The organism is Cryptocyanus atlanticus LEGE 06306 (assembly GCF_056633155.1).
In genome coordinates, this window is sequence record NZ_JBSJOZ010000008.1 from 54,530 (window position 1) to 108,788 (window position 54,259).

General features: G+C 71.6%; 56 protein-coding genes (2 of these 56 cut by a window edge). 31 read left to right on the forward strand and 25 right to left on the reverse strand.

The window, feature by feature from the left end; translation table 11 throughout:
* Positions 1–1,118 carry the 5' portion of an ABC transporter substrate-binding protein gene (locus tag ACWJI7_RS09805; RefSeq protein ID WP_479937539.1) on the reverse strand. 31 nt of this gene lie to the left of the window's left edge, so only the first 1,118 of its 1,149 coding nucleotides appear in the window; it begins with the start codon at positions 1,116–1,118; its stop codon lies beyond the left edge, outside the window.
* A gap of 74 nt (positions 1,119–1,192) precedes the next feature.
* Between ACWJI7_RS09805 and ACWJI7_RS09810 the strand changes: the two genes are divergently transcribed.
* Positions 1,193–1,972 (forward strand): hypothetical protein, encoded by a 780-nt coding sequence (locus ACWJI7_RS09810; protein ID WP_479937541.1) that lies wholly within the window; start codon positions 1,193–1,195, stop codon positions 1,970–1,972.
* A gap of 38 nt (positions 1,973–2,010) precedes the next feature.
* On the opposite strand, the gene ACWJI7_RS09815 is transcribed toward ACWJI7_RS09810, so the two are convergent.
* From ACWJI7_RS09815 to hemH, 4 genes are all read right to left on the reverse strand, one after another.
* The gene (locus ACWJI7_RS09815) at positions 2,011–2,283 is read right to left on the reverse strand and encodes a GIVxVP protein (protein WP_479937543.1); all 273 of its coding nucleotides are present in this window, start codon (positions 2,281–2,283) and stop codon (positions 2,011–2,013) included.
* Positions 2,280–2,687, reverse strand: coding sequence for a hypothetical protein (locus ACWJI7_RS09820; protein WP_479937544.1), 408 nt, complete (start codon positions 2,685–2,687; stop codon positions 2,280–2,282). Before ACWJI7_RS09820 ends, ACWJI7_RS09815 begins: the two co-directional genes overlap by 4 nt.
* Complete coding sequence (gene ilvB / locus ACWJI7_RS09825; RefSeq protein WP_479937659.1) at positions 2,669–4,441, reverse strand: biosynthetic-type acetolactate synthase large subunit; 1,773 nt, start codon at positions 4,439–4,441, stop codon at positions 2,669–2,671. Before ilvB ends, ACWJI7_RS09820 begins: the two co-directional genes overlap by 19 nt.
* Before the next feature lie 236 nt (positions 4,442–4,677).
* A complete protein-coding gene (gene hemH, locus ACWJI7_RS09830; RefSeq protein WP_479937546.1) occupies positions 4,678–5,853 on the reverse strand; it encodes a ferrochelatase in 1,176 nt (391 codons plus the stop codon).
* A gap of 107 nt (positions 5,854–5,960) precedes the next feature.
* Between hemH and ACWJI7_RS09835 the strand changes: the two genes are divergently transcribed.
* From ACWJI7_RS09835 to ACWJI7_RS09855, 5 genes are all read left to right on the forward strand, one after another.
* On the forward strand, positions 5,961–7,160 hold the full coding sequence (locus ACWJI7_RS09835; protein WP_479937547.1) for a site-specific integrase: 1,200 nt from the start codon (positions 5,961–5,963) through the stop codon (positions 7,158–7,160).
* A gap of 40 nt (positions 7,161–7,200) precedes the next feature.
* Positions 7,201–7,896 (forward strand): cob(I)yrinic acid a,c-diamide adenosyltransferase, encoded by a 696-nt coding sequence (gene cobO, locus ACWJI7_RS09840; RefSeq protein ID WP_479937548.1) that lies wholly within the window; start codon positions 7,201–7,203, stop codon positions 7,894–7,896.
* Positions 7,897–7,962: 66 nt separating this feature from the next.
* Positions 7,963–8,676 (forward strand): UMP kinase, encoded by a 714-nt coding sequence (pyrH, locus tag ACWJI7_RS09845; RefSeq protein ID WP_479937550.1) that lies wholly within the window; start codon positions 7,963–7,965, stop codon positions 8,674–8,676.
* Positions 8,677–8,699: 23 nt separating this feature from the next.
* On the forward strand, positions 8,700–9,239 hold the full coding sequence (gene frr / locus ACWJI7_RS09850) for a ribosome recycling factor (protein WP_479937552.1): 540 nt from the start codon (positions 8,700–8,702) through the stop codon (positions 9,237–9,239).
* On the forward strand, positions 9,236–10,375 hold the full coding sequence (locus ACWJI7_RS09855; protein WP_479937554.1) for an NAD(P)/FAD-dependent oxidoreductase: 1,140 nt from the start codon (positions 9,236–9,238) through the stop codon (positions 10,373–10,375). Before frr ends, ACWJI7_RS09855 begins: the two co-directional genes overlap by 4 nt.
* A 17-nt stretch (positions 10,376–10,392) precedes the next feature.
* Here ACWJI7_RS09855 and ACWJI7_RS09860 read toward each other — a convergent pair whose 3' ends face one another.
* The 5 genes from ACWJI7_RS09860 to ACWJI7_RS09880 all read right to left on the reverse strand — a co-directional run bounded on the left by ACWJI7_RS09860 (position 10,393) and on the right by ACWJI7_RS09880 (position 15,885).
* Entirely contained in the window at positions 10,393–10,770 is a 378-nt protein-coding gene (locus tag ACWJI7_RS09860) for a Crp/Fnr family transcriptional regulator (RefSeq protein WP_479937556.1), read from the reverse strand.
* Positions 10,771–10,855: 85 nt separating this feature from the next.
* Entirely contained in the window at positions 10,856–12,028 is a 1,173-nt protein-coding gene (locus ACWJI7_RS09865; RefSeq protein ID WP_479937558.1) for a transaldolase, read from the reverse strand.
* Positions 12,029–12,095: 67 nt separating this feature from the next.
* On the reverse strand, positions 12,096–13,937 hold the full coding sequence (locus tag ACWJI7_RS09870) for a peptidoglycan D,D-transpeptidase FtsI family protein (protein WP_479937559.1): 1,842 nt from the start codon (positions 13,935–13,937) through the stop codon (positions 12,096–12,098).
* Positions 13,938–13,939: 2 nt separating this feature from the next.
* Positions 13,940–14,398, reverse strand: a complete 459-nt coding sequence (locus ACWJI7_RS09875; RefSeq protein WP_479937561.1) for a hypothetical protein — start codon at positions 14,396–14,398, stop codon at positions 13,940–13,942.
* Positions 14,399–14,457: 59 nt separating this feature from the next.
* Positions 14,458–15,885: a CPBP family intramembrane glutamic endopeptidase gene (locus ACWJI7_RS09880; protein WP_479937563.1), complete on the reverse strand. Its 1,428-nt coding sequence runs from the start codon at positions 15,883–15,885 to the stop codon at positions 14,458–14,460.
* An 86-nt stretch (positions 15,886–15,971) separates the two neighbouring features.
* Here ACWJI7_RS09880 and ACWJI7_RS09885 point away from each other — a divergent pair, with 86 nt between their 5' ends.
* Positions 15,972–17,318, forward strand: a complete 1,347-nt coding sequence (locus tag ACWJI7_RS09885; RefSeq protein ID WP_479937564.1) for a histidine phosphatase family protein — start codon at positions 15,972–15,974, stop codon at positions 17,316–17,318.
* Complete coding sequence (locus tag ACWJI7_RS09890) at positions 17,318–18,583, forward strand: amidohydrolase family protein (protein WP_479937566.1); 1,266 nt, start codon at positions 17,318–17,320, stop codon at positions 18,581–18,583. The genes ACWJI7_RS09885 and ACWJI7_RS09890 overlap by 1 nt, the downstream gene beginning before the upstream one ends.
* Here ACWJI7_RS09890 and lepB read toward each other — a convergent pair.
* Complete coding sequence (lepB, locus tag ACWJI7_RS09895; RefSeq protein ID WP_479937568.1) at positions 18,525–19,316, reverse strand: signal peptidase I; 792 nt, start codon at positions 19,314–19,316, stop codon at positions 18,525–18,527. The genes ACWJI7_RS09890 and lepB overlap by 59 nt on opposite strands.
* Before the next feature lie 182 nt (positions 19,317–19,498).
* Here lepB and ACWJI7_RS09900 point away from each other — a divergent pair, with 182 nt between their 5' ends.
* The gene (locus tag ACWJI7_RS09900; RefSeq protein ID WP_479937570.1) at positions 19,499–21,007 is read left to right on the forward strand and encodes a hypothetical protein; all 1,509 of its coding nucleotides are present in this window, start codon (positions 19,499–19,501) and stop codon (positions 21,005–21,007) included.
* A gap of 193 nt (positions 21,008–21,200) precedes the next feature.
* Here the strand turns inward: ACWJI7_RS09900 and ACWJI7_RS09905 are convergent, their stop codons facing one another.
* Positions 21,201–21,560 carry a 2Fe-2S iron-sulfur cluster-binding protein gene (locus ACWJI7_RS09905; RefSeq protein WP_479937572.1) on the reverse strand — a complete coding sequence of 120 codons (360 nt, stop codon included), beginning with the start codon at positions 21,558–21,560 and terminating at the stop codon, positions 21,201–21,203.
* A gap of 125 nt (positions 21,561–21,685) precedes the next feature.
* Between ACWJI7_RS09905 and ACWJI7_RS09910 the strand changes: the two genes are divergently transcribed.
* Entirely contained in the window at positions 21,686–22,387 is a 702-nt protein-coding gene (locus ACWJI7_RS09910) for a class I SAM-dependent methyltransferase (protein WP_479937574.1), read from the forward strand.
* Here ACWJI7_RS09910 and ACWJI7_RS09915 read toward each other — a convergent pair.
* The 3 genes from ACWJI7_RS09915 to ACWJI7_RS09925 all read right to left on the reverse strand — a co-directional run bounded on the left by ACWJI7_RS09915 (position 22,320) and on the right by ACWJI7_RS09925 (position 24,078).
* On the reverse strand, positions 22,320–22,898 hold the full coding sequence (locus ACWJI7_RS09915) for an inorganic diphosphatase (RefSeq protein ID WP_479937576.1): 579 nt from the start codon (positions 22,896–22,898) through the stop codon (positions 22,320–22,322). The two genes, ACWJI7_RS09910 and ACWJI7_RS09915, sit on opposite strands and share 68 nt — an antisense overlap.
* Positions 22,825–23,352: a hypothetical protein gene (locus tag ACWJI7_RS09920; protein WP_479937578.1), complete on the reverse strand. Its 528-nt coding sequence runs from the start codon at positions 23,350–23,352 to the stop codon at positions 22,825–22,827. The genes ACWJI7_RS09915 and ACWJI7_RS09920 overlap by 74 nt, the downstream gene beginning before the upstream one ends.
* A 228-nt stretch (positions 23,353–23,580) precedes the next feature.
* On the reverse strand, positions 23,581–24,078 hold the full coding sequence (locus tag ACWJI7_RS09925; protein ID WP_479937580.1) for a hypothetical protein: 498 nt from the start codon (positions 24,076–24,078) through the stop codon (positions 23,581–23,583).
* Positions 24,079–24,195: 117 nt separating this feature from the next.
* Between ACWJI7_RS09925 and ACWJI7_RS09930 the strand changes: the two genes are divergently transcribed.
* The 4 genes from ACWJI7_RS09930 to ACWJI7_RS09945 all read left to right on the forward strand — a co-directional run bounded on the left by ACWJI7_RS09930 (position 24,196) and on the right by ACWJI7_RS09945 (position 29,025).
* On the forward strand, positions 24,196–26,013 hold the full coding sequence (locus ACWJI7_RS09930) for a proline--tRNA ligase (RefSeq protein ID WP_479937582.1): 1,818 nt from the start codon (positions 24,196–24,198) through the stop codon (positions 26,011–26,013).
* Positions 26,014–26,077: 64 nt separating this feature from the next.
* On the forward strand, positions 26,078–26,590 hold the full coding sequence (gene psb27 / locus ACWJI7_RS09935) for a photosystem II protein Psb27 (RefSeq protein ID WP_479937583.1): 513 nt from the start codon (positions 26,078–26,080) through the stop codon (positions 26,588–26,590).
* A gap of 87 nt (positions 26,591–26,677) precedes the next feature.
* The gene (locus ACWJI7_RS09940; protein ID WP_479937585.1) at positions 26,678–27,997 is read left to right on the forward strand and encodes an adenylosuccinate synthase; all 1,320 of its coding nucleotides are present in this window, start codon (positions 26,678–26,680) and stop codon (positions 27,995–27,997) included.
* Positions 27,998–27,999: 2 nt separating this feature from the next.
* Positions 28,000–29,025, forward strand: a complete 1,026-nt coding sequence (locus ACWJI7_RS09945) for an adenosine kinase (RefSeq protein WP_479937587.1) — start codon at positions 28,000–28,002, stop codon at positions 29,023–29,025.
* 20 nt (positions 29,026–29,045) lie between these two features.
* Here the strand turns inward: ACWJI7_RS09945 and cutA are convergent, their stop codons facing one another.
* Together cutA and ACWJI7_RS09955 are read right to left on the reverse strand one after the other, a co-directional pair.
* Positions 29,046–29,366, reverse strand: a complete 321-nt coding sequence (gene cutA, locus ACWJI7_RS09950; protein WP_479937588.1) for a divalent-cation tolerance protein CutA — start codon at positions 29,364–29,366, stop codon at positions 29,046–29,048.
* Positions 29,366–30,259, reverse strand: coding sequence for a precorrin-6A/cobalt-precorrin-6A reductase (locus ACWJI7_RS09955; protein ID WP_479937590.1), 894 nt, complete (start codon positions 30,257–30,259; stop codon positions 29,366–29,368). The genes cutA and ACWJI7_RS09955 overlap by 1 nt, the downstream gene beginning before the upstream one ends.
* Positions 30,260–30,290: 31 nt before the next feature.
* On the opposite strand from ACWJI7_RS09955, the gene ACWJI7_RS09960 reads away from it, so the two are divergent.
* Positions 30,291–30,818, forward strand: coding sequence for a single-stranded DNA-binding protein (locus ACWJI7_RS09960; RefSeq protein ID WP_479937660.1), 528 nt, complete (start codon positions 30,291–30,293; stop codon positions 30,816–30,818).
* Positions 30,819–30,820: 2 nt separating this feature from the next.
* On the opposite strand, the gene ACWJI7_RS09965 is transcribed toward ACWJI7_RS09960, so the two are convergent.
* Positions 30,821–31,042: a hypothetical protein gene (locus ACWJI7_RS09965; RefSeq protein ID WP_479937591.1), complete on the reverse strand. Its 222-nt coding sequence runs from the start codon at positions 31,040–31,042 to the stop codon at positions 30,821–30,823.
* 65 nt (positions 31,043–31,107) lie between these two features.
* Here ACWJI7_RS09965 and ACWJI7_RS09970 point away from each other — a divergent pair, with 65 nt between their 5' ends.
* The 3 genes from ACWJI7_RS09970 to ACWJI7_RS09980 are packed head-to-tail and all read left to right on the forward strand — an operon-like array spanning position 31,108 to position 33,684.
* Entirely contained in the window at positions 31,108–31,671 is a 564-nt protein-coding gene (locus tag ACWJI7_RS09970; RefSeq protein WP_479937593.1) for a DUF2854 domain-containing protein, read from the forward strand.
* Entirely contained in the window at positions 31,668–32,582 is a 915-nt protein-coding gene (gene argB, locus ACWJI7_RS09975; protein ID WP_479937595.1) for an acetylglutamate kinase, read from the forward strand. The genes ACWJI7_RS09970 and argB overlap by 4 nt, the downstream gene beginning before the upstream one ends.
* Complete coding sequence (locus ACWJI7_RS09980) at positions 32,575–33,684, forward strand: DUF3153 domain-containing protein (protein ID WP_479937596.1); 1,110 nt, start codon at positions 32,575–32,577, stop codon at positions 33,682–33,684. The genes argB and ACWJI7_RS09980 overlap by 8 nt, the downstream gene beginning before the upstream one ends.
* Positions 33,685–33,715: 31 nt before the next feature.
* On the opposite strand, the gene priA is transcribed toward ACWJI7_RS09980, so the two are convergent.
* A complete protein-coding gene (gene priA / locus ACWJI7_RS09985) occupies positions 33,716–36,046 on the reverse strand; it encodes a replication restart helicase PriA (RefSeq protein ID WP_479937598.1) in 2,331 nt (776 codons plus the stop codon).
* Between the two features lie 532 nt (positions 36,047–36,578).
* Here priA and rpoD point away from each other — a divergent pair.
* The 6 genes from rpoD to ACWJI7_RS10015 all read left to right on the forward strand — a co-directional run bounded on the left by rpoD (position 36,579) and on the right by ACWJI7_RS10015 (position 43,983).
* Positions 36,579–37,910, forward strand: a complete 1,332-nt coding sequence (gene rpoD, locus ACWJI7_RS09990; RefSeq protein WP_479937600.1) for an RNA polymerase sigma factor RpoD — start codon at positions 36,579–36,581, stop codon at positions 37,908–37,910.
* 179 nt (positions 37,911–38,089) lie between these two features.
* Complete coding sequence (locus tag ACWJI7_RS09995) at positions 38,090–39,850, forward strand: ArnT family glycosyltransferase (RefSeq protein WP_479937602.1); 1,761 nt, start codon at positions 38,090–38,092, stop codon at positions 39,848–39,850.
* A complete protein-coding gene (locus ACWJI7_RS10000) occupies positions 39,847–40,569 on the forward strand; it encodes a phosphatase PAP2 family protein (RefSeq protein ID WP_479937604.1) in 723 nt (240 codons plus the stop codon). Before ACWJI7_RS09995 ends, ACWJI7_RS10000 begins: the two co-directional genes overlap by 4 nt.
* Positions 40,566–40,967: a DUF1824 family protein gene (locus ACWJI7_RS10005; RefSeq protein ID WP_479937606.1), complete on the forward strand. Its 402-nt coding sequence runs from the start codon at positions 40,566–40,568 to the stop codon at positions 40,965–40,967. The genes ACWJI7_RS10000 and ACWJI7_RS10005 overlap by 4 nt, the downstream gene beginning before the upstream one ends.
* A 108-nt stretch (positions 40,968–41,075) precedes the next feature.
* A complete protein-coding gene (gene hemC, locus ACWJI7_RS10010; protein ID WP_479937608.1) occupies positions 41,076–42,029 on the forward strand; it encodes a hydroxymethylbilane synthase in 954 nt (317 codons plus the stop codon).
* Entirely contained in the window at positions 42,004–43,983 is a 1,980-nt protein-coding gene (locus tag ACWJI7_RS10015; RefSeq protein WP_479937610.1) for a chloride channel protein, read from the forward strand. The genes hemC and ACWJI7_RS10015 overlap by 26 nt, the downstream gene beginning before the upstream one ends.
* A gap of 21 nt (positions 43,984–44,004) precedes the next feature.
* Here the strand turns inward: ACWJI7_RS10015 and ACWJI7_RS10020 are convergent, their stop codons facing one another.
* On the reverse strand, positions 44,005–44,628 hold the full coding sequence (locus ACWJI7_RS10020; RefSeq protein WP_479937612.1) for a L,D-transpeptidase: 624 nt from the start codon (positions 44,626–44,628) through the stop codon (positions 44,005–44,007).
* Positions 44,629–44,741: 113 nt separating this feature from the next.
* The gene (locus tag ACWJI7_RS10025; RefSeq protein ID WP_479937613.1) at positions 44,742–45,329 is read right to left on the reverse strand and encodes an inorganic diphosphatase; all 588 of its coding nucleotides are present in this window, start codon (positions 45,327–45,329) and stop codon (positions 44,742–44,744) included.
* 190 nt (positions 45,330–45,519) lie between these two features.
* Between ACWJI7_RS10025 and ACWJI7_RS10030 the strand changes: the two genes are divergently transcribed.
* Positions 45,520–46,728 carry a YbfB/YjiJ family MFS transporter gene (locus ACWJI7_RS10030; protein WP_479937614.1) on the forward strand — a complete coding sequence of 403 codons (1,209 nt, stop codon included), beginning with the start codon at positions 45,520–45,522 and terminating at the stop codon, positions 46,726–46,728.
* Positions 46,729–46,740: 12 nt separating this feature from the next.
* On the opposite strand, the gene ACWJI7_RS10035 is transcribed toward ACWJI7_RS10030, so the two are convergent.
* Together ACWJI7_RS10035 and ACWJI7_RS10040 are read right to left on the reverse strand one after the other, a co-directional pair.
* Positions 46,741–48,315, reverse strand: coding sequence for a carboxypeptidase M32 (locus ACWJI7_RS10035; protein ID WP_479937616.1), 1,575 nt, complete (start codon positions 48,313–48,315; stop codon positions 46,741–46,743).
* A complete protein-coding gene (locus tag ACWJI7_RS10040; RefSeq protein WP_479937618.1) occupies positions 48,315–48,722 on the reverse strand; it encodes an OsmC family protein in 408 nt (135 codons plus the stop codon). Before ACWJI7_RS10040 ends, ACWJI7_RS10035 begins: the two co-directional genes overlap by 1 nt.
* A 93-nt stretch (positions 48,723–48,815) precedes the next feature.
* Here ACWJI7_RS10040 and ACWJI7_RS10045 point away from each other — a divergent pair, with 93 nt between their 5' ends.
* Both ACWJI7_RS10045 and ACWJI7_RS10050 read left to right on the forward strand, forming a co-directional pair.
* Positions 48,816–49,289, forward strand: coding sequence for a DUF2721 domain-containing protein (locus tag ACWJI7_RS10045; RefSeq protein ID WP_479937620.1), 474 nt, complete (start codon positions 48,816–48,818; stop codon positions 49,287–49,289).
* Positions 49,290–49,429: 140 nt separating this feature from the next.
* A complete protein-coding gene (locus ACWJI7_RS10050) occupies positions 49,430–50,173 on the forward strand; it encodes a response regulator transcription factor (RefSeq protein ID WP_479937622.1) in 744 nt (247 codons plus the stop codon).
* On the opposite strand, the gene ACWJI7_RS10055 is transcribed toward ACWJI7_RS10050, so the two are convergent.
* Entirely contained in the window at positions 50,155–50,424 is a 270-nt protein-coding gene (locus ACWJI7_RS10055) for a hypothetical protein (protein ID WP_479937624.1), read from the reverse strand. The genes ACWJI7_RS10050 and ACWJI7_RS10055 overlap by 19 nt on opposite strands.
* 185 nt (positions 50,425–50,609) lie before the next feature.
* Here ACWJI7_RS10055 and ACWJI7_RS10060 point away from each other — a divergent pair, with 185 nt between their 5' ends.
* From ACWJI7_RS10060 to ACWJI7_RS10070, 3 genes are all read left to right on the forward strand, one after another.
* Positions 50,610–50,780 carry a hypothetical protein gene (locus tag ACWJI7_RS10060; protein WP_479937626.1) on the forward strand — a complete coding sequence of 57 codons (171 nt, stop codon included), beginning with the start codon at positions 50,610–50,612 and terminating at the stop codon, positions 50,778–50,780.
* 129 nt (positions 50,781–50,909) lie between these two features.
* Positions 50,910–51,374 (forward strand): YjbQ family protein, encoded by a 465-nt coding sequence (locus ACWJI7_RS10065; RefSeq protein ID WP_479937627.1) that lies wholly within the window; start codon positions 50,910–50,912, stop codon positions 51,372–51,374.
* A gap of 57 nt (positions 51,375–51,431) precedes the next feature.
* On the forward strand, positions 51,432–51,722 hold the full coding sequence (locus ACWJI7_RS10070; RefSeq protein WP_479937628.1) for a 4a-hydroxytetrahydrobiopterin dehydratase: 291 nt from the start codon (positions 51,432–51,434) through the stop codon (positions 51,720–51,722).
* Here ACWJI7_RS10070 and ACWJI7_RS10075 read toward each other — a convergent pair.
* Positions 51,700–53,328 (reverse strand): bifunctional aminoglycoside phosphotransferase/ATP-binding protein, encoded by a 1,629-nt coding sequence (locus ACWJI7_RS10075; protein ID WP_479937630.1) that lies wholly within the window; start codon positions 53,326–53,328, stop codon positions 51,700–51,702. The genes ACWJI7_RS10070 and ACWJI7_RS10075 overlap by 23 nt on opposite strands.
* Positions 53,329–53,467: 139 nt before the next feature.
* On the opposite strand from ACWJI7_RS10075, the gene ACWJI7_RS10080 reads away from it, so the two are divergent.
* On the forward strand, positions 53,468–54,259 hold the 5' portion of the coding sequence (locus tag ACWJI7_RS10080) for a glycosyltransferase family protein (protein WP_479937631.1). It continues 312 nt past the right edge of the window; only the first 792 of its 1,104 coding nucleotides appear in the window; the start codon lies at positions 53,468–53,470; its stop codon lies off the right edge, out of view.

Here is a 54,259-nt window from a genome sequence, read left to right on the forward strand (position 1 = left end):
GTAACGGGGGTGAGACGCAATTCTCCGCTGGGGGGGACTCCGGGGCTGAGATCCAGCCGGCTGGCCGCCCCCTTGAGGGCCAGCCGCTCCCCGGCCCGCCTGGCCTTCAGGGCCGGGCAGAGCTCCAGGGTCTTGGCCTTGGGATCCAGCCAGTCCAGATCCCAGAAGCGGCGGGGAACCGTTCCCTGGGAGGCCACTGCCACCAACTGGCCGGTGTCATATCCGGCGGCCTCCACCAGGCCCGGCGCCGCGCCGTAGGCCCGCTCGAACGCCTGCTCGAACCGGGACCAGCCGGGGCCACGGCTGAGCGGGTCCACGCCGAGCTGGGCGTTGGGCAGCGGATCACGGACGGGGAAGGGCCAGACCAGGGTCAGGTCAGTCGGCAGCTCCAGCTGGCTCACCGCCTCGGCCAGGGGGCTCCGGGGCGTGGTCATCACCACCAGGGCCGCTGGGGAGTACCAGTTCACGTCGTCCCGGAGCTGCTCCAGGGCCGCCGCATCGGGATCGAGGATCGCCTCGGGGTCGTTGGTGGGACCCACCACCCAGCCCCCCTCCCCACCGATCGTCTCCACGAACCGATCGGCCAGGGCGGCGTCCTCGCTGCCGCCGTCATGGATGACCATCACCTTGGTGCGCCCCTGTTCGATCAGACCGCGGGCCAGCCGATCGGCCTCCTGGCTCCGGGGGGGCAGCAGGGGCCAGAGCCGATCCGCCCCCAGCTGGCTGGGGAGCCGTCGCACCGAGTTGCCCCGCTGCAGGGGGAGCAGAACCTGAAGGCCGCTGCTCTCGGCCAGCTGGCCGAACGGGGCGAGCGGCACCGCGGGCGGGCCGATCAGGAGCTCGGGCAACACCGAATTCTCCAGCACCGGCAAGGGATCCTGGTCGGCCGGAAGCCAGGCCAGACGCAGGGAGGGGGGCTGCACACCGCAGGCCCTGGCGTCCTCCATGGCCAGGGCGTAGCCCCGCCGCAACCCGTCTCCCACCCCCGCGAGGATGCCCTCGGGCGGCAGCAGCATCAGAACCTGGCTGGAGAAGGGCGCACTGGCGGCCAGGCCCTGGACCCCGAGCAGGGCAGCGCCCACACCGACGCCCAGCATCCAGAGCGGACTAGTGGTCATGCCCCGTACCGTCCAGCCCGGAGACCTTAGGAGGAGGGGACGTTCCTACAGTCGAATCCCACGACGAGGCTTGCATGCAGACCAGCTCGGGTCACCGCCCGCTCCCTTCGGGGCCTGGCCGACCCTTCCTTCGGCTGGCCAGGGCGCTCGGGGTCTGCACGCTGGCGCTGGCCTCCCTGGTGCTGGCGGCTCCGGCCCTGGCCATTCCCGAGGCCGAGGCCCTGAAGAAACTCGCGGTGATTCCGGTTTTCATCCTCGCCGATTCCCAGGGTGTGCCCCTTCCCCTGGAGCGCGATCAGGCCCTGGTGCTGCCCCTATACCTGGAGCGGGTCAAGGCCGAGCAGGAGCTCGCCGCCTTCCAGAAGGCCAATCCCACTGTGAAGGCCGGTGTGCTGCCCCTGCCCCTGAACGTGGCGCTGGAGCGGGTGACGGAGCTCAACACCAAGCTGACGGACCGCAAGCTGCTCTCCCCGGTGATCTCCGGCACCCGGGAGATGGATCAGGCCAAAACCCTGCTGCGCCAGCAGGGCCTCGACGACCAGACGATCCGTGAGGGGTTGAGCCTGCCGGTGTTCTTCACCAAACCGCTGCTGACCATCAAGACCCAGGTGGGGGAGCGTGGCGTGTTCTTCTTTGATTACGCCTCGCTGGAGAACGCCCTGAAGACCGTGCCGGATCGCAGCAAACTCCAGGTGCAGGCCGCCGATTTCTCGGCGGTGATGGATCAGATCCTCAAGGAACCCAAGGACACCTTCACCTTCTATCCCACTCCGGAGTATTTCCGCCTGGTGGAGGAGGAGACCCGATCCGGGGCCCGGTCGACCGGTCCGGGCACGGGCGGCCCCAGGCCCTGAAGCACCGGCGTGGCCGAACGAGCAATGACCTGGGGCTGCTAGGGCTGCTCTCCGGCGGCCTCTTCGCCACCCTGGGCCGGCCCGGCCTCCGCCGTGCCACCGGGACCGATCTCCGGGGCGCTCTCGGGAGCGGCCTCCGGCAGCAGCTGGGTCAGCAGGCCGGTGGCCAGCAGCACGCCTCCGAGGGCCAGGGCGATCGGGCGGTTTGCCGCCGCCTCGCCCTCCAACCACAGACCTGCCGAGAGAAAGGCTCCCCCCAGCAGCAGGCTGGGAACCAGCACGATGCCCCTGGCGGTGCGGTTGATGCTCATGGTTGGGGCGGACAGCCGGCCGGGGCGATCCCCTCCGGCAGGGGCCGGGCCAGCCCGGCCTGCAGCAGACCGGTCCCCAGGTCCTCTCCGGTGGAGAGCAGGCGCACCTGGGAGAGCAGCACCCCATCGGCGCTTCCCAGGGGGCGCAGGTTCACCCGCGTGCGGCGCGGCAGCTGCTCCCGCAGCCAGTCGGCCGCTTCCACCCCATGGGCGGGCTCGACACTGACGCACCCCAGCTGCACCGCATAGCTCCGGTTTCCATCTCCCACCTGCAGGAGGACGCCGCTGCGGACCTGCATCACCTCGGCCGCTGCCACCCGGGCGGGCCAGGAGCCCAGCAGGACCGACAGCAGGATCGCCAGGACCGGGCCCAGCCGCAGGATCTTCAGAGCTTGGCGCCGCAACTGGGGCAGAACAGGTGGGCACTTTCGGTGCTGCAACCGCAGCTGGCGCACTGGCGGGTGGTGGCGATGGCCAGCTCCGGATGGCTGGGCAGCCCCACCATCTGGGCATTACTGGCGCCGGGCGGCACCATCGGATAGCAGTTCTCGCCGCGGCGGACCCGCACGTCGATCAGGGCGGGGCCGGGATGGGCCAGGGCCTCCGCCAGCTGCTCCCGCAGGGTCGCCCGTTCGGTGATGCCCACCCCACGAACCCCGAACGCTTCAGCCAGGCGGGGAAAATCAGGCATGCCGCCCATCATCTCGGAGGCCGAATAGCGCTCGCCGTAGAAGCTTTCCTGCCACTGGCGCACCATGCCCTGCCAGCCGTTGTTGATGATCACCACCTTCACGGGCAGGTCGTATTGCGAAAGGGTGCCCAGCTCCTGGATGTTCATCAGGATGCTGGCGTCGCCGGCCACGCAGACCACCTGGTCGTCCGGGAAGGCCACCTGCACCCCGAGGGCGGCGGGCAGGCCGAATCCCATCGTGCCCAGGCCGCTGCTGCTGATCCAGTGCCGCGGCGGGTTGTTCAGGAACTGGGCGGCCCACATCTGGTGCTGCCCCACGTCGGTGGTGACGAAGGCGTCGGGGACCAGGTCCCGCAGGGCCACCAGCACCTCCTGGGGGGCGATGTCGCCATCGGGGCAGGGCACCACCAGGGGATAGTGCTGTTTCCAGGTGGCGATGCGATCGAGCCAGGCCTCGGTACGGCCGCTGGCCGTCTCCCCGGCGGAGGCGGCCAGCAGGGCCTCGAGGGCCAGGCGCACATCGGAGACGATCGGCACGTCGGGCACGCGGTTCTTGCCCACCTCGGCCGCATCGATGTCGATGTGGATGACCTGGGCCCGGGGGGCGAAGCTGTCGAGCCGGCCAGTGACCCGATCATCGAAGCGGGCGCCGACGGCGATCAGCAGATCGCACTCCGTGACGGCGAAGTTGGCGTAGGCGGTGCCATGCATGCCGAGCATGCCCACCGCCAGGGAGTGGCGCTCGTCAAAGGCGCCCTTGCCCATCAGGGTGGTGGTGACCGGGAGCTGGAACCGTTCCGCCAGGCTGAGGACGGCCCCGTGGGCGCTGGAGCCCACCGCCCCTCCCCCCACGTAGAGGAGGGGTCGGCGGGCCTGCCGGATCAGCTCAAGGGCCCGTTCGATCGCTTCGTGTCGGGGCGGGGTGGGCAGCTGAAAGCCCGCCGGCACGGCGCTTCCCGGCTCGACGGGGAGGTAGTCGAACTCTTCGAGCCCCACGTCCTTGGGCACATCGATCAGCACGGGGCCGGGTCGGCCCGTGGCGGCGATCAGGAAGGCCTCGGCCACGATCCGCCCGATGTCGGCGGGATCCCGCACCACCCAGGAATGCTTCACGATCGGCAGGGTGATGCCGAAGATGTCGGTTTCCTGAAACGCGTCCGTGCCGATCGAGGCGCGGGGCACCTGGCCGGTGATGACCACCATCGGCACCGAATCCATCTGGGCGGTGGCGATGCCGGTGACCAGATTGGTGGCGCCCGGTCCGGAGGTGCCGAAGCACACCCCCACCCGGCCGGTGGCCCGGGCATAGGCATCGGCCGCGTGGGTGCCGCCCTGTTCGTGCCGCACCAGGATGTGGCGCAGCCAGCCGCGGGTCTCGGCCTTGTGGAGCGCGTCGTAAATCGGGAGGATGGCGCCGCCCGGGTAGCCGAAGATGTGGGTGACCCCATGGCGATGGAGGGCGTCCATCAGGGCATCGGCGCCGCTGATCAGGCCCTGAAGCCCCTCCTGGAGCGGGGAGCCGGAGGGCAGGGTCGTGGTGGTGCCGGGGGGCGTGGCGGCTGTGGCGGTGCTCACGCTGACACTGCTCCCGGTGGCGGTCGTCACGGCGGCTGGTCACTCAGGTGACGGAAGAATCACAGAGTAGGGGGTCGCTTCGGTGGACGGGCCCTCTGTTGCGCAGCCGTTGTCCGGGCGCCCGGGTTCTAGAGCAGGCCCATCGCATGGAGGGGGCCGCGACCGCTGATCAGCTCCAGCAGGAAGGCGGAGAAGCCCAGCATGGCCAGCCGGCCGTTCCACACCTCCGAGCTGTTGTTCCATCCCCAGGCCCACTTGTCCTGGGGGTAGAGCTTGACCTTGGTGGGCAGGGTGGCGGCCTGGTCGAGGTTCACCTCCGGGCCGGCCTGGGCGAGCTGGACCAGATCGGCGAGTCCCCGGATGAAGGTGGGGTAGGTGTCGAGGGCGGGCACCCGGCGGAAATTGGTGATTCCCGCCTCCGTGGCGATCTCCCGATACTCAATGTCGATCTCTTCGAGGGTTTCGATGTGCTCGCTCACGAAGCTGATCGGCACCACCACCAACTCCTTGACCCCGTCTTCGCCCAGGCGCACCAAGGCCTCGTCGGTGTAGGGCTTGAGCCACTCCACCGGACCGACCCGGCTCTGGTAGGCCAGGGTGTAGGGATTGGCATGGCCCAGCTGCCGCTCCAACTGCTGCATCACCAGTTCGGCGCAGGCCTGGATCTCCTTCTGGTAAGGATCTCCCGCTTCCTCCACGTAGCTCTTGGGCACGCCGTGGGCACTGAAGAAGACATGGGCGTTGCCGGGAACGTCACAGGCGTTGACGTCGGCGGCGATCAGCTCCGCCATCGCCTGGATGTAGCCGGGGTGGTCGTACCAGCTGCGGATGCAGCGGATCGGCAGCCGGCTGAAGGCCGAATCCGCCTGACGGAGACGCTGCAGTTCGCGAAAACTGGAGCCGCTGGTGCTGATCGAGAAGTGGGGGTAGAGCGGCAGCACCACCACCTCATCGACGGCGTCGGCCTTGATGTCGGCCACGGCCGATTCGGTGAACGGGTGCCAGTAGCGCATCGCCACGTAGGTGGTGGCCTGCACATCGCGCTGGCGCAGTTCGCTCTGCAGCTCCCGGGCCTGCTGCTCGGTGATCCGGCGCAGGGGGGAGCCCCCGCCGATCGAGCGGTAGGCCTGCTTGGATTTGCTGCTGCGCAGGGTGCTGATCAGCCAGGCCAACGGTTTCTGCAGGGCCGGCACCGGCAGGCGGATGATCTCCGGATCGGCGAAGAGGTTGTAGAGGAAAGGACCGACGTCCTCGATCCGCTCGGGTCCGCCGAGGTTCAGCAGCAGGACGCCGACCCTGGCCATGCCTGATCCGTTGCTTCGATTGGGCCCTGAGCGTAACGCTGCTGCCGGACCCCTGGCCGCGGGCCTCCGCCATCGATAAGGTCAGGCCTGCGAGGCGATTCGCTGCGGTGGAATCGATCGATGCCCAGTTGCGCGGCCACAATGCCCGGTTGGCCGCCGCTGGGGTGGCGCTCCGGCTGGAGCGGCGGGGGGGCCGCCTGGGGCTGCGGGGGCCGCTGCCGTGTCGCCACGGACGCGGTCACCGGGTGCAGCGCATCAGCCTGGGCCTGCCCGCCGATAACACCGGACTGAGCCAGGCCCGGCAGGAGCTCAAACGACTGCTCAGGAGCCTCCAGCAGCAGCGCTTCGACTGGAGCGACTGGGGTGGGCGGGCGGCAGGGGCCGGAGCTGTGCCCTCCGGAGCCGTGCCCCCGAGCACCCCCGCCCCGCCCAGCCCCGGGCCGGGAGCCCCGGCGCCCGGGCTCGAGCGCTTCGAACACGCCTTCTTCGCCGACCCCCGCCGCCACCGCAATCCCGCCGGCAGCCGCACCACCTGGCAGGCGGCCTACCGGCCCTATCTGCGCAAGGTGCAGGCGGCCGTCTCTGGCGGCCGGTGCCTGGAGACGGCCCTGCTCGAGCAGGTGCTGGAGAGCCACGCTCCGGCCAGCCGCAGTCGTCAGCAGTGCGGCCTCGTTCTGGCGGCCCTGGCCCGCGAGCTGGACCTTCCGCTGCCCTCCGACTGGAGCGAACGGGCCGGGGGCTACGGGCTGCATCAGAGCCGTTTCCGCCAGCTGCCCAGCGACGCGCAGGTACTGGCCCTGGTGCAGCGCATCCCCAACCCGGGCTGGCGGCTGGCCTACGGCCTGATGGCCGCCTACGGCCTGCGCAACCATGAAGTCTTCTTCTGCGACCTCGCGTCGCTGGCTCCGGGAGGAGACCGGGTGCTGCGGGTGCTCCCCACCACCAAAACGGGCGAGCATCAGGTCTGGCCGTTCCAGCCCGACTGGGTCGATCGCTTCGAGCTCCCCCGCCTTGCCTCCGGCGAGGTTCTGCCGCCGGTCTGCACCGATCTGCGCCGCACCACGCTGCAGCAGGTGGGACGGCGGGTGGCGGAGCAGTTCCGGCGCTACGGCCTGCCCCTGACCCCCTACGACCTCCGCCACGCCTGGGCCGTGCGCACGATCCATATCGGCCTGCCTGACACGGTGGCGGCCCGGATGATGGGCCATTCGGTGGCGATCCACACCCGCACCTACCACCACTGGATCACCCGGCGCGACCAGCAGCAGGCGGTGGATGCGGCCCTGGCCCGTCGACGGGATCCGTGAGCGCGGCGCCAGAGTGCTGGCGTCTCCCTGCCGCCGCTCCATGCCCGAGACGGACCCCATCAGCCCCGCCGCCACCACCGAGCGCCTGGATCTCCAGGCGGAGGAGCTCGGTCCCGGTGGCGCTCTGGCCCCCGAGAGCGATCCCGATGGCTACCGGCGCCGCATGCGCCGCCGCCAGGAGGTGCAGCGTCAGCGGGTGGGGGAGCGGACCCTGGAGAAGGGTCTGGTGCTGGTCTTCACCGGCGACGGCAAGGGCAAGACCACCGCGGCCCTGGGTCTGGCCCTGCGCACCCTGGGCCACGGCGAGTCGGTGGCGGTGGTGCAGTTCATCAAGGGGGGCTGGCAGCCGGGGGAGGCCAGGGCGCTGGAGCTCTTCGGTGAGGCGCTGGTGTGGCATGCCCTGGGGGAAGGGTTCACCTGGGAGACCCAGGACCGGGACCGTGACCGGGAGCTGGTGCAGGCGGCCTGGCAGCGCTCGCTGACCTACCTGGCCGACGGGGAGCGCCGGCTGGTGGTGCTCGATGAGGTCAATGTGGCCCTCAAGCTGGGCTATCTGGAGGTGGAGCAGGTGCTGGAAGGGCTCTCCCTGCGCCCGCCGCTCACCCACGTGGCCCTGACCGGACGGGGCGCCCCGCCCGCCCTGCTGGAGCGGGCCGACCTGGTCACGGAGATGCGTCTGGTGCGCCATCCCTTCCGGGAGCAGGGGGTGAAGGCCCAGGCCGGCATCGAATTCTGAGGCCCGGACCCCCGCAGGGGTGCTTGCTACTCTGCCGCCGACCGAGTTCGCCGCGTCCCGAATCCGATGGCCTACCGGCGTGTCCTGCTCAAACTCAGCGGCGAGGCGCTGATGGGGGATCAGGGCTACGGCATCGACCCCGCCATCGTCAAGGCGATCGCCGACGACGTGGCCGCCGTGGTGGCCGCCGGCACCGAGCTGGCGATCGTGGTGGGGGGCGGCAACATCTTCCGGGGCCTGAAGGGCTCCTCCGCCGGGATGGACCGGGCCACGGCCGATTACGTCGGCATGCTGGCCACGGTGATGAATGCCATCTCCCTGCAGGACGCCCTCGAGCGCGTCGGTGTGCCCACCCGGGTGCAGACCGCGATCGGGATGCAGGAGATCGCCGAGCCCTACATCCGCCGGCGGGCCATCCGCCACCTGGAGAAGGGCCGCGTCGTGGTGTTCGGGGCCGGCTGCGGCAATCCCTTCTTCACCACTGACACCACCGCCGCCCTGCGGGCCGCCGAGATCAATGCCGAGGTGGTTCTCAAGGCCACCAAGGTGGATGGCGTCTATGACAAGGATCCGGCTCGCCACGTCGAGGCCGTCCGCTATGAGCACCTCACCTTCCAGGATGTTCTCAGCGGCGAACTGGCGGTGATGGACAGCACGGCCATCGCCCTGTGCAAGGACAACGCCATTCCGATCGTGGTCTTCGACCTGTTCGGCCCCGGCAACATCGGCCGGGCCGTGGCCGGTGATCCGATCGGCACCCGCATCACCCCCGCCGGCTGACCCCGGAGTCTCCCCTTCTCCCCATGGACCTCGAAGCCAGCATGCGCAAGTCGCTGGACGCGACCCAGCGCACCTTCAACACGATCCGCACCGGCAGGGCCAACCCCTCCCTGCTCGACAAGCTCTCGATCGAGTACTACGGGGCCGAAACGCCGCTGCGCTCCCTGGCCTCCCTCTCCACCCCCGACTCCCAGACGATCCAGATCCAGCCCTTCGACACCGGTGCCATGGCGCTGATCGAGAAGGCGATCGCCATGAGTGACCTGGGCCTCACCCCCAACAACGACGGCAAGGTGATCCGGATCAACATCCCACCGCTCACCGAGGATCGGCGCAAGGAGTTCTGCAAGCTCGCCGCCCGCTATGCCGAGGAGGGCAAGGTGGCCCTGCGCAACCTCCGCCGGGACGCGATCGACCGGATCAAGAAGCAGGAGAAGGAGGGAGAGCTCTCGGAGGACCAGAGCCGCGACGAGCAGGACAGGATCCAGAAGCTCACCGACCGGTTCGTCGCCCAGCTCGAGAAGCATCTGGCCGAGAAGGAATCCGACATCCTCAAGGTGTGAACGGCTCCGGCGCCGATGTCGACGTGGTTGTCGTCGGCGCCGGGGCGGCGGGTGCGGCGGCGGCTTACCACCTGGCGGCCCGGGGCCGGCGGGTGCGGCTGCTGGAGGCCGTCCGGATGCCCCGCCCCAAACCCTGCGGCGGGGGCATGGCGGCCTCCGTGCAGCGCTGGTTTCCCTTCGATCTCGCTCCCGCGGTGGATCAGGTCATCACCCGGGTGCGCTTCACCTGGTGCCTGGAGGATCCGGTGCTGGCCGAACTCCCGGGGGAGGCGCCGTTCTGGATCGTGCGTCGCGCCGTTCTGGACCGCTTTCTGGCCGAGCAGGCCGTCGCGGCCGGCGCGGATCTGATCGAGGGGGCCCGGGTGGAGTCGATCGCCCGGGAGGGTGACCACTGGCGCCTGGAGAGCTCTTGCGGCGCCGTATGGACCGCCCGCGGGGTGGTGATCGCCGACGGAGCCCGCTCCCGTCTCGCCGCCCCCCTCGGACTGGGCGCCCCCCGGCCCCGCTATGCCTCGGCCCTGGCGGTGGAGGTGGAGGGAACGGTGCTGGATCCGGACACGGCCCGCTTCGAATTCGGTCTGGTTCGCCATGGGTTCAGCTGGGCCTTTCCCCGCCGGGGCGGCCTCAGCATCGGTGTGGGTACCTTCATCGGCCGCGACGCCACCAACACCGATGCGGTGCTGGCTCGCCTGCTGCCCAGCCTGGGCCTGCCACCGGACGCCGGAGTGAGGACCGAGTGGCCCCTGCGGGTCTGGGATGGCCATCACCGGCTCCATGCCGACTCCGGCGCCCTGCTGGTGGGTGATGCGGCCTCCCTGGCCGATCCCTTCCTGGCGGAGGGGTTGCGACCCGCTCTGCTGAGCGGAACCCGGGCGGCCGAGGCCCTCGACCACTGGCTGGGGGGGGAGGCGGCGGCGCTGCCGGGCTACACCGAGACCATGCAACAGGAGTGGGGCCACGCCATGGCCTGGGGGGGGCGCATCGCCCAGGTGTTCTACCGTTTCCCGAGGATCGGCTATCAGCTGGGGGTCAAGCGCCCCACCGCCCCCCAGCGGATCGCCCAGATCCTCTCGGGGGAGATGGGCTACGGCGACATCGCCCAGCGGGTGATCCGGCGGCTGATGTTCGGCGGCTGAGACCCGGGGGTCTGGGCTCAGTGGCGCAGGCAGCCTTTCAGCTGGCGCAGCCGTTCGTCGATCGAGCCCAGGAGCTCGATGGCGAACATGGGGGACTCCTGCACGGCGAAGAGAAACTTCTCCCGGTTCATCACCAGGATGCTGCAGGGGGTCAGGGCGGTGGCGTTCCCGTAGCGGCGGTGGTCGGGGGTGACCAGGGCCCCGGCGCCGAACACGTCACCGGCCTGGATCTCCTCGTGGGCCTCATCACCGTTCCAGCTGAGCTGAACGGTGCCCTCCAGCAGGCCGAACATGCAGTCGCCCGATTCACCGGCCGAGAAGATCCTCTCCCCGGTCTGGAACTCCCGCACTTCTCCCTTGTTGCCCAGGGCACGCATCGTTTCGAGGGCATTCACCGTCGCACAAGCAGTGAGGACCCCGTCATTGTGGGGCCAGAACGTTAAGGACCGATCCGGTTCCCCGATCCGGTTTCGCCCAGGCTCAGGCCGCCACCAGGGCCAGGGGGGCCCCGAGGCCACCCCGCACGTCCTCAGGGACCAGGCGGCCGTCATGGTCGGTGTCGAGGGCGTCGAAGACGGCATCGCTGCCGAGCCACTCCTCGCGGGTGATGCAGCCGTCGCCATCCATGTCGTTGAGCAGGAAGATCTCCTGGGCGGCGTGGGCGAAGGCCGCCTCCCCCTCCAGTTCGGCGAGCCGGTGGGCCAGCTGGGCCTCCAGGGTCTCGATCGCCTTGCTGAAGCCGCGGATCCCCTCATCGAGCTTCTCGCTGGCCATCCGGTCGTCGGCCATGCGGGCGTCGAAGCCGGTGCGATCCAGGCTGAAGCGGGCTTCGCTGGCCCCCGGGGCGACGGGATCGAGCCGGCGGGCGAGCTCGGCATCGGTGCTGCGCAGCTGATCGAGCAGCTTGGGCGAGATGGTGAGCAGGTCGCAGCCGGCCAGCTCGATGATCTCCTCGAGGTTGCGGAAGCTGGCTCCCATCACCTCGGTGGCGTAGCCGTGGGTCTTGTAGTAGTTGAAGATCTGGGTCACGGAGATCACGCCCGGATCCTCCGGACCGGGGTAGTGGTCGCGGCCGGTGTCCTGCTTGTACCAGTCGAGGATGCGCCCCACGAACGGGGAGATCAGGGTGACACCCGCCTCGGCGCAGGCCACGGCCTGGGTGAAGCTGAACAGCAGGGTGAGGTTGCAGTGAATGCCTTCGCGCTCGAGCTGCTCGGCCGCCTTGATGCCCTCCCAGGTGGAGGCGATCTTGATCAGCACCCGATCCCGGCCGATGCCCGCCTCTTCGTAGAGACCGATCAGCTTGCGGGCCTTGGCGATTGTGGCGGTGGTGTCGTAGCTGAGCCTGGCATCCACTTCGGTGGACACCCGCCCGGGCACGATCCCCAGGATTTCCTTGCCGAAGGTGACGCAGATCTCATCGAGGGCCTCAAGGACCACCGCCTCGGCCGGCGCCGCCGTTCCGATCACGCTGCGGGAGGCCCGCAGCGATTCGTCGATCAGCCGCTGGTAGGTGGGGATCTGGGCCGCCGCCAGGATCAGGGAGGGATTGGTGGTGGCGTCCCGCGGTGTGAACTGCTTGATCGCCTCCAGCTCGCCGGTGTCGGCCACCACCACCGTCATGGCGGCGAGTTGATCCAGCAGGTTGGCCATGGACCGGTGCGCGGGCATTTGCGATTCAGGCTAACCAGCCTCCGGCGGGTGGTCCTTCCGCCCGTGCTCAACCCCGGACCGTCGCGGCGACCGCTGTGCTGGGAGGAACCTTTTCGAGCACGAGCAGGGCTTCGATGATCTCCCTGGACACGGGAACCGCCACCGTGGACCCATAGGCGTTGCCGCCCTGGGGTTCGTCCACCACCACCAGCACCACGAAACGGGGGTCGTCGATCGGCAGATGGGCCACGAAGCTGCAGATGCGGGCCCCCGGGATGTAGATGCCGTTGCGGGCCTTCTGGGCCGTTCCCGTCTTGCCGCCGATCCGGTAGCCCGGAATCTTCACCCCCTTGCCGCTGCCCTCATCCACCACGGTTTCCAGCCAGGCCAGCAGCTGCCCGGTCACGGCCGGATCCATCACCTTGAGCCCCTCCACCTGGTCCGGCGTCGGGGAGAGGGAATCGCCTGAGCGCATCCCCCGGGTGATGTGCGGGCTCACCAGGCGCCCGCCGTTGGCCAGCATGGCGTGGAGTTGCAGCAGCTTGAGCGGGGTGAGCGAGAGGCCCTGGCCGAAGGCGGCGGTGGCCGGTTCGATCGGCTGGGTGGTGAAATCCGTGCGGGTCTTGAGCTCCCCGGCCACCGCTCCCGGCAGATCGGTGTCGGGCACGGTGTCGATGCCGATCTTGCGCAGCCACTCCCAGTAACTGGCGGGTTTGACCCGTCGCATCGCCTGCACCATGCCGACGTTGCTTGAGACCTGCAGCACGGTGGCCATGTCCAGCCGGCCATTGGCGCGGCGGTCGTGATTGAAGATCGGCCAGCCGCCGATGGTCAGCTGGCCGATGTCGTCCACCGTGCTGGTGGCGTCGATGGCCTTCTCCTGCAGGGCGATCGCCAGATTGATCGGCTTGAAGGTGGAGCCGGGCTCGTAGAGATCCTGCACCGACCATTCCCGGAACAGGCCCGGCGAGAACCGCCAGAATTCGTTGGGGTCGTAGCTCGGAGCCGAGGCGAGGGCCAGCAGCTCGCCATTGCGGACATCCATCACCATGGCGGTGCCCCGCTTGGCGCGCCACTGTTTCATCTGCTTGACCAGGGCCTGCTGGGCCACCTGCTGCAGCCGGGCGTCGAGGGTGAGCTGCAGCCGCAGGTCATCGGTATAGAGCACCCCGGGCTGGAGACCGTCGGGCAGGGGGGTGCCATCGGCACCGCGCCGCAGGGCGCGGACGCTCTCCTGGCGTTTCAGGTCCCTGTCCCGGCTCTGCTCCAGGCCGGCCTGGGCGACCCGCTCCAGGTTGAGGAACCCGACCACGTTGGCGAACAGCTGGCCCTGGGGGTAGATCCGCTGGGGGTAGGGCTCCAGATCCAGGCCGCTGATGCCCAACTCCCGGATCAGCGCGGCGGTGGCCGGATTGAGATCGGTGGCGAGTTTCACGCCGCTGCGCCGGTTCCCCATGCTGTGCAGCAGATCGGCCGGCGGGACCGAGAGGACCCCGGAGAGCTTCTTGGCGACGTCGGTGGCGCTGCGGGTGAGGGTCGGGGGATCGCCGGGAAAGTTGAAGTAGCGGGGATGGGCCCAGAGGGTGAAGCGTTCCTCATCGAGCGCCACCAGGCGCCCCTGGCGATCCACGATCGGACGCCGCTTGCCGATCGGGGCGACCTTCTGGGTCTGGATGGCCCGCGCCCTGGCCTGCAGGCGGTCGCCCTCCTTGACCTGCAGCCAGGCCAGCCGCCCCGCCAGGGCGAACAGCGCGATGGCAAGCAGGAGATAGACGCTGAACAGCCGGATGGCCGGCACCGGCTTGAGCGCGATGACCCGCCGTTGGGAGGCTCGCGGCGAGGGTTCCACCCCGGCGGTCCGGGGCCGCAGCGGCAGAGGCGACGGACCCGCTGGGGAGCGACGCACCACGGTCAGTATCCGGGGCGAATGGAGCGGACCGGCAGACTGACCAGCCCCGAATCCACCTGGCGGAGCAGCTGCCGGGTCATCGGCGCGATCGGCCCACTGGGGGAAGGGGCCGGTACGTGGATCAGGCGGTGAATGCTGGTGGGGATCAGCTGGCCGGGGCGGCGGGCCACCTGGAGGTGGTGCTGCTCCAGCTGGGCGGTGGATTCCTGCAGCCGGTGACCCAGCACCTGGGAGCGCTCCAGACGCTCATAGCTCTGGGTCCACTGCCCCTGCCAGTGGAGGGTGAGCACGGTCAGACCGAGCATGGAGCCCCCGAGGGCCAGCAGCAGACCGTCGGTGGCCTTGTGCAGGGCGGCGAGCCAGGGGGCCTGGCGGGCGACCCGCCGGCTGGAGAGGGACCCCTCGATCAGGTCGAGCGGCCGGCGATGGCTCGCTGGCTGCGGCGATGGAAGGGCGACCAACGGATCCTCGGATCACTTCGCAAGTGAACCATGGGACGGCAGGGCCAGCAAGGCGTGCGTCAGGCGGCCAGCAAGAGGAGATTGACGAAGGTGAGGCCGTTCCAGAAGGCGTGCAGCCAGATCGAGGCGCTGAGCCTGCCGCTGCTCAGTCTGAGCCAGCCCAGACCCAGCCCGAGCATGAACAGCGGCGGCAGTTCGCCCAGGCTGAGATGGGCGATCCCGAACACGGCGCTGCTGAGCACCACTCCCCCCACCGCCCCGAACTGGCGGGCCAGCACCGGCAGCAGGACTCCCCGGAAGATCGTCTCCTCGAAGAACGGCGCCAGCACCACCGCGGTGAAGGCGAAGCAGGCGAGCGCCAGGCTGGCTCCACTGCGCAGCACCAGCTCCAGCAGGGGGTTACTGCCGCCAGGATCCCCCCAGACCAGCTGCTGCAACCAGCTCACCAGGCTCACCAGCGGCAGCACGATCAGCAGGGTCTTCAGGGCCTGCCGCAGGGCCGGCAGCGGGGGGCGCCAGCGGTACTGGAGCCAGCCGCCGGCCGGGGGCGGCCCCGGCCGCCCCCGCAGCATCAGGACCAGGATCGTCAGGGGCGCCGCCATCAGCGCCAGGTAGAGCCCCATCACCCTCAGTCCGTCGACCAGTGAGGGGTCGGGATCCAGGACCGTGAACAGACCGTTCAGCAGGGGGCTGATCAGCAGGGGGATCAACAACTCGCCCATCAGCACGAAGCCGCCGGCGATCAGCAGGACCACATCCACCAGGGTGAGGTCCGGCCCCACCAGGGCCGGCAGGGGAGGCTGCTTGCCACGCCAGCGCTGCCAGATCTCCCGCACCAGCAGCACCATCCCGGCCAGCAGAGCCAGGGCGGGCAGCAGGTGCACCCCCAGCAGTTGCGCCGCCGCCCGCCGTTCCGCCTCCGGCAGGGCGCAGAGCCCGGAGCGATCGGCGCCGCCCTGCAGTGCCTGGCAGCTCAGCCGCCGCACCAGGGGGTCGCTGGGGGGGGGCAGGATCGGTGCGCTCACCGGGTCCGGCGCGGGCGGGGGATCGAGCAGCCGGGCGCTCAGGGCCCGTTGCCTGGGGTCACCCTCCCGCTCGAGCCGTTCGAGCAGGGGGACGGCCTCCGCCCGGTTCCCGCTCTGCAGGTGCAGCACGGCCCTGAGCAGGATGGAGCGGGTGCGCTCGGACGTCCCCTCCGGTCCGGCGGCGGGGTCGATCGGTTCCCTGTCCCGGGCCTGGCGGTTGAGTTCCTCCAGCAGGCTCGCCTCTGGATCCGTTCCCACCAGCACCGGTCGGAGGCCGGCCGGCAGGCCAGGTTCCGCCAGAACGGCCAGCTCCAGCTGACGCCTGGAGAGGTCGCCGCCGACGGAGGGCCGCTCCAGGCTCGCCACCAGCCCGTTGAGCCACAGCAACAGGCACAGGCCCAGGCTGACCAGGGCCAGACCCCCCTTCCAGCCCTCCAGGCGTTGTCGTCCTCCAGCTGACACCTGTGCCCCCGGCGATGGCCCGATTCTCCCCCCAGGCCCAACCCGGACCCCTCCAATACGATGGCGGCGCTCCCGGTCCACCGCCCGTGCCCCTTCGCCTGCTGCTGGTCCGCCACGGGCTGAGCAGCTTCAACACCGAGCACCGCATCCAGGGGCGGGACGATCTCTCTTCGCTCACCGAGGTCGGCCATGACCAGGCGCGCCGCACCGGAGCGGCCCTGGGGGACCTCCCGATCACGGCGGCCTACACCTCGCCTCTGAGTCGCGCCCGGGACACGGCCCGGTCCCTGCTCGCCGCCCAGGGGGGGGGGCTGGCGCCCCGGTCGGAGGACACCCTGCTGGAGGTGGACCTGGCGCCCTGGAGCGGCCTGCTGAGCCGCGAGGTGCGCCAGCGGTTCCCGGCCCAGCACCGCCTCTGGCGACTCGACCCCGGCACCCTGGAGCTGCAGCGTGCCGATGGCCGGAGCTACCGGCCCATCGAGGAGCTGATGGCCCAGGCCGGCCGCTTCCTGGACACCCTGCTGGAGCGCCATCCCCCGGGGGCGTCCCCCGCCTGTGTCCTGGTGGTGGCCCACAACGGCATCCTGCGCTGCCTGCTGCTCCGGCTGCTCGGTCTGCCGGCCTCCGCCTTTCCCCGCCTGCGCCTCGACAACGCCTCGCTCTCGGTGCTGAACCTGCGCCGCGAGGCCGGCTCCGACCTGGAGGTGCAGATCGAGTCGCTCAACAACACCGCCCATCTGGGTCAGCCCCTGCCCCCCCGGGGGGCAGGGGCGCGGCTGCTGCTCGTACGCCATGGGGAAACCGACTGGAACCGCCAGGGCCGCTTCCAGGGTCAGATCGACATTCCCCTCAATGCCAACGGCCTGCTCCAGGCCGAAGCGGCCGCTCGCTTTCTGGAGCCCGTGCCGATCCAGCGGGCCTACACCAGTGCCATGGCCCGCCCCCGTCAGACGGGGGAAGTGATTCTGCGCACCCGTCCGGGGCTGTCGCTCACCGAGGTGGAGGACCTGGTGGAGATCGGCCACGGGCTGTGGGAAGGGCGACTCGAGGAGGAGATCGCGGCGGAGTGGGGAGAGCTGCTGGCCCAGTGGAAGCGAGCTCCCCAGACCGTGCAGATGCCGGAAGGGGAAACCCTGAAGCAGGTCTGGGACCGTTCCGTGGCGGCCTGGACCCGGATCGCCGCCGGCCTCGCCCCCGAGGACACCGCCCTGGTGGTCGCCCACGACGCCGTGAACAAGACGATTCTCTGCGCGCTGCTGGGCCTCACCCCCGCCGACATCTGGATGGTCAAGCAGGGCAACGGCGGCGTGAGCGTGATCGATCTGACGCCCGCCGAGCCCGGCGAGGGTGCGCCGCGGCCGGTGCTGAGCGGGCTCAACTTCACCGCCCACCTCGGCGGCGTGCTGGATCACACCGCCGCCGGAGCCCTCTGATGGCCGCGCGGCTGCTGCGATCGGTGCAGTGGCTGGAGGGACCGGCCCATCCCCTCCGCCAGGAGGATGTGCTCCTGGAGGAGGGACGGATCGTGGCGCTCGGGTCCGGGGCCCTCGAGCGGGGCGCGGCACTCGGCCTCGAGGGCCTGCCCGCCGCCGGCTGGCTGCTGGCCCCGCCGCTGGTGGATGCCCACAGCGTGCTGGAGGCCCCCCTGGACGGCCGGGCCGAAACCCTGGTTTCGCTCCAGCGCTCCGCCGCGGCCGCCGGCTACGGCACCGTGGCGCTGCTGCCCCGGGCCGGCACCTGGCGGGACCGGCCCGAGCGGCTCGGCCTGCGCGGTGAGCCACCCTTTGAACTGTTGCTCTGGGGAAGCTTCAGCCTGGAGGGCGCCGGCGAGGACCTGGCCCCCCACGCGGAACAGCTCGCGGCCGGTGCGATCGGTCTGGCGGAGGAGGGAGCCCTGCCACCCCTGGGGCTGCTGGAGCGGGGGCTGCAGCTGGGGGAGGCGGGTGACCATCCCGTGCTGCTGACGCCGCGGGATCCCAGCCTCGATCGGGGCGGCTTCGTGCGAGCCGGAGTCGAGGCCCTGCGGGCCGGCTGGCCGATCGATCCACCCCTGAGCGAAACCCTGCCGCTCCGGAGCCTGCTGACCCTGGCCGCGGCTCTGCCCCAGGCCCGCCTGCGCCTGGCCAATCTCTCCACCGCCCAGGGGGTGGCCCTGCTGCGTTCCGTGCCGCAGCCGCCGCCGGCGAGTGTGTGCTGGTGGCACCTGGTGGCCGACAGTGGTCGGCTTGACCCCCTTGAGGAGGGCTGGAAACTGGTGCCTTCCCTGGGGGGGCCGACCGACCGGGAGGCCCTGATCGGCGCCCTGGCCGACGGGGTGATCACGGCCGTGGCCGTCCAGCACCAGCCCCTCGACGCCGAGGAGCGGCTGCTGCCGCTGGATCAGCGCGCCGCCGGGATCGCCGGTCACCGCTTCGTGTTGCCGGCGCTCTGGGGGGAGCTGGTGCAGGGACGGGGCTGGAGCGTCGAGGCCCTCTGGCAGCGCCTCTGCTGGGGACCGGCCCGGTACCTGGGAACGGCTGAACCGGCTCTGGTCTGCGGTGGCCGGCGGTGGATCCTCTTCGATCCCAGCCAGGACTGGTCTCCCGAGGGGGACCCCGACGCCTCCCTGGCCGCCAACCAGCCCTATGGCGGCACGACGCTCAGGGGGCGGGTGCTGGCGACGGGGCTGCTTCCCCAGCTCTGGCGGGGCCCCCGCTGAGCGGGTCGGGATCCCCCAGGGCCCCCACCCGGTCCAGGGGCCAGAAGCGGAAGAAGGCCCGGCCGATGATCTCCTTCTGCGGCAGAAAGGCTCCCCCGGGCCAGAACCGTCCGTCCCAGCTGTTGGCCCGGTTGTCCCCCAGGGTCAGCACCGAGCCGGCCGGTACGACCGCGTCGAGGCTGCGGCAGGGGCCCATGCCCTGGCTGTCCACCGGACAGTTCTGGGTCACGTAGGGCTCCTGCAGGGGGGTTCCGTTGATGCTCACCAGCCCCCGGGGATCGACCACCACCCGATCGCCGGGGACAGCCACCACGCGCTTGATGTAGGCATCGCAGGCGGGTTCATGGAGCCCCGGGATCGAGCCCAGCAGGGGCAGGTTGGCCACCAGACAGCGCAGGGGCCCGGCGCTTCGATCGCCCCGCAGGGCCGGATCGAAGCTGTAGGGAGAGTGGAAGACCACGATGTCGCCGCGGCGGGGTTCACGGCTGCGGAAGCTGATCTTCTCCACCAGCAGCCGGTCCTGGATCTGCAGACCGGGCAGCATGGAGCCGGAGGGGATGAAGCGGGCCTCGATCAGGTACTGGCGGATGCCGAGGGCCACCGCCAGGGTGAGCAGCACGCTGCGCCAGAAGCTCCAGGCGCTCTCCTCACGAACCGGGGGGACCCCCCCGGGTTGGGCCCCACGGCCGGCGGGATCGTGGGCTGCGGTCTCGGCAGGCTCTGCGGGGGTCAAGGGGGGCGTGGGCGGCGATGGAGGAAGGGGAAGGGGCGGCGATGGGGCGTCCTCGGCGCTCAAGGGCTTCCTGATGCAAGGGGGAGCCCGATCGATCAGGCACCGACCGGAGCCGGTCACCCTAAGGCGCGGGGGACGGAAGGTGGAGCTTCCTACCCTGAACCGGATCGACGCCCTCTCCCATGGTCCGGCCCCGCTGGCAAGCGCTCCCGATGGGCGGTGAGGCTCCCCTGTCCGATCGGTTGCTGCGCCGCTGGGACCAGTTCGTGGCGCTCTGGGCCAGCCTGAACCTGCTCTGGGTCTGTTTCGACATCAGCTACGTGCCGCTGCGCACCTTCTGGCTGCAGCGCAACCTCTATCCCGTGCCCTCGGCGCCGCTGGTGCTGCGGCTCGGCTGGCTGCCCGACATCACGCCGTTCTATGACCCGATCAAGGGGATCGAACCGCACCGGGAGACCCAGGCCTACTTGGACGCCTTCGCCCAGCTGGACGGGGAGCTGCTGGCGGGGGAGGACGCCACCGACCTGCGCCGGCGCCAGGTGCGTCTGACCGAGGAGATGATCGATGACAACCCCTTTCTGGCCTCGGGGGGGTCGGGGACCCTCGAGAAGATCAAGAACCGGCTGAGGCAGCGGGCCGATCTGGATTCCTCCAAGCGCTCGGCCGAGCGTCTGCTGGGGGATGCCTGGCTCAGCCAGCGACCCTGGGCCGAGGAGCGGTTGTTCTGGCAGCAGCAGGTGCTCCCCCTGGTGGCGACGAACTACTGGCGTTCGATCGATGAGAACGGCCGCCCCACCGACACCTTCTGGCGGATCGATCTGCTGCTGTTCCAGAGCGTCTTTCTGGCGGACATTCTCTGGCGCACCATCCGTCTGCGCCGCCGCCTGCCCGGCCTGAGCTGGACCGATGCCCTGCTGCGTCGCTGGACCGATCTGCCGCTGCTGCTGCCCTTCTGGCGGCCGCTGCGCCTGATTCCCGTGGCGGAGCGGTTGCAGAGCAGCGGTCTGGCCAACCTTGAGCCGTTGCGGGCCGTGATGAGCCGGGGGGTAGTGGCCCTGCTGGCGGTGGAGCTGTTCGAGGTGCTGGCCCTGCAGCTGATGGATGGCGCCCAGAGCGTGATCCGCTCGCCCCGCTGGCCCCAGCGCATCCGCCGACTGCGCAGCCACCAGATGGTGACCATCAACGATGAGCGCGAGCTGGTGGAGCTGCTGCGCATCTGGGGGCCGCTGCTGCTCACCCAGGTGGGGCCCCGGCTGGCGCCGGAGCTCCGGGCCGTGGTCAGCCATGCCCTGCAGCAGACCCTCCAGACCATGGTGGTCCCCCCCGCGCTGCGGAATCTCCAGCTCCTGCTCCAGGTCGAGCAGGAGATGACCCGCCAGCTGGCTTCCGGCGTGGTGGACAGCCTGCTGGAGCTCTCGCGCAGCGCCGGTCAACGGCTGCAGCAGCGGGACAACCGTCAGATCGACCTGCTGCAGGCCTGCGTCGACCGCTTCTGGGATGAACTGGCCGATGCCCTCGAGAGCGGGCCGGCCCTGGAGCGCAGCCAGCAGCTGATCTGCACGCTGCTTGAGGAGCTCAAGCTCACCTACCTGGGTCAGATCAACCGGGCGGGCATCGATGCCCTGATCCGCGAACTGGACCAGCTCACGGTGCCGCCGGTGCCAGGGCCTGCTCCCGGTCCATGGCGTTGACGGCGGCGGCCCCAGCTGCCGATAGCTGCGGCCGCCGCCGGCAGATCGGCTGAGGGCGGATGGGTGGTGATGTCCACCACCTGCACGGGGATGGCGTTGGCCTCGAGCCACTGGAGGGCCTTTCGGCAGGTGGAGCAGCGGGCCTAGCCGTAGAACCGCAGGGCAGTGCCCGTGGGGGCACCGGCGGGGCCCATCAGCGGCCGACCAGGGACTTCAGCGCACCCACCAGGCTGTTCGAACCCTTGCCGACGGCGGAGTCGGGACGGGTGCGGACGGTGACATCGCCGCTGACACTGGTGCGGCAGCTGAGGCGGTAGCTGGCCGGCCGGTCGGCCAGGTAGACCTGCTCGACGTCGCTGCGGGGGGAGAGATTCTGGGCGCCCTCCAGCACCTCCATCACGCAGGTGCCGCACTGGCCGAGGCCACCGCAGTTGTTGAAATTGTTGAGACCCTTGTAGGGGTTGATGCCCGCATCAAGGGCGACCTGGCGAAGGTTGGCTCCTTCGATACAACCAACCTGCTGGCCTTCCTGTTCGAAGCGGATGGTGGGCACGGGTCGCAGGTGCTACGGGCGGGAACCAACTTACCTGCCGGAGGCCGCAATGGAACAGGCCTTCACATGGTTGTTGGCCCGCCGGGCGGCCCCTGCCTACGATCGCCCGGACTGCCTGCTGCGCCTTGTCTCCAGCTCCGTCCGACCCGAGCCCGTCCACCGGCGACCACTCCGGCGGGTACGACCTGGTCGTGCAGCGACTGATCCCCGGCTACGCCAGCCTGGCCCGCCTCGCCGTGGCCCTGCTGGGGGCTTCCCCCCTCGGCGCGGCTGACGGCGCCGAGGTGCTGGTGGCTGGCTGCGGCACCGGCGCGGAGCTGGCGGAGGCCGTGGTGCAGCGGCCCGACTGGCGCCTCACCGCCCTCGACCCTTCCGCGGGAATGCTGGCGGCGGCCCGCCGGCGGCTCGGGGAGCGGCCCTTGATCACCTGGCGTCAGAGCACGGTCGAGGACCTCGGAGCCGGGGCCTGCTTCGACGGGGCGCTCTCGGTCCTCGTGCTCCAGTCCCTGCCCGATGACGGCCGCAAGCTGGCCTTCCTCTCCGCCCTGGCCCGCGGCCTGCGGCCGGGCGGCCAGCTGGTGCTGGTCGATCTGATGCGTCCGGCGGTGACCCCTCTGCAGGCCCAGGTGGGTGAGGCCTGGCTGGCGTTCCAGCGGGCCAGCGGCCTGACGGCCGAGCGCAGCCGGCTGGAGCCCCTCACCCAGGGGCTGCACCCGATCGGTGAAGCCCGGCTCACGGCGCTGGTGAACGCCGCCGGCTTCAGTGATCCCGCCCGGGTGTTCCAGGCCCTCGATTACGAGGGGTTCCTGCTGCAGCGGGCAGGCTGAGCCCCCGGGCCGCGGCGACGCAGCGCTCCAGCAGCTGGGGTACCCGGTCGGCGTCCTCCCAGCCCAGGATCTCCACGGCCCGACCCTCCAGGTTCTTGTAGGTCCGGAAGAATTCGGCCACATCCTCCAACTGATTGGAGGCGATCTGGCGGATGCTGTGGATGCCCCGCTGGCGGCTGTCAGCTTCGGAGACGCAGAGCAGCTTGCCGTCGAAGGCGCCGCAGTCGACCATTTCCAGGTAGCCGATCGGACGGGCCGTGATCAGGCAGCCGGCGAAAGTGGGCTCCTCCATGATCACCATCGCGTCGAGGGGCGCTCCGTCCTCGGCGAGGGTGTTGGGGATGAACCCGTAGTCGAAGGGGTACCGCACGGAGGAGTGGAGCACCCGGTCGAGGGCCATCAGGCCGGCGGCGCTGTTGTACTCGTATTTGTTGCGGCTACCGGCGGGGATCTCCACCACCAGGTGCACCAGCCCCGGGGAGGGAGAGGCGGCCAGGCTGCTGATGTCCATCGCTCAGGGTGATCGGCAGGGGAGACCTGGACGCGGGGTCGAGATGATCAAGCAGGACGCTGCCCACGGGAACGACCAGGGCCAGCAGACCGATCAGGGCCCCGATCACGGGCGTGCCGCTGTCAAAGGCCCCGTCATAGTCGTCGTCGGCTTCGGCTGGAGCCGCCGCGGAGGGGACGGGGACCGGCGGGGAGAAGCGGGGGTTGAGGACGGCCGCTGGGGCTGCACCGATGGGCAGCGGCCCCGGGGGCTCCGGGTTCAGGGACAGCGGGCTCCGGCGCGCCGGACTCTGGGGAGGGGGACTCGGGCGCAGCGCACTGAGCGGGGGCGGACTCAGGGGCGGGGAACTCAGCCGGGGTGGACTCGGGTTGCCGGAAGGGGCCAGGCTCGAGCGCAGCACGGCCGGCGTGGGGATCACGTCTGCCGGGCCGGTTCGGGGAGGTTCGGGGTCCATGGAGGGGGACGACAGGGCAGCCTCTCGGGCGGGATGACGCGGGGGAAAGGCGCGACCGGTCCGGGAGGCAGCATCCCCGACCCGCCGCCGTTCACGGGGATCCGCAGGTTGGGGCGTTGGGCCGTGCAGCGGATGCCGAACGGGTCCAGCCAGGGTGATGCCACCTTCAATATGCCACCTGAAGCGGCGAGGCGCACGGCCTGCTGGGGTGCGGGCTCCCGACCGGATTCAGGCCGCCGGACGGGACTGATCGAAGGGTTCGCGCTTGCTGCTGAGCGGGGTGGGAAGGTTCTCCATGCTGCTCAGGGTGGCCCGGATGTGGTGCAGCTCCTCGAGGATCGAGCTGAGCAGCTGCTGGGTCACCGTGGAGGGCGAGTTCAGCACCTCCACGGTGACCTCCTTGATGCGGAGCACATCCCTGGCGAAGCGGGCCACCTCGTTGGGATGGAACATCAGGGGTTCCTTCTGATCGGTGCGGTATTCGGGGTTGAGCTTGCGGGGATTGAAGGGGGGGTTGAGCTGGCGCGGGTCGGTGTTGCTGTAGCGGTAGACCGAGGCTCGCGAGCGGTTGAGGGCCTTCTGGACGTCGTCGATGGGGATCAGGGTCTCACCGGTTTCGCCCGGGATGGACAGGGAGGCCGCCGGCGGGGCGGCCAGGGTGATGGGCCGACCCGAGGCGCCGGGCGCGGGACCAAATCCACCGGAACCGGCCGCAGGTACAACCATGAGACAACAATGAGACAGGCGGGATCGTAGACCGACGTTAGCAGAATCCTGCCGTTGTGCCAGGGGGTCGGCGGCCCCACGGTGATAGGGTCCCCGCCGTCCTGAAGATGAGTGGCGATGCGGGTGTCACGCCTGATGCTGGTGACCCTGCGTGACGATCCGGCTGAAGCCGAGATCCCCTCCCACCGCCTGCTGCTGCGGGGGGGCTACCTGCGGCGGGTGGCTTCCGGGGTCTATGCCTACCTCCCCCTGCTTTGGAGAGTGCTTCGCCGCATCTCCGCCATCGTGCGCGAGGAGATGGATCGCACCGGCGCGCTCGAAACCCTGCTCCCGGCTCTGCAGCCCGCCGAGCTCTGGGAGCGGAGCGGCCGCTGGCAGGGCTACACCGCGGGGGAGGGGATCATGTTCCACCTCCTCGATCGCCAGGAGCGGGCCCTCGGGCTTGGCCCCACCCACGAGGAGGTGATCACGGCGCTGGCCTCCGATCTGCTGCGCTCCTACCGCCAGCTGCCGGTCTGCCTATACCAGATCCAGACCAAGTTCCGCGATGAGATCCGCCCCCGGTTCGGCCTGATGCGCGGGCGGGAATTCATCATGAAAGACGCCTATTCCTTCCACGCCGACGCGGAAGACCTGCGCCGTGCCTACGCGGAGATGGACCGGGCCTATCGCCGCATCTTCCGGCGCTGCGGCCTGCGCACGGTGGCGGTGGAGGCCGACAGCGGAGCCATCGGCGGCTCCGCCAGCCAGGAGTTCATGGTCACCGCCGAGGCGGGGGAGGATCTGGTGCTCGCCAGTGGCGACGGCCGGTATGCCGCCAACCAGGAACGGGCGGTCTCACGGCCGGACCCCCCCCGGCCCCTGCCCTCTGCCGGTGGGGTCCAGGAGCTCGACACCCCCGCCCAGAGCACGATCGAGGACCTCTGCGCCGCCCATGGGCTCCATCCCAGCCAGATCGTCAAGGTGCTGCTGCTGCTGGCCCGCTTCGCCGCGGGACCGCCCACGGCCGTGCTGGTCAGCCTGCGGGGCGATCAGCAGCTCAATCCCCTCAAGCTGGCCCATGCCGTCACGGCCCGGCGGGGAGCCGGGGCGGGGACCCTGCTCGAGCTCGAACCGATCACACCGACCCAGCTGGAGGCCCAGGGACTGGATCCCTGGCCCTTCGGTTTCCTGGGCCCCCACCTCCCGGACACCCTCCTGGAGGGGGCAACGGGCTGGGAGCCCCGCTTCCTGAGGCTGGCCGATGCCACCGCAGCCGAGCTGGAGGCCTTCGTCTGCGGAGCCAACCGCGCCGACCGGCACCTGCTGGGGGCCTCGTGGTGGGAGCTGACGCCCCTGCCGGAGGTGGTGGACGTGCGCGCCGCCCAGCCCGGTGAGCGATGCCTGCACGATCCGGGCCAGCGGCTGGAGGCGAGCCGGGGCATCGAGGTGGGCCACATCTTTCAACTGGGCCGCAAGTATTCCGAGGCCTTCGAGGCCCGCTTCACCACCGAGCAGGGCCGGGAGGAGGCGCTCTGGATGGGCTGCTACGGCATCGGGGTGTCCCGGCTGGCCCAGGCGGCGGTGGAGCAGCACCACGACGGGAAGGGCATCTGCTGGCCGGTGGCGATCGCCCCGTTCGAGGTGATCGTGGTGATTGCCAGCGCCCAGGATCCGCTGCAGGTGGAGCTGGCCGAGCGGCTCTACGGCGAGCTGGCTCAGGCCGGCCTCGACGTGCTGCTCGATGACCGCTCCGAGCGGGCCGGCGTCAAGTTCAAGGACGCCGACCTGATCGGGATTCCCTGGCGGGTCGTGGTGGGACGGGGCGCCGCCGGCGGCAGCGTCGAGCTGGTGGAGCGCAGCAGCGGCCACGCTGAGGAGCTGGGGGCCGGGGATCTGGCGGCGGTGCTGCTCCCCCGGGTGGTCCGGGGCCGTCGCGGGCTCGATGACACCTGATCGGCGGCACGGACCCGCTTCCAGGGGCAGCTTCTAGGATCCCGGTACCACGGAAGAGAGAGGTATGTCCGCCGTCTGGAGCTCCATCCACGCCACCGTTCTCCGGGCCGTGCGCCGGGTCGGCCTGGCCGTTCAGGGGGCCGCTCGAGGCTGGTCGGCCCGGGCCGGATCCCGCCCCGGGTTCTCCCGTCCCGCCGCCTCGCTGCTGGCCATCGGCCTCAGCCTCGTTCTCACCGTCGGTGGTCCGGCAGCCGCCGGCAGCCTGAGCGGTTCCTACGTGGAGGACACCGTCAGCGTGGCCGACAGCCTCCTGGCCACCATCGCCCTGGAGCAGGACGATCCGGCCCGGCCGGAGGCCGAGACCGAGGCCCGTGCTCTCATCAATGAGTACATCTCCCTTTACCGGCCCCGGCGTCAGGTGAACGGGCTCGGCTCCTTCACCACCATGCAGACCGCCCTCAACTCCCTGGCCGGCCACTACACCAACTACGCCAACCGGCCCCTTCCCGAGGCGCTGCGCACCCGGCTCCGCAAGGAGCTCTCCAAGGCCGAGGCCACGGTGGTGCGGGGCGCCTGATCGGTCGGAGGACCCGGGCGCTTTGACGAACGGGCCTCCGATCTGAGAGGCTCTCCCCTTGGTGCTCAGAAGCGGCTCAGGGCCGCTGTGTCCTTGGCCAATGTCGTCGTCATCGGTGCGCAGTGGGGTGACGAGGGAAAAGGGAAGATCACCGATCTGCTGAGCCGCTCCGCCGATGTGGTGGTCCGCTACCAGGGGGGGGTGAACGCCGGGCACACGATCGTGGTCGGCGACCAGGTGCTCAAGCTGCACCTCATTCCCTCTGGAATTCTCTATCCCGACACGATCTGCCTGATCGGTTCGGGCACGGTGGTGGATCCCGGGGTCATGCTCGGTGAGCTCGACATGCTCGAGGGCTATGGCATCGATGTGTCGGGGCTGAAGCTGGCCTCCACCGCCCACGTGACCATGCCCTACCACCGCCTGCTGGATCAGGCGATGGAGCAGCGCCGCGGCGAGCGGCGCATCGGCACCACCGGCCGGGGCATCGGGCCCACCTACGCCGACAAATCGGAGCGCAACGGCATCCGGGTGATCGATCTGCTGGAGGAGGACCGCCTCCGGGACCGGCTGCTGGGCCCTCTGGCCGAGAAGAACCTCCTGCTCGAGCGCATCTACGGCCTCGCTCCCCTCGATCCCGAGGACGTGATCCGCGAATACGCCGCCTACGGGCAACGGCTGGCCCCGCACGTGGTCGACTGCACCCGCACGATCCACCAGGCGGCCCGGGCCCGGCAGAACATCCTGTTCGAGGGGGCCCAGGGCACCCTGCTTGATCTCGATCACGGCACCTACCCCTACGTCACCTCCTCCAATCCCGTCTCGGGCGGAGCCTGCATCGGCGCCGGGGTGGGGCCCACCCTGATCGACCGGGTGATCGGCGTGGCCAAGGCCTACACCACCCGGGTGGGGGAGGGACCCTTCCCCACCGAACTCCAGGGCAGCCTCAACGACCACCTCTGTGACCGCGGCGGGGAGTTCGGCACGACCACCGGCCGCCGCCGCCGCTGCGGCTGGTTCGACGGCGTGATCGGCCGCTATGCCGTGGAAGTGAACGGACTCGACTGCCTGGCGATCACCAAGCTGGACGTGCTCGATGAACTTGACGCGATCCAGGTGTGCGTGGCCTACGCGCTCGATGGGGAACGGATCGAGCATTTCCCCAGCAGTGCGGAAACCTTTGCCCGCTGTCGGCCGATCTTCGTGACCCTGCCTGGCTGGCAATGCTCCACCGCCGAATGCCGGCGGCTCGAGGATCTGCCCGACACCGCCCGCGCCTACCTGCGGTTCCTGGCCGAACTGATGGAGGTGCCGATCGCCATCGTCTCGCTCGGAGCCCAGCGGGACCAGACGATCGTGGTGGAGGACCCGATCCACGGGCCCAAGCGCGCCCTGCTGAGCGTCTGAGCATGGCGATCTCCCCTTCCCCCACGGCACTCCAACGGGCCCCCGGCGGTCTCGATGTCGTCGGCATCGGCAACGCCATCGTGGATGTGCTCGTGCAGACCGACGATCACTTCCTGCAGGAGCATGGCCTGGCCAAAGGCTCCATGACCCTGGTGGACGCCACCGAAGCCGAGCGTCTCTACGCCGCCTGCGGGGCGGGCCTGGAAACCTCGGGGGGCTCGGCGGCCAACACCCTGGCCGGCCTGGCCCAGTTGGGGGGGCAGGGGGAATTCATCGGCCGGGTGCGCGACGACCAGCTCGGGGCCATCTTCAGCCACGACATTCGCTCGGTGGGAGCCCGTTTCGAGACACCCGCCGCCAGCAGCGGGCCGCCCACCGCCCGCTGCCTGATCCTGGTCACCCCGGATGCCCAGCGCACCATGTGCACCTTCCTGGGCGCTTCGGTGGACCTCGATCCGGACGATCTGGATCTGGAGCAGGTGGCCCAGGCCGGCATCCTGTACCTGGAGGGCTACCTCTGGGACAGCGAGCCGGCCCGGCGGGCCTTTCTCGCCGCCGCCCAGGTGATGCGTGCCAGCGGGGGCCAGGTGGCCCTCAGTCTCTCCGACGCGTTCTGCGTCGAACGTCACCGGGACAGCTTTCTGGAGCTCGTGGACGGCTCGGTGGATCTGCTCTTCGCCAACGAAAGCGAGATCACGGCGCTGTACCCCGCCGGCAGCTTCGAGGCCGCCGCCGAAGCGGTGCGCGCCCGTTGTCCGATGGCGGCCCTCACCCGCAGTGAACAGGGATCGGTGCTGATCGCCGGAGCGCTCACCCACCGGATCCCGGCCTACCAGCTGGGACCGCTGGTGGACACCACCGGTGCCGGCGATCTCTATGCCGCCGGGGTCCTCTTCGGCCTCAGCCGGGGCGAGCCGCTCGAGCGCTGCGGCAGGCTGGGCTCCCTCTGCGCCGGCCAGGTGGTCACCCAGCTGGGTCCTCGCCCCCGGGGTGATCTGCGGGAGCTGGTGGCCCGGCAGCTGGGCTGAGGCCGCCGGGTCCGGCGGCCTCAGCCCAGGGCCTGGATCCAGCCGGCGTAGGCGCCTTCGCCCTCGGCGATCCAGTGGATCCATTCGGGCGTCTCATAGCTGTGGTGGTCGTGCAGCAGCCGGCGCAGCGGCTCCAGCTGGTCAGGCCGGGTCTTGATCAGCAGCTCCACCTCCTCCCCCTGCTCGATCTCCCCCCGCCAGCGGTAGATCGAGCGCAGCGGCCGCAGGCTCACACATGCCGCCAGACCGGCTTCCACCAGCCGGCGCGCCAGCCGCTCGGCGCGGTCCGCATCGGCTTCGGTGCTGAGCACCAGGGCGATCGGCAGGGAATCCGGGGCCATCAACCAGGGGGGTGGGGTCGGCCCACCATCTCCAGCAGGGCGGCCGCGGGCAAGGCCCGCACCCGATCGGGTTCGGCTGGACGCTCCAGCAGGAGCAGCCGCAGCCCCGCTTCGCCGCAGAGGGTCTGCCAGCAGGTTTCGGTGGTGCCTCCCGACTGACGGCAGAGCACGGCGGTGATGCGCCATCGGCGCAGCAGGGCCCGCTCGAGGGCGAAGGGGTCTCCCTGGAGCCCGTCGCTCCGCTGCCCGTGCCCCGGGCGGTGACAGGCGAGCTGTCCATCCGCCAGCCCCGCCGCCCGGGCCTGGCGCAGGCTCGCCGGAGCGGGAAGGATCCGGGCGAAGCTGGCCCCGGCGGCCGCCAGGGCGAGGGCGCGGCCCAGCTGCCGGGCCCCGATCGCCAGCAGGAGCCGCTCCCGACTCAGGTCCTGCCCGGCGAGGGCCTCCAGATCCGGCAGGAGCGTGAGCCGGCTGCCGCCTGCGGCGCCCAGGGCGGGGCGCCGCAGGCGGAGCAGGGGCTGGCAGCGTCGCCGGCAGACCAGGGCCAGATCGGCGCTGATTCGGCTGGCGAAGGGATGGCTGGCGTCCACCACCCAGCGCCAGCCGTCGCCGCAGGGGCCCGGGGCGTCCAGCCGGGCCTCGATGGCGCCGGGGCCGGCCAGGGCTCCCACCCGCAGCCGCAGGCGGGGATGGGCGGCATAGGCGCGCGAGGCCTCCGGTGTCACCACGGACACCTCCACTCCCCAGCCCCGCTCCAGCAGGGCCGCCGCCAGGGGCGGTCCCTCCCCGGTGCCGCTGAGCAGCCAGATCGATCCGGCGGCCCCGGGCGGCCGGGTCGGACGCGGCCGCAGGGATTGCGGCGTCGCGGCCCGTGGCGGTGGGTCAGGTCCGTGCATCAAGATGGGCGCCGCTGACGGGGTCCGTGCCGTGAATCACTGTGTGCTGGAGGTGGTGGTGCTCGAGGCCCCCCAGGTGCGCTACACCCCGGACAACCAGACGCCCGTGGCGGAGCTGGCCGTCCAGATGGACGGGCTCAGGCCGGAGGATCCCCCGGGTCAGCTCAAGGTGGTGGGCTGGGGAAACCTGGCGCAGGATCTGCAGAACCGGGTGCAGCCGGGGCAGCGGCTGCTGCTGGAGGGACGGCTGCGCATGTCCACCGTCACCCGCCCGGATGGCCTCAAGGAGAAGCGGGCGGAGTTCACCCTCTCGCGGCTCCACCCCCTGGCGGGCGGGGATGAGGCGTCGGCGTCCCGGCCCTTGTCCCCGCAGGTCGGCCCGCGCCCCACCCCGGCCCAGCCGGTGCGGGTGCCACCCGCCCGTCCGGTCGCCGCCAGCCGCCAGGCGGCCCCCACCCAACCCCAGGCCTCCCCCCGGCCGGCCCAGGAGGCCCCCACCTGGAACACCTCCCCCCTCGTCCCCGAGCTGGGCGAGGACGAGGACGACATCCCCTTCTGAACTCAGAGGCGCTGGCCGGCCAGTTCGAGCAGCTGACCCAGCTCCCGCTCCAGCGCGGCCAGATCCAGCCGCAGCTCGGGCCAGCGGCCCCCGTCGATCTGCTGGAGGAGCCAGAGCCGGTCGTCGGCCAGTTGCTGGAGCAGTTCGGCCGGGTCCGTGGGCGGTTCGGTGGCCGGGTCGCCGGGGGGCACGGCGCTGGCGGGTTCGGGGATCGGTGAAGTCATCGGGGGAGGGTGGGAGGCCACCGGGGCTGCCGCCATCCTGCTCCGCGTTGCAGGAAGATGGCGGCATGCAAGCACTCACGTCCCCGGGCAGTCTGCTGACCATCCTCGGCGCGGCCCTCACGGTGATCGGCTCGATCGCCTACGCCACCGACAGTCCCAACATCAGCCTGGCGGGGGTGTTCTACGGGGTGCCGGTGCTGCTGGGTGGCCTGGCGCTGAAGTCGTCCGAGCTTCCCCCGGCCGCTCGGCTGACGCCGCCCTCCCAGCTGCGAGCGCTGCGGGAGCAGGAGGCCAGTGCTCCGCTGCGCACCCTGATCCAGGACGTCACCCGCTGGCGTTACGGCCAGAAGGCCCACCTGGAGAGCTCGCTCGAAGCCCTGCGGCTCTGGAATGAGGACCGGCCCCCCGAGCTGATCAGCGTCCGCGAAGAGGATCACGACGGCCACTACGGCCTGGTTCTGCAGTTTCGGTGCAATGCCGTGCCGCTCGAGCAGTGGCAGGCCCGCCAGGAGCGGCTGGGCCGTTTCTTCGGCCCGGGGCTGCGCGCCGAGATCACCCCGCGCCCCGGCGGCGAGCTCGACCTCGCCCTGGTGCCCACCGCATCCACACTCGCCCCCGTGCTGCCTTGAGCCACGAGCCCGCGATCAGCGCCGACGACGCCCTGCGGGTGTCCGTGCTCAGCGAAGCCCTCCCCTACATCCAGCGGTTCGCCGGCCGCAGGGTGGTCGTGAAGTACGGCGGAGCGGCGATGGTGCGCGCCGACCTGCGCGACGCGGTGTTCCGCGACCTGGCCCTGCTGGCCTGTGTCGGCCTGCAGCCGGTGGTGGTGCATGGCGGCGGGCCGGAGATCAACCAGTGGCTGGGGCGGCTCTCGATCGAGCCCGAGTTCCGTGATGGCCTGCGGGTCACCAGCGCCGACACCATGGACGTGGTGGAGATGGTGCTGGTGGGCCGCGTCAACAAGCAGATCGTCAATGGCCTCAACCGGGTGGGCGGCCGGGCGGTGGGGCTCTCCGGCAGCGATGGCGCCCTGGTGGAGGCGCGGCCCTGGGGGGAGGGCTCCCATGGGCTGGTGGGCGACGTGGCTTCGGTGAACCCCGCCGTGCTCGAGCCCCTGCTCAAGGCCGGGTACATCCCGGTGATCTCCAGCGTGGCCGCCAATCCCGAGGGCCAGGCCCACAACATCAACGCCGATACCGTGGCCGGGGAACTGGCGGCGGCCCTGGAGGCCGAGAAGCTGATCCTGCTGACCGACACACCCGGAATCCTGCGGGATCCGCCGGATCCCGGCTCCCTGCTGCGTCAGCTGAGCCTGCCGGAGGCCCGGGAGCTGATCCGCAGCGGAGTGGTGAGCGGCGGCATGACCCCCAAGACCCAGTGCTGCATCCGGGCCCTGGCCCAGGGGGTGGCCACGGCCCACATCGTCGATGGGCGGGTGCCCCATGCCCTGCTGCTCGAGGTGTTCACCAACGCGGGCGTCGGCACGATGGTGGTGGGCAGCAGCCGCGCCATGGCCAGCGGTGCCCGGCGGCGTGGCTGAGGTCCTCCTGGATCAGGCCCAGCAGGCCCTCGACCGGGGGGAGTACGGCCGCTGCCTGCGGTTGCTCGAACCCCTGGCCGAGGCCCATCCGCTCAGCAGCCGGCTGGGGGGCGCCGTCCGGCTGCTGATGGCCACCGCCCTGATCGGCTCGGGAGAGGCCGAGCGAGCCGCCCAGTGCTGCCGTGGTCTGCAGCGCTGTGGGGATCCGGAGCTGCGCCGCCAGGCCCGGGATCTCCAGCAGATCCTGGAGGCGCCGGCCCTGGCCCGTCCGGCCAACTGGTCGCTGACCCTGCCGCCGCTGGGGGCGGTCGAATCGATCCAGCCGGGGGGAGGGCTCCGGCCCGTCACCCCCCGCCGCCGGGTCCGGCCGGACCCGCCGCCCCCTCCCCCGGTGGGCCCCACCCGAGTTCCGGTGGGCTTCGCCCTGGTGCTGGCCCTGCTGCTGCTGGCGCTCAGCCTGCTGCTCAGCGGCTGTCTGCGGGTGGAGGCCCAGCTCCGCTTCGCCGGACCGGGGCGGCTTCAGCTGGTGGAGACCCTCAGCAGCGACACCGGCCGGGCGCTTCCCTGGCCCGGGCGCTTCGCGGCCGAACTGCGCGCCGCCGAGCCCCCGCCGGGGCTCTCGATCGTGGATGGGGCCGGGGCCCTCCAGGTGCGCAGCGGCGTGATGCCCGCGGCCGGGGTGGCCCGGGTGCTGGAGCAGACCGTGGCGGTGGCCTCCCGTCTCAGCGATCTGCCCGTGCCGCCGCCGCGGCTGGAGCTGGAGGAGCGCAACTGGCTGCTGGGGGTGTCCCAGCGCTTCAGCCTGGAACTGGATCTGACCCCCCTGCGCTCGGCGCCGGGCCTGGAGTTCCGTGTGGACCTCGGCCCGCTCGGGTCGCGGTCGGTGCGGCAGGCCATCCCCCTGGCGGCGACCCGCCGGGGGGATGGGGTGAGCTGGCCACTGCGGACCGGAGTCCTCAACCGGCTGGAGCTGCGCAGCTGGCGCTGGAGCCGGCTCGGCCTCGGCAGCCTGGCCATCGCCCTGGCGCTGGCCCTGAGCCTGGCGCTGCAGCGGCTGCGGCAGCAGGCCGGGTTCGGCTGGCCGGAGCTGCCGCCGCCCTGAGTCCGGGCTTCCGGACGGCGGGTGGCTGGATCTACAGCTCGATGGGATCGGGATCGATCACCAGGTTCACATGGGGCACCAGGCTCGCCCGCAGCTCCGCCTCGGAGGGCAGGCCCGGATCGCTGCCGGCCGGCCCGTGCAGCAGCAGCTGCCAGCGGTGGCGCCCCGCCACCCGCGCCACCGGCGCCGGCGCCGGACCGACCAGCTGCCAGTCCGCCCGGGCCAGGGGCGGCCCCAGGCGTTCGGCGAGGGCGGCTGCCGCGGTGGCGGTGGCGGTGGCGGACGCCCCGGCCAGCCGCAGCAGCCAGGCGCGGCGGAAGGGCACCAGTGCGGCCTGGCGGCGCAGGGCCAGTTCCGCGTCGGCGAAGGCGTCGTAACGGCCGTCCACCAGGTGCTGGATGACCGGATGGTCGGGCGTGTAGGTCTGCACGATCACCGACCCGGGGCGTTCCCCGCGGCCGGCCCGGCCGGCCAGCTGCAGGAGCAGCTGCAGGCAGTGCTCCCCGGAGCGCAGGTCGGGGCGGTGCAGCAGGCCGTCGGCGGCCAGCACCGCCGCCAGGGTGACCCGGGGCAGATCCATGCCCTTGGCCAGCATCTGGGTGCCCACGAGCACATCGGCCTCCCCGGCGGCGAAGCGGGCCAGCAGGCGGCGGTGGCCGTCGCGACCCCGGGTGGTGTCGCGGTCGAAGCGGAGCAGGCGCAGGCCCTCAAGCTCCTGCTCCAGTTGCTCGCTCACCCGCTGGGTACCGGCGCCGAAGGGCTTGAAGGCGGTGGAGCCGCAGGCGGTGCAGCGGCGGCTCGGCTCCTGGCGGTGGCCGCACCAGTGGCAGCGCAGCCACTCGCCGCCGGAGCGGTGCCGGTGGACGGTCAGGGCCACGTCGCAGTGGGGACAGTGCACCACGTCCCCGCAGCTGCGGCAGCTCAGAAAGCTGCTGTAGCCCCTACGCGGCACCAGCACCACCGCCTGCCCCCCCTGCTGCGGCAGGTCGCGCAGCCGCTTCATCAGGGCCCGGCTGATCAGGCGCCGGTGGCCGTCGGCCAGTTCCAGCCGCATGTCCACCACGGCCACCGGGGCGGGGGGCTGGCCGCCGATGCGCTGGCTCAGGCGCAGCAGGGTGAGGGGATGGGCGGGATCGCGGCTGGCCTGCCAGGTGTCGAGGCAGGGGGTGGCGCTGCCCAGCACCAGCCGGGAGCCGCCGCGGCAGCGCAGGCGGGCCACATCCCGGGCGTGATAGCAGGGCATGGGCTGCTCCTGCTTGTAGGAGGTGTCGTGCTCTTCGTCGAGGACGATCAGGCCCAGATTGGCCAGGGGGAGGAACACGGCGGAGCGGGTGCCAACGGCGACCAGGGGTGCGCCCCCGTCGGCGGCCAGGCAGCGGCGCCAGGCGGCGATCCGCTCGGCATCCCCCAGACCGCTGTGATACTCCACGACCCGTGCTCCAAAGCGGGTCCGGCAGCGATCCACGAGCTGGGGGATCAGGCCGATCTCCGGGGTGAGCAGCAGCACGCTGCGGCCCTCCTGGAGGCTGCGGGCGGCCGCCCGCAGATAGACCTCGGTCTTGCCCGAACCCGTCACCCCCCAGAGCAGGAACTCCGCGCCGGGGCCGCCGGCCTCGATCCGGGCCACCGCTGCGGCCTGGTCGGCGTTCAGGCGGCGGGGGGGCTCCGGGGCGTCCTGGCCCCCCCCGGCTTCGCCGGGATCGCCGGGCCGGCCTGGGGGGGCGACCTCGAACGGGCGGGGCGTCTGACGCAGGCTCCCCTTCCGGATCAGCTGGCGCACCAGGGCGCCGCTGAAGCCCCAGGGTCCGGTGACCGTCGCCAGCCAGGCCCCGGCCGAGCCGCTGGCCGCCGCCTCCGGGCCGGAGTCAACCGGCTGGTGGCCCCTCAGCCGGCCGATCAGCTCCGCCTGCCGGGGGGTGAGCGGCGCGGCGCCGTCCACGGGCTCCAGCCACTGCCGGCGGCGGGGGGCGGCCGGAGCGGCGGCGGGGCGCTGGCCGAGCCAGCCGGGCGGCAGGGCGGCCTTGAGGGTCTTGAACGGGCTGGTGTGACAGCGGACCGCCACCTGCCTGAGCAGCTCCTGCCAGCGGGGATCCACCGCGGCGGCCTGATGGAGGGCCTCCACCGGCAGCAGCCGGCTGGCCCCACATTCCGGTGGGGGCCCCACGCCGGTGGCCACCACCAGGCCGACATGCCGCCGGCCCCGCAGGCGCAGCCTGACCAGATCGCCGGGGGCCAGGGGCAGGGCCTCGGGGTTGGCGTAGGTGAAGACGCGGCCCTCGCGGCCCGCCTCCAGCCACACCTGCAGCCAGGGCGGGTTCGAGGGCTGTTGCACCGACGTCGCAGATTGCCTTGCAAACCCCATAGGGGTTTCTTAAGCTATGGAGGTTGAGCAGCCCCCGGTTGCTGTCGGAACCAGGCAGAGTTCCGTCCAGTGGGAAGACCTGAAGAGCAGGCCGCAGGAGTTTCTCCCCGTGCCTCCCGGTCTGCGACCACCCCTGACAGCACTGCTCTGGCCTCCGTGCCGTCCATCGTCGTTGAGTCCCGGTTGGTTCCGTTCCCCAAGGGTGCCTGAGTTCCCCTGAGCCGTCCTCCCCGCCTGGGGACGGCCCAGCTGGAGGCTTGCACCCTCTGGCGTCATGCGCACCGGCGCGGCCACTCCCCCGATCCAGGCGATCCCGACCCGTGCGGTCCGGATCCTCGCCGATCCGGTCGTGGCGGCGCCGGTCTCGCCCCGGCGGTCCCCCGGCCGCCCACCATCCTCCCGACGCTGGATCCCGGCGCCGCTCCTCCGGCGGGACACCCCTGGGATCCCGGTCCGCCTGAGCCTGCCCCAGCTCCAACCTTCCCCACCGCCCCACTCCCTCCCCACTTCCGTCTCACCCCGCAGCCGTCCTATGAGCCCAGCCGCCACCAAGACCCAGAAGGCCACCGCCGAGATTCTCAAGGTCGCCGCCCAGAGCGGCGAAGATCTGGTGGTGCAGGCGAAGCCGCGGGCGAGCCGGGCCAGGACCAAGCCGGCGGCCAAGACCCCCGCGCTGGAGCCGGTCGACGGGGCCGCCAACGCGGTGACGCCCACCCGCCCGGCGGCGTCCAGCAAGCCGAAGGCCGCCTCCCGCTCGAAGACGAAGGCCAAGGCGGCGAGCACCCCCGCGCCCGATCTTGACGCCATGGCCGACCAGCTGCTGGCCGCCGCCGCCCCGGCGGAGGAGGCGAAGGAGAAGGAGCGCAAGGCCAGCAAGGAGAAGGCCCTGGCGAGCATCAAGGTGGGCCCGAAGGGCGTCTACACGGAAGATTCGATCCGCGTCTATCTGCAGGAGATCGGCCGCATCCGCCTGCTCCGCCCCGATGAGGAGATCGAGCTGGCCCGCAAGATCGCCGATCTGCTGCTGCTTGAGGAACTGGCGGCCCAGTTCGAGCAGGACAACGGACACCATCCCGACAACAAGGAATGGGCGGTGCTGGTGGACATGCCGCTGGTGAAGTTCCGCCGCCGGCTGATGCTCGGCCGCCGGGCCAAGGAAAAGATGGTGCAGTCCAATCTGCGCCTGGTGGTGTCCATCGCCAAGAAATACATGAACCGTGGGCTCTCCTTCCAGGACCTGATCCAGGAGGGCAGCCTCGGGCTGATCCGTGCGGCCGAGAAGTTCGACCACGAGAAGGGCTACAAGTTCTCCACCTACGCCACCTGGTGGATCCGCCAGGCGATCACCCGGGCCATCGCTGATCAGAGCCGCACCATCCGCCTGCCGGTGCACCTTTACGAAACGATCTCCCGCATCAAGAAAACCACCAAGGTGCTCAGCCAGGAATTCGGTCGCAAGCCCACCGAGGAGGAGATCGCTGAAAGCATGGAGATGACGATCGAAAAGTTGCGGTTCATCGCCAAATCGGCCCAGCTTCCGATCTCGCTCGAAACTCCCATCGGTAAGGAGGAGGATTCCCGGCTCGGGGATTTCATTGAAGCGGACATCGAGAATCCCGAGCAGGATGTGGCCAAGAATCTGCTGCGGGAGGATCTCGAAGGGGTGCTGGCCACCCTCAGTCCCCGGGAGCGCGATGTGCTGCGGCTCCGCTATGGCCTCGATGACGGCCGGATGAAGACCCTCGAGGAGATCGGCCAGATCTTCGATGTCACCCGCGAGCGCATCCGTCAGATCGAGGCCAAGGCCCTGCGCAAGCTGCGTCACCCCAACCGCAACGGCGTGCTCAAGGAGTACATCAAGTGACCTCGGGCCCGGCGGCCCGCCCCGGGGTCCCCGGCGACTGAACCCGACTGGGCCTGGGTTCCGCTGGCTGGCTGCCGCTGCCGGGGGGCCTCCTCCGGGGGACCCCCCGGGAGAGATGATGCCTGCGGTCCGGATCCGTCCGGACCCCACCGTGCCCATCGTCTCCCTCGTCCACTTCCATGCGCGTGATGGCCTGGCTGGAGCGTGACTCCCGCCGCCTCTGGTTCGTGACCGCCGCTGGTGCCCTCCTGCTCTGCTGGCTGGCCTTCTTCCACCATCTCGGCACCTTGAGCCTGATGGACAAGACGGAGGCCCTGTTCGTGGAGGTGGGCCGTCAGATGGTGGAGCGTGGTGACTGGATCACCCCCCACTGGAACGGAGACACCTTCTTCGATTACCCCGTCTGGGGGTATTGGATGGTGGGCCTCAGCTTCCGCCTCTTCGGGGTGAGCGCCTGGGCGGCGCGCCTGCCGGTGGCCCTGGCGGCCAGTTCCGTGGTGCTGGCCGGCTTCGCCCTGCTCTGGCTGTGCGGCGAGGCCAGCGAACCTGGATCCCGGCGCTGGCGGCGGGCCTGGCTGGGGGGTGCCCTGCTGGCCCTCAATCCGGGCTGGGTGGGCTGGGGGCGCACTTCGGTGACGGACATGTTCCTCTCCAGCGCCATCGCCCTCAGCCTGTTCGGCTTCTTCCTCGGCTACGCCCGCTGGGAGCGGCCCTGGGCCCGTCGCACCGCCCAGGTGGCCCTGCCCGTGTTCAGCGCGATCGCGGTGCTGGCCAAGGGCCCGGTGGGTCTGGTGCTCCCCGGGGGGGTGATCCTCGTCTTCCTGCTCTGTCAGGGCACGCTCAGGGCGGAACTGCGCCGCTGGCCCCTGCTGGGCATGGCCGTGCTGTTCCTGCTGGTGGCCTCCCCCTGGTATGTCCTGGCGGCCCGGGTCAACGGCATGGAGTTCCTGGGGGGATTCTTCGGCTTCAGCAATCTGCAGCGCTTCACCTCGGTGCTGTATCAGCACGAAGGCCCCTGGTATTTCTATCTGCCCTGGTGCCTGGTGCTGCTGCTGCCCTGGTCCTTCCAGCTGCCGCTGGCGCTGGTGCGGCTGCGGTACTGGCGGCTGGGCTGGTGGCGGTCCCAGTCGCGCCCCGCCCAGCTGGCTCCCTTCGGCCTGGTCTGGTTTCTGGTGGTGCTGGTGCTGTTCTCCTCGGCCGCCACCAAGCTGGCCGGCTACATCCTGCCGCTGGTGCCGGCCGGCGCCCTGCTGCTGGCCCTGTTCTGGTGTCCGCTCGGGCCCGTGCCCTCCCCCCCTCCCGCCGACGACTGGCCCCAGCGCTGGGGCGGCTGGCTCAACGCGGCCCTGTTCGGGGCCCTGGCGCCGGTGGCCGCCCTGGCCCCGCGCTGGGCGGCCACCGATCCGGCCTATCCGGGCTTCGCCGAGGCGCTGCGCGCTTCGGGGCTGCCGGTGATCCTGGCCCTGATCCTGGCCGCCACGGCGCTGGGCCTGGTGCTGGTGCTGCGCCGCGGCGGCCCGCCCCGCGCCCTCTGGCGGCCCGATCTGCTGGGCTTCCTGGGGCTGCTGCTGCTGGTGGTGCCGGCGCTGGCGCCGCTGATGGAGGACCAGCGGCAACGGCCGGTGCGGGAGCTGGCCGTCGTGGCCGGTCAGCTGGCCCGACCCAACGAACCCCTCTGGGTGGTCGGCTACATGCGCTACAGCGTCGTCTTCTACAGCGGCCGCCGGGTCCGCTTCTTCGACAGTCTCGATGGCGCCCGGGAGGCCCTCGAGCCCCCCGACCCTGGCGCCGCCACGGTGCTGCTGTTCGGCGAGGCGCACCGGCTGAAGGCGGTTCCCCGGGAATTCCCGGGTGCCAGCCTGCTGGAGAGCCGTGGCGGCACCCAGCTCTGGCGGGTCCCCCCCGGCGACTCCCCGCTTCCGCCCCGCTCCCTGCCTTGAACCGCCTGCTCCGCCTGCCCACCGATCGCTCCCTGCTGCGGGGCCTGCAGCGCTGGTTCGCTCTCCTCGGACCCTGGCGGCTGCTGGCCTGCGGCCTGGCGGTGGCCGTGGTGCTGCTGATCGACCGGACCGTGCTCAGCCAGGAGGACCCGGTCTTCGACGAGGCGGTGCTGGACTGGTTGGCCCGCCAGATCCCGGAGCCCCTGGGCCGCTTCCTGGTGCTGGTGTATCAGGTGAGCGGCACCCGCTTCACGGCGGTGCTCGTGCTGGCCGCCCTGGTGTTTCTGCTGCTCAAGCGGGCCTGGACGCAGCTGATCTGGCTGGCGGTGGCCACCGGCGGGATCCTGCTGATCATCGACCGCTGGCTGAAGCCGCTGTTCGATCGCTCCCGGCCCTCGGGCCGTCTGGTGGAGGTGATCGGCCGCAGCTTCCCCAGCGGCCACGCCGCCGGCGCGGTGGTGTTCTATTTCCTGATGGTCACGATCCTGGCCCAGCGTTATCCCCGCCTGCGCCGGCCGCTGATCGTGGGCTCCTCGCTCTGGGTGGGGCTGATCTGGGTCAGCACCCTCTACTGCCGGGTGCACTGGCTCACCGACATCGTGGCGGGGGCGGCGGTGGGCTTCGTCTGGCTCAGCCTCTGCCTCACCAGCCTGAACTTCTGCGCCACCGCCGGGAGGCCCGGCGGGCAGACTGGCGACCTTGCCGATTCGCCCCGATGAGTGCGTCCACGCCCCCGAGCGAGTCCCTGGCCGGCCTGCGGGCCCTGCGCACCGCCCCGAGCCTCGATGGCGCCGACCGGGTGGCCCTGCGCCGGGAGCTGGAGGGCCACATGGCCGCCTGCGACTGGTTCACCCTGGGGGTGATGGCCCCGTCGGCGGCGCTGGCGGTGGCGGCACTGCGCGCGGTGGAGGCCGCCTTCGGCTGGAGCCCGATGGAATCGGATGGCGACACCGATCCCGACGGGCCGGTCTTCCTCAAGGCCAACCAGCGCACGGGTCTGTTCCTGCTGCGCCAGGAGAGCGGTCTGGGGGAAGGGGTGCTGATCGGCGGGCAGAGCGCCGCCGATCCCGCCGCCACCGGCACCTGGGGCCCCCTGCCCCTCGATTTCTTCGGCTGATCCCCACGGATCCCCGGGGCTCTGGACCCCGCCGAAGGGGGGGACCCGTCGGTCCTTAGGCTTGACCGCTGTTGATCGGCCCTGGGGCCGCTCCGAGGACGGAACCTGATGGCCGGCACCACTCTGCGCATCGCCTCCCGCCGCAGTCAGCTGGCGATGGTCCAGACCCACTGGGTGCGCGATGAGCTGGCCCGGGCCCATCCCGGCCTGGAGATCAGCATCGAGGCGATGGCCACCCAGGGGGACAAGATCCTCGATGTGGCCCTGGCCAAGATCGGTGACAAGGGGTTGTTCACCAAGGAACTGGAGGCCCAGATGCTGGTGGACAGGGCCGACATCGCCGTCCACAGCCTCAAGGATCTGCCCACCAACCTGCCCGAGGGCCTGATGCTCGGCTGCATCACCGAGCGGGAGGATCCCGCCGATGCCCTGGTGGTGCATGAGCGCCATGCCGATCGGAGCCTCGAGACCCTGCCGGAGGGCAGCGTGGTGGGCACCAGTTCGCTGCGGCGCCTGGCCCAGCTGCGCCATCACTTCCCCCATCTGCGCTTCAAGGACGTGCGGGGCAACGTGATCACCCGGCTGGAGAAGCTCGACTCCGGCGCCTACGACTGCCTGATCCTGGCGGCCGCCGGCCTGGGCCGCCTCGGGCTGGGCGATCGCATCCATGAACTGATCGACCCCTCCATCTCCCTGCATGCCGTGGGCCAGGGGGCCCTGGGCATCGAGTGCCGTCTTGACGACGGCCCCGTGCTGGAGCGGATCGCGGCCCTGGCGCACACCCCCACGGCCCGCCGCTGCCTGGCGGAGCGGGCCTTTCTGCGCCAGCTGGAGGGGGGCTGTCAGGTGCCGATCGGGGTCAACAGCCGCTTCGACGGCGATGAGCTGGTGCTCACCGGCATGGTGGCGAGCCTGGATGGACAGCGCCTGATCCGCGACGAGTCCCGGGGCGACCAGAGCGACCCCGAGGCGATCGGCACTGACCTGGCCCACCGGCTCCGCCAGCAGGGGGCCGGCGAGATCCTGGAGGAGATCTTTGCAGCCGTCAGGCCCGGGACCTGAGGCCGGTCCCTCCGCCCCTGAGGAGGGGGACACCCGTGGTCTGCCGTTCCAGTGGAGTCTGCTGGCCTGGGCCGCCCTGGTGGGGGCGCTCACCGGGGCGGCGGTGGTGGGCTTCCACGTTCTGCTGGGGTTCGTCAACAACTTCCTGTTCGGCACCCTGGTGGAGTGGGTGCTCGGCCTGGCGGGTCCCCCGCCGCTGGAATCCCTGCCGGCGGAGGTGTTCCACGCCCCCGATCCCGAATCCGGCACGCCCCTGAAGGCGCTGCTGCAGATCGGACTGGGGGGCATCGGTTTTCTGCCGCCGCCGCCGGCTCCCCTGCCGGAGCCGCTGCCGCTGGCGCCCGGGGGAGCGGCTGGCTGGCTGGCGAGCTGGCCGGTGGTGGTGGCTCCCCTGCTGGGGGGGGTGGCGGTGGGGCTGTTGCGCCAGCTGACCCGCGACCTCGGCCCCAGTCTCCCCAGCCTGATGGCGATGGCCGATGGGGCCGTCCAGGCGATGCCGCGCCTGCCGGCCTGGCGGCTGGTGGCGGCCGCGCTCAGCCTGGGCAGCGGCGCCTCGCTCGGACCCGAGGGCCCGAGCGTGGAGAGTGGCGGCACCCTCGGGCTCCTGGTGGGGCTGCGGGGCCGGCTGCCGCCGGAATCCCAGAAGGCGCTCGTGGCCGCCGGGGTGGCGGCGGGTCTGGCGGCGGGGTTCAAGGCGCCGATCGCCGGTGTGTTCTTCGCCTTCGAGGGGGCCTACAGCGCGATCCCCGGGCGGCCGAGCCTGCGGGCGGTGCTGGTGGCGGCGGTCACCTCCCTGCTGGTCACCCAGCTGTCCCTGGGCGAGGAGCCGATCTTCCGACTGCCGGCCTATGAGGTCCGCTCGCCGCTGGAGCTTCCCCTCTACCTGGGCCTGGGTCTGGTGGCCAGCCTGATGTCATGGGCCCTGGTGAGCCTGCTGGCCGCCGGCCGCAGCGGGCCGGTTCAGCGCCAGTGCGCCCGTCTCCCCCTCTGGCTGCTCAACGGCCTGGGGGGGCTGGCCGTGGGGGTGCTGGCCCTGGGCTTTCCCCAGGTGCTGGGGGTGGGCTACGACACGATCGAGGCCCTGCTGGGCAGCGAGGGGGGGGTGGCACTCACCACCCTGGTGGCCCTCCTGGTGGTGAAGCTGCTGGCCACGGGGGTGAGCAATGCCACCGGCTTCGTGGGCGGCGGTTTCGCCCCGGCCCTGTTCCTGGGGGCCGTGCTGGGCAACGCCTACGGCCAGGTGCTCGGCAGTGGCGGCCTGGGGCTGCCAGTGGCCGAGCCGCCCGCCTACGCGATGGTGGGCATGGCGGCGGTGCTGGCCGGCAGTGCCCGGGCTCCGCTCACGGCGCTGCTGCTGCTGTTCGAGCTCACCCATGACATCCGGATCGTCCTGCCGCTGATGGCGGCCGCCGGTCTGAGCGCGGTGCTGGTGGAGCGCTGGCAGGGCCTGGCGGATCCGGGGCTGCTGGGGCCCGACCCGGCCGAGGAACAGCGGCGGCAGACGCTGGCGGCACTGCCGGTGGGGGAAGCCCTGGAGCCGGAGTCCCCGTTGGTGCTCAGTGGCGCCACCCCGGCCGGCCGGGCCCTGGCCCTGCTGGTGGCCGCCCATGGCCATTGCCTCGTGGTGGAGCGGGAGGGGTGGGTGATCGGCGTGGTGACCCTGATCGACCTGCAGCGGGCCCTCAGCGCCGGCCCTGCCGGAGCGGGACCCTCCCTGGAGGACTGCCGCCGCTCCGATCTGCTCTGGCTGCCGGTTCAGGCCAACCTGGCGGAGCTGGAGGACCAGCTGGTGCCCAACGGCCTGCGCCAGGTGCCCGTGTTCGCCCTGAAGAGCCCCGCTCCCGCCAAGCTTCCGGCCGGGTTGCCCAACAGCGGGCTGCCGGTGGAGGCGCTGCGGGGGATCGCCAGCCGCGATGGCATGGCCCGGGCCCTGGCCCGGCAGCTCAGCGCCTGAGCGTCCGGCGACCGGGGCCGTTCAGCGCACCACCACCACCTGGGTGCCCACATCCACCAGCTCGAACAGTTTGCGCACATGCTCGTGGAACATGCGGACGCAGCCGTTGGTCACGGCCGCGCGGGAGCTCACGGTCCAGGACCAGGCGCTGGGGGTGCCGTGAATGCCGAACTGGTTGAGCCCCTGGGTCTTGAAGCCGATCCAGCGATCCCCCAGGGGCCCATTCGGACCGATCGGACCTTTCGTCTTGCCGGTTTTCGTGCTGGCGTACTGGGGGTTCACCACCTTGTTGAGCACGCTGAAGGTGCCGGTGGGGGTGGGGGTGGCCGGATCCCCGATGGCCACCGGCCAGGGACCGTAGACCTTGCCGTCGCGCTCGAGGCGGATCTCCCGTTTGCCGAGGGCCAGCAGGATCCGGGCGTTGCTCACCGGGGCCGCCGCGGGAGCCTCGACTCCGGCCCCGGGGGCGGCCTCAGGGGCCGGGGGGGCGTCCGCCGGGGAGGTGAGGACAGCCGCCGGGCTCTCGAGCGCCGGGGGTTCGGTGGGGCTGGCACTGCCGCTCGCCAGGGCCGGCGTCGAGCCGGCGGCCCCGAGGGCGGAGAGACCGGCGAGCAGCCCGAGGGCGATTCCGGTGGGGGCCGACATCGGGTGAAGGGGTGTGGAGCGCATGCTTAGACGGAAGGGGTGACAGACGAGTGGACCCACAGCAGGTCTGGACCGGGGCAGGATGGCGCGGGGAGCGGACGGCGGGAAACGGTTCAGTGGACCAGTTTGGCGTCAATCTGCTCGAGATAGCGGGTTTCGCAGGTCTTGATGATGCGGACGGCTTCGTCGGTTCCGAAGAACCCGTTCACCTTGCAGGTGCCGGGCTTCTTCAGGTCCTTGTAGTGCTCCCAGTAGTACTGGGTTTCCTTCAGCCAGTGGGCCCCGAGCTGCTCGTAATGGGTGATGTGATCCATGCGCTTGTCATCGGCCAGCACGCCGATCACCTTGTCGTCCACTTCGCCGCCATCGTCGAAGGTCATGATGCCGATGATGCGCGCCTCCACCAGGCTGCCGGGCACCAGGGGTTCGCTGACCCCCACGATCTCGATATCGAGGGGGTCGCCGTCCTCGTCCCAGGTGCGGGGCAGGCAGCCGTAGGCGAAGGGATAGGAGAGGGAGGAGTAGCCGACCCGGTCGAGCTTGAGGTGGCCGGTTTCGGTGATCAGCTCGTATTTGTTGATCGTCATCGAGTTGAGCTCGATGATCGCGTTCAGACGCAGTTCGGCCTCATCGGCGAACGCCGGCAGCACGTGCAGCAGGTTGAGCATCGTGCGGCTCGGAGCGTGGTCGATGTTCGCCATGGAGGGTGCGGGGGTTGCGCGGCGGCATCCTACGGAGGGTGCGGAGGCCGGCCGGCCGTTGGGAGGGGCCGTTCTTCCCGGGGGATCCTGCTAGGTTCCCGCGGCGTGGTCCCCCGGATCCCCCGGGCTCGCTTCGCAGCGATGGCGGTGGCCCTGAAGGGGCCTCCTCAGTGACGTGGAGCGCCAGGGCATGACAAGGGCAGGACGAGCCGGGTGGCACGACAGCGTGACCCTCCGGGTGCTGGCCGGCACCTGTGCCCTGGGCATCGGACTGGGCATCACCCGCTTCGATTTCGCGGCGGTCGGCCGTCAGATGGTCCAGTCCGGCTTGCTCGATCCCGCCGGGATCGGCCAGCTGGCGGGCCTGAATCTGGCGGGGTATCTGGTTGGTTGTTTCCACCAGAGCCGGGTGAGGCACCCGGGGGCCTTGCGCCGCACCCTGGCCACGGCGCTGGGCCTGATCCTCCTCTCGCTGTGGCTGGAGTCGCTGGGAGGGGGGGAGATCTGGCAGGGGTTCTGGCGCTTCGTGGCCGGCTGGGGGGGCGGGCATCTCATGACCGGCGTGCCGTCCCTGGCCCTGCGCGAGGTGCCGCCGACCCAGCGGCGCCGCGCCACATCGGTGGTGATGGCGGGGGCGGGCCTGGGGGCGATCCTCGGCGCCCTGGCCATCGGCACCCTGGCCCCCCGCTCTCCCCAGTGGGCCTGGATCGTGCTGGCCGTGGTCTCCACGGGGCTGGCCTTTCCGGTGGCTTGGCTGCTGAGCCGCCGGGACGGGGAGGCTTCGCCCCAGCCCGCCGCTCCGGACCCCTCCGCTCCCCCTCCCCCTGCCGCCCCCCTCGCCGCCGGGTCGCGCTGGTCGCTGACGGCCCTCGCCACCGGCTACCTGCTGCTGGGGGCGGCCCAGGTGCCGATCGTGCTCTATGAACCGCTGCTGATCAGCCGACGGCTGGGGGCCGACCCCACCGTGAGCAGCGACTCCCTCTCGATTCTCGGGGCCGGCTGTGCGACGGGAGCCCTGCTAGCCGCCCTGCTGCCCCGGACCTGGCCGACCCGGAGCCTGCTGCCCCTGGCGGCGCTGATCGGCCTGCTCGGCAGTCTCCTGTTCCTCACCGGGCAGTCCCTCGCCACCATTTCGGTGGCCACCTTCCTGGTGGGCGCCTGGATCTGGCTGGTGGCGACCCTCACCTACGACCGGCTCCAGCAGCTGGTGCCCGCGGAGCACCACCGGCGCCACTGGGCCTTGCTCACGGGCCTGCTGGCGATCGGCTTCATGCTCTTCTCCTTCTGCTTCGCTTCGCTGGCCGCCGATCGGCTCGACACGGTGTTGCAGATCGGCGTGGCGACGATGGCCCTCCACGGGCTGCTGGAAGCGGCCCAGTGGCGCAGCGGCCGCTCCTGACCCCGGCCCCCTTCAGCGCGCGCCCCCGCCCAGCCGCTCCAGTTTGTTCTCCAGATGGCGGAGGAAGGGGTCGGCGCTGAGGGCCGCTCCGCTCACCTGCTCCACCAGCTCCTCGGCGTTCACGCTCCTCCCCAGGGGGTGGACATGGGTGCGCAGCCACTCCAGAACCAGGGGGTCCTCGTTGGCGGCGAGGCGGTCCTCGATCGGGCCGATCGAGCGCTCCATGGCCTCGGCCAGCTGGGCGGAGATCAGATGGCCGAGGGCGTAGCTGGGGAAATAGCCGAACAGCCCTTCACTCCAGTGCACGTCCTGGAGACAGCCGTCGCCGTCGTGGGCGGGGCGCAGGCCGAGGAGCTGCTCCATCCGGCGGTTCCACTGCCCGGGGATCTCCTCCACCGGCAGACCGCCTTCGAGCAGGGCGAGCTCCAGTTCATAGCGGAGCACGATGTGGAGGGTGTAGCTGAGTTCATCGGCCTCGACCCGGATCAGCCCCGGTCGCAGGGGATTGAGGGCGCGCCAGAAGCCGGAGCTGCCGCCCCAGACATCGCCGCCGGCGGCCTGGCGGAAGCGGGGGAACCAGCGGCGGGCAAAGGCCTCGCTGCGGGCGACCCGGCATTCCCAGAACAGACTCTGACTCTCATGGACCCCCATCGAGGTGGCATCCCCCAGGGGCCAGGCGAACCACTGCCGGGGCTGCCGCGGCAGCCCCTGCTCGTAGAGGGAGTGGCCCCATTCGTGGGCGGTGGCGAGGAAGGAGGAGAGCGGCTGGCCCGCCACCACCCGGCTGGTGACGCGGAAATCGGCGGGGCCGAGGGTGCAGGAGAAGGGATGGGGGGAGCGGGCCAGCACGGAGCGTGCCGGGTCGAAGCCCCACCCCACCAGCAGCTCCCGGCAGAGCCGCTCCTGCTCCTCTCCCGCCAGCTCCCAGGCCGGGGTCGCCCCGGGGCCCGCCGCCGGGGCCTGGGGCGGAAGGGGTGCCAGCAGCTCGGGCAGCCGCCGGCGCAGCGGCGTGAACAGCGCCTCCAGGCGGGCCTTGCTGATGTCGGGTTCGAAGGGCTGGGCCAGGGTCTCCCAGAGGCTGCGGGGGGTGCCGTCCGCGTTGGTCTCCCCGGCACCGAGCTGGCGGGCCTGCTCCCGGCGCAGGGCGATCAGCCGGTCCAGGGCGGGAGCGAAGGCGCTCCAGTCGGCGGCGGCGCGCGCCTCCTGCCAGACGCTGTAGCCGTGGGCCTGGGCCAGGGCGAGCTCGCCGACCAGGGCCGGGTCGAGCCGTTGCCGCCGCTCCAGGTCGCGGCGGAGCAGCTGGAGATTGCGGCGGCGGGGATCCGTGCCATCCCCCTCCCGGTCGGCGTCGGCCAGGTCCGCCTCGGCGGCCGCCACCAGCTCGGCGTAGGCGGGGCTGCTCTGGCGTCCGTGCAACTGGCGCGCCAGCAGGGCGAGCTGCTCGCCCCGCCAGGCGGCGCCGCCGGCGGGCATCACCGTGTTCTGGTCCCAGTAGAGGGTGCTGTGGATCGAGCCCAGCAGCCGGGTCTCCCGCAGGTGGGCGCCCAGGCGCTCGAAGGCGCCCTCCGGTGGGGAGATCGGTTCCATCAGCCTTCCTCCCAGCCCAGCTCGATCGCAACCGACCCCTCCAGGCTGCGCTTGACCGGACAATCCTCGGCGGCCCGCTTCAGCAGGGCCCGCTGCCGCTCCCCGAGGCCGGCGGGCAGCCCCACCCGCACCCTGAGGCGCTCGATGCGCCGCACGCCGCCGGAGGTCATCGTTTTCTCGACCTCGGCGCTGGTCCCCTCCAGGGGGATGCCGTGGCGCTCGGCCACGATCCCCATGATCGTCAGGATGCAGGTGGCCAGGGCGGTGGCCACCAGGTCGGTGGGGGAGAAGCGCTCGCCCTGGCCCTGGTTGTCGGCGGGGGCGTCGGTGTCGAGCTCAGAGCCGGAGGGACCGTGCCGGGCCCGGCAGCGGAGGGCGCCGTCGTAACGGCAGTGGATGGTGGTCATCGGGCGGGGCCAGGCCCGGGAGGGCCAGGTTCAGATCCGGCAGATCCTGGCGGAGCCCCTCAGTAGGTTGAGGTCCCCGGTTGCAACCCCCTGATGGTGGAGGCCTCCCTCCTCGCCTCCCAGACCTACGCCGATTCAGCAGCGGTGGCGGGGCTGTCGCGGGCCATCCAGCTCTCGGTGGCGCCGGTCTTCCTGCTGACGGGCATCTCCGGTCTGCTGGGGATGTTCACCTCGCGGCTGGCCCGCACGATTGATCGCACCCGCGCCATCCAGGAGGCGATGGAGCGCAGCGATCTGGCCCGGAGCCGGCGCCTGCGGGCGGTGCTGGCGGTGCAGAGTCGTCGCACCTTCCTGATCAACCGGGCCATCTTCTGCTCCACGGTCACGGCCCTGCTGGTGGCGGGGGTGGTGGCGGTGATGTTCATCAGCGCGGTGGCGGCGGTCGACCTGGCCGCGATTGTGGTGCCGGTGTTCGTGGTGGCGATGGTGTCGCTGATCATCGCGCTGGTGCTGTTCCTGATGGAGGTGCAGCTGGCGATCCGCCAGAACCCCCCCCGCTACTACTGAGCGGTTCAGCTCGAGGCGGCCCGGGCCGGTCTGTGCGCGGGGGCTCACCGGCGGTTGGCGGCCGGGGAGCCCGGGCCCAGGCTGGAGAATGAGATCCAATCCCAGGGTTGGCTCGGGCAGGTGGCCTCGGGAGCGTGGCGATGGATTTCACCCCCTTGCTGGACCCCAGCGGCGCCCACCGCCAGCAGGCCGCCGAGCTGCTGCGGGGCCGGAGCCTGATGGTGGTGAGCGGCCACCGGCTGCTGATCAGCCTGCTGACCGGGGTGGCCAGCCAGAGCTGCCACTGGTTCGGGGCCACCACCTGTGAGCCGGAGGCCCTGCGGCTGCTCCGGGGCGGGCGGCCCGATCTGCTGCTGGTGCTGGATCCGCTCGAGGCGGGCTGCGCCCTTTCCCTGCTGCGGGAAGCCAAGCGCCTCCATCCCACGCTCCCCTGCCTGCTGCTGCTCCAGAAGGAGACGCCCCAGCGGCTGCTGGCGGCCCTGGAGAGCGGCTGCGAAGGCATCTGCCTGGAACGCCGCGTCGGCTTCGGCCATCTGGTGGCGGCCACCAAGGCGGTGCTGGGGGGCGGTTTCTACCTCGATGCGCCCCTGGCACCGCTGCTGCGCCGCAGTTCCCGCGGGCAGACGGAGCGGGCCCCGCTGGCGCTCTCCAGCCGGGAGCGGGATGTGCTCGATCTGCTCGTGCAGGGCTGCCCCAACGCCGAGATCGGCCAACGGCTGCACCTGTCGGTGGAGACCGTGCGCAGCCACATGAAATCGCTGCAGCACAAGTTGAACGCCCGGGACCGCACCCATGCGGCGGTGATCGGTGTGCGGCTGGACCTGGTGCGCACCGACCCGGACCTGGACCCCGGCCCGGATCCGGCTCAGGGCCGGCGGCAGTAGCCCCCGCCCACGTTCACCCAGCGGGTGGGGCAGTCGTCGCCGCGGCGGGGTTCGACCACGAAGGTGGTCACCCCGAGGGTGCTGCAGGTGCCGTTGAAGAGGTCCACGTAGCCGAGCGGGCAGAGCCCCTGCCGTTTGGGCACCACCTTCTGGGCCTCGGCCGGCGCCGGCAGCGTCAGCAGCGCCAGCGGCAGGGCGAGGCTGAGCAGGGCGGGCAGCGTCCGGAGCAGAAGCCTGGAGCGCGACGGCATGGCGGGGTGGGTCTCGGAGGACTCGACCCTAGGTTTTCCGGGGGACCGGCACGGCCCCGGCGGCGGTCGGCTCTGCGACCAGAGACGACTGGGGCCCGGCGCCGCCCCATCCAATCGGCCACTTCATCGGTATCAACAGATACGGGAGGCCATGCGAGGTCGCCCGCTTCCCTGCCGGAGAAACCATGACGAACCCCATCGCCCTTGCCCTCGGTCTGATCCTCGCCGCTTCGATCGGCGCTCCCATCCTGGCCGAACAACGGGGTGGCCCCCACTCCGGAAACACCCGGCCCCAGACCCCCGCCGAGAAGCAGATGGGCCCCTGTGACAACCACAGGACCCTCTGCAACTGGTGACCCCCGGCCTTCGCCGGGGATCGGCTCCCGAGGCCTCCGCTGGCGCGGGGGTTTTGTTCTGGCCCGGCGGCCCCGCCCCTTGCCCGGCGGCCGGGTGTGCGTGAGACCATGGGTCGCCCGAGCCCGCCGATGCTGAGACAGATCCTTTCGGAGCAGGAGGTGCAGACCCCGGGGGAGGGCTTCCTGGACCTCACCGCCGAGCTGAACCGGGCCATCGCCGCCTCCGGCCTGACCCGCGGGATCGGCCTGCTCAGCTGCCGCCACACCAGTTGCTCGCTCACGATCAACGAAAACGCCGATCCGCGGGTGCTCCAGGATCTGAGCGCCTTCCTGCGGGCCCTGGTGCCGGTGGAGGGGGTCCCCGAGGGGGCGGCCTGGCCGTCTGGAGGCGGCCCCCGGCGGCCCTGGCTCCATGACGACGAGGGCCCCGACGACATGCCCTCCCACATCCGCACCGCCCTGACGGCCAGCCAGCTGAGCCTGTCCTTCGATCGGGGGGTGTTGCTGCTGGGCACCTGGCAGGCCGTGTACCTCTGGGAGCACCGGGCCCGGCCCCATCGGCGCCGACTGGGCTTCCACCTGATCGGCGAATGAGGGCCCAGGGGCGACGCCGCCTGCCGATCATGGGGGGGTCGATGCGCCGCTCCCGCCATGGCCGCCCAAGCCCTCAACCCCGCCGAGATCGCCTCCCTGCTCGACCAGCTGCCCGGCTGGAGCCTGGTGGCGGGCAAGCTCCACCGGGAGCTGAGCTTCGCCGATTTCAGTGAAGCGTTCGGATTCATGACCCGGCTGGCGCTGAGTGCCGAGGCGCTGGGCCATCATCCGGAGTGGTGCAACGTCTGGAACCGGGTCACGATCGATCTCACCACCCACGACACCGGCGGCCTCTCCAACCTCGATCTCGCCCTGGCCCAGCAGGTCAATGCCCTGATCGGGGGCTGAGTCCGCTGGAGAGCGGCCCGGTCCGCCGCTCCTCCGGGGCCAGCCGCCCCCAGAGGTCCATCAGCACCCGGGTGGGATCGGCGGCGGCTTCGGCGTCCACCACCAGGGTGCGCTCCAGTTCGGCGGCGCTGAGGGCTTCCGCTTCGCCCCTCTGCCGCCGCAGCACCTCCAGACCGGCGTCGCTGGGGTCGTCGTTGCGTTCCGTGCGCCGGCGCAGCCGCTGGGCGATCCGCTCCGGCGCCAGGCGCAGATCCAGCAGCACCGCCTCGGCGGAAGCCTGGGCGGCCAGGGCCAGGGCCCGCCGCCGGCTGGCGGCCCGCAGGTGGGTGGCATCGAGCAGCACGCTGCGGCCGGCCCCCAGGCTGCCGCGGGCGGCCTCCAGCAGGGCGGCCTCGGTGCGGCGGTGAGCCTCGGCCCCGTAGATCCGCTCCCGCTCGGCCCCCTCGGGCCGCTGCAGGGGATCGAGCCCGAACAGCCGTTTGCGGATCAGGTCGCTGCGGTGGTGGTCGGCCAGCAGCCAGGGGGCCAGCTCTGCCGCCAGATGGCTCTTGCCGCTGCCGGAGACGCCATGCAGCACCAGCAGCAGGGGTGGGGCCAGGCCGCTGCGGGCATAGGCCAGCGCCAGGCTCAGGTGGCCCCGGGCCCCCCGGGCCGCCCGCCGGCGCTGGGGGGCGGGGATCTCCCGCTCCCGGCTGGTGGCGGCCTCCACCTTGGCCCGCACGTGGGCGCGGTAGGCGCCGAAGAGGGCCAGGGCGGGCGCCTCGATCGGCGCGCCATAGCCCTCCAGCAGCGGCTCCACCAGGGCGGCGTGGCCGGCGGCCTCCAGCTCCATCACCAGGAAGGCCAGGTCGGAGGCCCCATCCATCTGGCGCAGGGAGGCGTTGAACTCCACCCCATCGATCACGGCCGGGGGCTGCGCCAGGATCACGTGCTCCAGGCGCAGGTCGCCGTGGCCATCGACCGCCCGGCCGGCGGCGATGCGCCGCCGCAGGCCGCCGCGCCCGCGGCGCAGGGCGGTGGCCAGGCTGCCCTCCAGCAGCCGGTGCACGGCGGCGGGAACCAGAGCGGGCACCGCGGCGCGGGTGGCCCGCACGTTGTTGTGCAGCACCGCCGCGAAGGCGGCCACGGCACCGGCGGCCGTCTCCGGTGGCAGGGGATGGGCGCGATGGAAGCTCCCGATGCGCCGGCCCAGGGCGCGCAGTTCGGCCGCCCCGGCGCGGCCGGCGGCCAGCCGGGCGCGGAGGGTGTCCTCCGCCGCGAAGCGTTGCATCACCACCACGTGCTCGCCGGCCACGGGGTCCGGCGGTGCGGCGCCGGGATCGGCGTCCGGGCGCTTCGGGGTGTCAAGGGTGTCGAGGGGCCCCACCCGCAGGGCCCCGCCTTCCCCGGCCAGCAGCGGCGCCACGCCCAGGTAGAGCTCGGGCGCCAGCCGGCGGTTGAGGCGCACCTCCTCGCGGCACCAGTGCAGGCGCAGGGCGGGGCTGCCGTAATCGAGCAGACCCCAGAAGGTGAGTGGTTTCTTGAGCTTGTAGGCCCGGCGGCTGGTGAGGGCCACCACACTGATGTGGGTCTGGATCAGCTGGACCTGGCGCTCGGCTGGCGGCACCTCGCCCCAGGCCTCCGGCGGGTAGGCGCCGGGGTGGCGCAGCGCCGCGATCAGGCCGGCGAGGGCGGAGGGCGGGGGTGAGGTGGGCAGGGCGGGATGTGCCTAGGCTTCCCCCACTCTCGGCGCCGGCGGGATCGAGGTGGAGGAGCAGGCCCCCGAGTGGCCCCCCGGGACGGCCCCCGGGCTCACGGCCCTGGGGGCGGCGGTGGAGAGCTGGCGCCGGCTGGGGGAGCGCTACGGCGCCCAGGTGCGGGAGCTGCCTCCGGCCCAGGGCCCCGAGCAGCGCGCCGCCGCCATCGAGCTGCTGCTGCAGGTGGACGATCGCCGCGGCGCCTGGGAGGCGACGCTGGCCTGGCTGCAGCAGGCCCTGGCGGCCATGCCGCGGCGGGGGCCGGCCGCCGAGCTGCTGCCGGTGGAGCTGCTGCGCTGCCTGGCCGATGTGGCCGAGCGCAGCGGGGATCAGATCCTGCTGGAGCGGCTCTGGTCGGGCCTGGAGCGCCTGGCGCCGCCCCTGCCGGCGGCGGGGGTGCTGCCCCTGGTGGGCGTGCCGGTGCTGAACCGCCCCGACCTGCTGGAGCGCCTGCTGGCCAGCCTTGATCGGCCGGTGGGCACCCTGGCGATCGTCGACAACAGCGGCGAGCGCGGCGATGCCGATGCCGAGGCGCTGCGGGCGCTGCTGGGGCGGCTGGAGCGTGAGGGGCATCCCGGCGTGGAGCGGGTGCGGGTGGCGCGGCCCTTCGGCAACGGCGGGGTGGCGGCGGCCTGGAACCAGATCCTGCTGGGCTTTCCCGAGGCGGCCCTCGCCCTGATCGTGAACAACGATGTGGTGCTGGCCCCCGGGGTGCTGGCGGAGGCCCTGGAGCGCCTGGATCCGGAGCGGCCCCAGTTCCTGCCCCTGCTGCCGGGGGGCGACGCCTTCTCGGCCTTCCTG

What these genes read in the sequence shown, in the direction of transcription:
- ACWJI7_RS09810 (WP_479937541.1), top strand. Translation starts at nt 1,193, where the DNA reads ATGCAGACCAGCTCGGGTCACCGCCCGCTCCCTTCGGGGCCTGGCCGA.
- ACWJI7_RS09815 (WP_479937543.1), bottom strand. Translation starts at nt 2,283, where the DNA reads ATGAGCATCAACCGCACCGCCAGGGGCATCGTGCTGGTTCCCAGCCTG.
- ilvB (WP_479937659.1), bottom strand. Translation starts at nt 4,441, where the DNA reads ATGGACGCCCTCCATCGCCATGGGGTCACCCACATCTTCGGCTACCCG.
- hemH (WP_479937546.1), bottom strand. Translation starts at nt 5,853, where the DNA reads ATGGCCAGGGTCGGCGTCCTGCTGCTGAACCTCGGCGGACCCGAGCGG.
- cobO (WP_479937548.1), top strand. Translation starts at nt 7,201, where the DNA reads ATGCCCGAGACGGACCCCATCAGCCCCGCCGCCACCACCGAGCGCCTG.
- pyrH (WP_479937550.1), top strand. Translation starts at nt 7,963, where the DNA reads ATGGCCTACCGGCGTGTCCTGCTCAAACTCAGCGGCGAGGCGCTGATG.
- frr (WP_479937552.1), top strand. Translation starts at nt 8,700, where the DNA reads ATGGACCTCGAAGCCAGCATGCGCAAGTCGCTGGACGCGACCCAGCGC.
- ACWJI7_RS09865 (WP_479937558.1), bottom strand. Translation starts at nt 12,028, where the DNA reads ATGGCCAACCTGCTGGATCAACTCGCCGCCATGACGGTGGTGGTGGCC.
- ACWJI7_RS09890 (WP_479937566.1), top strand. Translation starts at nt 17,318, where the DNA reads ATGGCCGCGCGGCTGCTGCGATCGGTGCAGTGGCTGGAGGGACCGGCC.
- ACWJI7_RS09900 (WP_479937570.1), top strand. Translation starts at nt 19,499, where the DNA reads ATGGTCCGGCCCCGCTGGCAAGCGCTCCCGATGGGCGGTGAGGCTCCC.
- ACWJI7_RS09915 (WP_479937576.1), bottom strand. Translation starts at nt 22,898, where the DNA reads ATGGACATCAGCAGCCTGGCCGCCTCTCCCTCCCCGGGGCTGGTGCAC.
- ACWJI7_RS09920 (WP_479937578.1), bottom strand. Translation starts at nt 23,352, where the DNA reads ATGGACCCCGAACCTCCCCGAACCGGCCCGGCAGACGTGATCCCCACG.
- ACWJI7_RS09925 (WP_479937580.1), bottom strand. Translation starts at nt 24,078, where the DNA reads ATGGTTGTACCTGCGGCCGGTTCCGGTGGATTTGGTCCCGCGCCCGGC.
- ACWJI7_RS09930 (WP_479937582.1), top strand. Translation starts at nt 24,196, where the DNA reads ATGCGGGTGTCACGCCTGATGCTGGTGACCCTGCGTGACGATCCGGCT.
- psb27 (WP_479937583.1), top strand. Translation starts at nt 26,078, where the DNA reads ATGTCCGCCGTCTGGAGCTCCATCCACGCCACCGTTCTCCGGGCCGTG.
- ACWJI7_RS09945 (WP_479937587.1), top strand. Translation starts at nt 28,000, where the DNA reads ATGGCGATCTCCCCTTCCCCCACGGCACTCCAACGGGCCCCCGGCGGT.
- cutA (WP_479937588.1), bottom strand. Translation starts at nt 29,366, where the DNA reads ATGGCCCCGGATTCCCTGCCGATCGCCCTGGTGCTCAGCACCGAAGCC.
- ACWJI7_RS09955 (WP_479937590.1), bottom strand. Translation starts at nt 30,259, where the DNA reads ATGCACGGACCTGACCCACCGCCACGGGCCGCGACGCCGCAATCCCTG.
- ACWJI7_RS09965 (WP_479937591.1), bottom strand. Translation starts at nt 31,042, where the DNA reads ATGACTTCACCGATCCCCGAACCCGCCAGCGCCGTGCCCCCCGGCGAC.
- ACWJI7_RS09970 (WP_479937593.1), top strand. Translation starts at nt 31,108, where the DNA reads ATGCAAGCACTCACGTCCCCGGGCAGTCTGCTGACCATCCTCGGCGCG.
- priA (WP_479937598.1), bottom strand. Translation starts at nt 36,046, where the DNA reads ATGGGGTTTGCAAGGCAATCTGCGACGTCGGTGCAACAGCCCTCGAAC.
- rpoD (WP_479937600.1), top strand. Translation starts at nt 36,579, where the DNA reads ATGAGCCCAGCCGCCACCAAGACCCAGAAGGCCACCGCCGAGATTCTC.
- ACWJI7_RS09995 (WP_479937602.1), top strand. Translation starts at nt 38,090, where the DNA reads ATGCGCGTGATGGCCTGGCTGGAGCGTGACTCCCGCCGCCTCTGGTTC.
- ACWJI7_RS10005 (WP_479937606.1), top strand. Translation starts at nt 40,566, where the DNA reads ATGAGTGCGTCCACGCCCCCGAGCGAGTCCCTGGCCGGCCTGCGGGCC.
- hemC (WP_479937608.1), top strand. Translation starts at nt 41,076, where the DNA reads ATGGCCGGCACCACTCTGCGCATCGCCTCCCGCCGCAGTCAGCTGGCG.
- ACWJI7_RS10020 (WP_479937612.1), bottom strand. Translation starts at nt 44,628, where the DNA reads ATGTCGGCCCCCACCGGAATCGCCCTCGGGCTGCTCGCCGGTCTCTCC.
- ACWJI7_RS10025 (WP_479937613.1), bottom strand. Translation starts at nt 45,329, where the DNA reads ATGGCGAACATCGACCACGCTCCGAGCCGCACGATGCTCAACCTGCTG.
- ACWJI7_RS10030 (WP_479937614.1), top strand. Translation starts at nt 45,520, where the DNA reads ATGACAAGGGCAGGACGAGCCGGGTGGCACGACAGCGTGACCCTCCGG.
- ACWJI7_RS10035 (WP_479937616.1), bottom strand. Translation starts at nt 48,315, where the DNA reads ATGGAACCGATCTCCCCACCGGAGGGCGCCTTCGAGCGCCTGGGCGCC.
- ACWJI7_RS10040 (WP_479937618.1), bottom strand. Translation starts at nt 48,722, where the DNA reads ATGACCACCATCCACTGCCGTTACGACGGCGCCCTCCGCTGCCGGGCC.
- ACWJI7_RS10045 (WP_479937620.1), top strand. Translation starts at nt 48,816, where the DNA reads ATGGTGGAGGCCTCCCTCCTCGCCTCCCAGACCTACGCCGATTCAGCA.
- ACWJI7_RS10050 (WP_479937622.1), top strand. Translation starts at nt 49,430, where the DNA reads ATGGATTTCACCCCCTTGCTGGACCCCAGCGGCGCCCACCGCCAGCAG.
- ACWJI7_RS10055 (WP_479937624.1), bottom strand. Translation starts at nt 50,424, where the DNA reads ATGCCGTCGCGCTCCAGGCTTCTGCTCCGGACGCTGCCCGCCCTGCTC.
- ACWJI7_RS10060 (WP_479937626.1), top strand. Translation starts at nt 50,610, where the DNA reads ATGACGAACCCCATCGCCCTTGCCCTCGGTCTGATCCTCGCCGCTTCG.
- ACWJI7_RS10065 (WP_479937627.1), top strand. Translation starts at nt 50,910, where the DNA reads ATGCTGAGACAGATCCTTTCGGAGCAGGAGGTGCAGACCCCGGGGGAG.
- ACWJI7_RS10070 (WP_479937628.1), top strand. Translation starts at nt 51,432, where the DNA reads ATGGCCGCCCAAGCCCTCAACCCCGCCGAGATCGCCTCCCTGCTCGAC.